Source organism: Nocardia sp. NPDC055053 (assembly GCF_053608285.1).
In genome coordinates this window covers 118,653-165,713 of the sequence record NZ_JBSGVD010000016.1, presented here as the reverse complement: position 1 = coordinate 165,713, position 47,061 = coordinate 118,653, and the positions used below count along the sequence as shown (strand labels likewise).

The 47,061-nt window shown below is 70.6% G+C and carries 30 protein-coding genes (1 of these 30 cut by a window edge); 7 read left to right on the top strand and 23 right to left on the bottom strand.

The genetic code is table 11. The annotated features are described in order from the left end of the window. Positions 1 to 143 precede the first annotated feature (143 nt). The 4 genes from ACWF82_RS18950 to pgsA form a co-directional block, all read right to left on the bottom strand. Positions 144 to 968: a PspA/IM30 family protein gene (locus tag ACWF82_RS18950; protein WP_189024145.1), complete on the bottom strand. Its 825-nt coding sequence runs from the start codon at positions 966 to 968 to the stop codon at positions 144 to 146. Positions 969 to 1,163: 195 nt separating this feature from the next. Next, complete coding sequence (locus ACWF82_RS18945) at positions 1,164 to 1,610, bottom strand: helix-turn-helix domain-containing protein (RefSeq protein ID WP_452502776.1); 447 nt, start codon at positions 1,608 to 1,610, stop codon at positions 1,164 to 1,166. Between the two features lie 91 nt (positions 1,611 to 1,701). Further along, positions 1,702 to 2,193: a CinA family protein gene (locus ACWF82_RS18940; RefSeq protein ID WP_452502774.1), complete on the bottom strand. Its 492-nt coding sequence runs from the start codon at positions 2,191 to 2,193 to the stop codon at positions 1,702 to 1,704. Continuing rightward, the gene (pgsA, locus tag ACWF82_RS18935) at positions 2,190 to 2,846 is read right to left on the bottom strand and encodes a CDP-diacylglycerol--glycerol-3-phosphate 3-phosphatidyltransferase (RefSeq protein ID WP_452502772.1); all 657 of its coding nucleotides are present in this window, start codon (positions 2,844 to 2,846) and stop codon (positions 2,190 to 2,192) included. The genes ACWF82_RS18940 and pgsA overlap by 4 nt, the downstream gene beginning before the upstream one ends. 182 nt (positions 2,847 to 3,028) lie before the next feature. Between pgsA and ACWF82_RS18930 the strand changes: the two genes are divergently transcribed. Next, positions 3,029 to 3,595 carry an amino-acid N-acetyltransferase gene (locus tag ACWF82_RS18930; RefSeq protein ID WP_452502770.1) on the top strand — a complete coding sequence of 189 codons (567 nt, stop codon included), beginning with the start codon at positions 3,029 to 3,031 and terminating at the stop codon, positions 3,593 to 3,595. A 37-nt stretch (positions 3,596 to 3,632) separates the two neighbouring features. Further along, on the top strand, positions 3,633 to 3,917 hold the full coding sequence (locus tag ACWF82_RS18925) for a YciI family protein (protein WP_452502768.1): 285 nt from the start codon (positions 3,633 to 3,635) through the stop codon (positions 3,915 to 3,917). 54 nt (positions 3,918 to 3,971) lie between these two features. Here ACWF82_RS18925 and ACWF82_RS18920 read toward each other — a convergent pair whose 3' ends face one another. Further along, a complete protein-coding gene (locus ACWF82_RS18920; RefSeq protein WP_452502767.1) occupies positions 3,972 to 4,952 on the bottom strand; it encodes a TerC family protein in 981 nt (326 codons plus the stop codon). 449 nt (positions 4,953 to 5,401) lie between these two features. Further along, positions 5,402 to 7,951, bottom strand: coding sequence for a DNA translocase FtsK (locus ACWF82_RS18915; RefSeq protein WP_452502765.1), 2,550 nt, complete (start codon positions 7,949 to 7,951; stop codon positions 5,402 to 5,404). Positions 7,952 to 8,246: 295 nt separating this feature from the next. Between ACWF82_RS18915 and ACWF82_RS18910 the strand changes: the two genes are divergently transcribed. Both ACWF82_RS18910 and ACWF82_RS18905 read left to right on the top strand, forming a co-directional pair. Further along, complete coding sequence (locus ACWF82_RS18910; RefSeq protein WP_379308932.1) at positions 8,247 to 8,636, top strand: DUF4189 domain-containing protein; 390 nt, start codon at positions 8,247 to 8,249, stop codon at positions 8,634 to 8,636. Between the two features lie 57 nt (positions 8,637 to 8,693). Next, a complete protein-coding gene (locus ACWF82_RS18905; protein ID WP_452502763.1) occupies positions 8,694 to 9,245 on the top strand; it encodes a hypothetical protein in 552 nt (183 codons plus the stop codon). 61 nt (positions 9,246 to 9,306) lie between these two features. On the opposite strand, the gene ACWF82_RS18900 is transcribed toward ACWF82_RS18905, so the two are convergent. Both ACWF82_RS18900 and dapA read right to left on the bottom strand, forming a co-directional pair. Beyond that, complete coding sequence (locus ACWF82_RS18900) at positions 9,307 to 11,346, bottom strand: RNase J family beta-CASP ribonuclease (RefSeq protein ID WP_452502761.1); 2,040 nt, start codon at positions 11,344 to 11,346, stop codon at positions 9,307 to 9,309. Beyond that, a complete protein-coding gene (gene dapA, locus ACWF82_RS18895; protein ID WP_379308935.1) occupies positions 11,343 to 12,251 on the bottom strand; it encodes a 4-hydroxy-tetrahydrodipicolinate synthase in 909 nt (302 codons plus the stop codon). The genes ACWF82_RS18900 and dapA overlap by 4 nt, the downstream gene beginning before the upstream one ends. 149 nt (positions 12,252 to 12,400) lie before the next feature. Here dapA and ACWF82_RS18890 point away from each other — a divergent pair, with 149 nt between their 5' ends. Next, positions 12,401 to 12,847 carry a hypothetical protein gene (locus ACWF82_RS18890; protein WP_452502759.1) on the top strand — a complete coding sequence of 149 codons (447 nt, stop codon included), beginning with the start codon at positions 12,401 to 12,403 and terminating at the stop codon, positions 12,845 to 12,847. A 10-nt stretch (positions 12,848 to 12,857) separates the two neighbouring features. On the opposite strand, the gene ACWF82_RS18885 is transcribed toward ACWF82_RS18890, so the two are convergent. The 11 genes from ACWF82_RS18885 to ACWF82_RS18835 form a co-directional block, all read right to left on the bottom strand. After that, positions 12,858 to 14,057: a winged helix-turn-helix domain-containing protein gene (locus tag ACWF82_RS18885; RefSeq protein WP_452502757.1), complete on the bottom strand. Its 1,200-nt coding sequence runs from the start codon at positions 14,055 to 14,057 to the stop codon at positions 12,858 to 12,860. Between the two features lie 39 nt (positions 14,058 to 14,096). Further along, positions 14,097 to 15,122: a hypothetical protein gene (locus tag ACWF82_RS18880; protein WP_452502755.1), complete on the bottom strand. Its 1,026-nt coding sequence runs from the start codon at positions 15,120 to 15,122 to the stop codon at positions 14,097 to 14,099. Then, the gene (locus tag ACWF82_RS18875; RefSeq protein ID WP_452502754.1) at positions 15,115 to 16,338 is read right to left on the bottom strand and encodes a sensor histidine kinase; all 1,224 of its coding nucleotides are present in this window, start codon (positions 16,336 to 16,338) and stop codon (positions 15,115 to 15,117) included. The genes ACWF82_RS18880 and ACWF82_RS18875 overlap by 8 nt, the downstream gene beginning before the upstream one ends. Beyond that, positions 16,335 to 17,009 carry a response regulator gene (locus ACWF82_RS18870; protein WP_452502752.1) on the bottom strand — a complete coding sequence of 225 codons (675 nt, stop codon included), beginning with the start codon at positions 17,007 to 17,009 and terminating at the stop codon, positions 16,335 to 16,337. The genes ACWF82_RS18875 and ACWF82_RS18870 overlap by 4 nt, the downstream gene beginning before the upstream one ends. 143 nt (positions 17,010 to 17,152) lie before the next feature. After that, positions 17,153 to 17,623 (bottom strand): hypothetical protein, encoded by a 471-nt coding sequence (locus ACWF82_RS18865; protein ID WP_452502750.1) that lies wholly within the window; start codon positions 17,621 to 17,623, stop codon positions 17,153 to 17,155. 108 nt (positions 17,624 to 17,731) lie between these two features. Then, complete coding sequence (locus tag ACWF82_RS18860) at positions 17,732 to 19,183, bottom strand: serine hydrolase domain-containing protein (protein ID WP_452502794.1); 1,452 nt, start codon at positions 19,181 to 19,183, stop codon at positions 17,732 to 17,734. 86 nt (positions 19,184 to 19,269) lie between these two features. Next, positions 19,270 to 20,850, bottom strand: a complete 1,581-nt coding sequence (locus ACWF82_RS18855; protein ID WP_452502748.1) for an alpha/beta fold hydrolase — start codon at positions 20,848 to 20,850, stop codon at positions 19,270 to 19,272. Between the two features lie 101 nt (positions 20,851 to 20,951). After that, complete coding sequence (locus tag ACWF82_RS18850; protein WP_189024180.1) at positions 20,952 to 21,404, bottom strand: flavodoxin family protein; 453 nt, start codon at positions 21,402 to 21,404, stop codon at positions 20,952 to 20,954. Next, entirely contained in the window at positions 21,404 to 21,901 is a 498-nt protein-coding gene (locus ACWF82_RS18845) for a hypothetical protein (RefSeq protein WP_452502746.1), read from the bottom strand. Before ACWF82_RS18845 ends, ACWF82_RS18850 begins: the two co-directional genes overlap by 1 nt. After that, the gene (gene dapB, locus ACWF82_RS18840) at positions 21,898 to 22,644 is read right to left on the bottom strand and encodes a 4-hydroxy-tetrahydrodipicolinate reductase (RefSeq protein ID WP_452502744.1); all 747 of its coding nucleotides are present in this window, start codon (positions 22,642 to 22,644) and stop codon (positions 21,898 to 21,900) included. Before dapB ends, ACWF82_RS18845 begins: the two co-directional genes overlap by 4 nt. Before the next feature lie 71 nt (positions 22,645 to 22,715). Continuing rightward, a complete protein-coding gene (locus tag ACWF82_RS18835) occupies positions 22,716 to 23,822 on the bottom strand; it encodes an alcohol dehydrogenase catalytic domain-containing protein (RefSeq protein WP_452502742.1) in 1,107 nt (368 codons plus the stop codon). A 135-nt stretch (positions 23,823 to 23,957) separates the two neighbouring features. Here ACWF82_RS18835 and ACWF82_RS18830 point away from each other — a divergent pair, with 135 nt between their 5' ends. Next, the gene (locus tag ACWF82_RS18830; protein WP_452502792.1) at positions 23,958 to 24,353 is read left to right on the top strand and encodes a VOC family protein; all 396 of its coding nucleotides are present in this window, start codon (positions 23,958 to 23,960) and stop codon (positions 24,351 to 24,353) included. 51 nt (positions 24,354 to 24,404) lie between these two features. On the opposite strand, the gene ACWF82_RS18825 is transcribed toward ACWF82_RS18830, so the two are convergent. Beyond that, on the bottom strand, positions 24,405 to 25,613 hold the full coding sequence (locus ACWF82_RS18825) for an MFS transporter (protein WP_452502740.1): 1,209 nt from the start codon (positions 25,611 to 25,613) through the stop codon (positions 24,405 to 24,407). 92 nt (positions 25,614 to 25,705) lie between these two features. Here ACWF82_RS18825 and ACWF82_RS18820 point away from each other — a divergent pair, with 92 nt between their 5' ends. Then, a complete protein-coding gene (locus tag ACWF82_RS18820; RefSeq protein WP_452502739.1) occupies positions 25,706 to 26,041 on the top strand; it encodes an ArsR/SmtB family transcription factor in 336 nt (111 codons plus the stop codon). 11 nt (positions 26,042 to 26,052) lie between these two features. Here the strand turns inward: ACWF82_RS18820 and ACWF82_RS18815 are convergent, their stop codons facing one another. The 3 genes from ACWF82_RS18815 to ACWF82_RS18805 form a co-directional block, all read right to left on the bottom strand. Beyond that, on the bottom strand, positions 26,053 to 27,582 hold the full coding sequence (locus tag ACWF82_RS18815) for a tetratricopeptide repeat protein (protein WP_452502737.1): 1,530 nt from the start codon (positions 27,580 to 27,582) through the stop codon (positions 26,053 to 26,055). Positions 27,583 to 27,618: 36 nt separating this feature from the next. Further along, complete coding sequence (locus tag ACWF82_RS18810) at positions 27,619 to 28,950, bottom strand: M16 family metallopeptidase (RefSeq protein WP_452502791.1); 1,332 nt, start codon at positions 28,948 to 28,950, stop codon at positions 27,619 to 27,621. 134 nt (positions 28,951 to 29,084) lie between these two features. Beyond that, positions 29,085 to 47,061 carry the 3' portion of a non-ribosomal peptide synthase/polyketide synthase gene (locus tag ACWF82_RS18805; RefSeq protein ID WP_452502735.1) on the bottom strand. The gene runs 4,490 nt beyond the window's last position, so the window shows 17,977 of its 22,467 coding nt (coding positions 4,491-22,467); the start codon falls outside the window, past its right edge; the stop codon is at positions 29,085 to 29,087.

Sequence of the window (47,061 nt, the reverse complement as noted above, 5' to 3'; positions counted from 1 at the left end):
GGTGGGGGGGCCGGCCCCCCCTGGGGCCGTTGGGGGCGCCCCGGGGGACCGGGCGCGGTGGGTGGGGCGCCGAGGGCCAACCAAGGGGTCCCTGATCGCCGGGACACAAGGGGCCGCGACTCGAGCGCGCCAGCGCTCCAACATTACTGCTGTGCGGTCTGGCCCTTGTTGATCTGCGGTGCCTGGGCGGGCTGCTGCTTGGCCGGGTCGATCGCCTGTGCGTTGTTGCCGGTGGGCAGCGCGTCACCCCGCATCGAGGCGCGGATCTGCTCGAGCTTGCTGTGCCCTGCCATCTGGATGCTGGCCTGCTGGACCTCCATCATGCGACCCTGCACCGTGTTCTGCGCCAGCTCGGCGGCACCGAGCGCATTGGCGTAGCGCCGCTCGATCTTGTCGCGCACCGCGTCGAGGCTGGGGGTGGAACCGGGTGCGGACAGGGTGGAGTCCATCTGCTGCAGCGAGGCCGAGACCTGCTCCTGCATCTTGGCCTGCTCGAGCTGGCTGAGCAGCTTGGTGCGCTCGGCCACCTTCTGCTGCAGCATCATCGCGTTCTGCTCGACCGCCTTCTTGGCCTGTGCGGCGGCCTGCAGGGACTGGTCGTGCAGCACCTTGAGGTCTTCCACCGACTGCTCGGCGGTGACCAGCTGGGCGGCGAACGCCTCGGCGGCGTTGGTGTACTGGATCGCCTTCTCGGTGTCGCCCGCGGCGGCCGCCTGATCGGCCAGCGTGACGGCCTGACGGGCATTGGCGTTGAGCTTCTCGACCTCGTCGAGCTGGCGGTTCAGCTTCATCTCCAGCTGACGCTGGTTACCGATCACCGACGCCGCCTGCTGCGACAGCGCCTGATGCTGACGCTGCGCCTCCTCGATAGCCTGCTGAATCTGGACCTTCGGATCCGCATGCTCTTCGATCTTGGAGTCGAAGAGGGCCATCATGTACTTCCAGGCCTTCACGAACGGATTAGCCATCGATTGATCCCGCCTCCATCTGTGCGTCGCTCGTGCGACTGGTGGTGCGCGACCGTCACGCACCAGATATGTGCTTATCCTTCACCATGCGGCACCCGAGCCGGTGAGACCGGCCCACTCGACGCCTGATGAGAATCTATCCGTTCTCACCAGCGGTGTGCAGCGTCTCGCGCGTCCGGCACGTGGTTCGCCGCGTCACATTCCCTTCACCAGTACCAGCATCTCGGCCCTCGGCGCCGGGATGACGATGCGAGTGTCCTCGGCGATGCCGATCCGCGGGCCCTGGTCGGCCGACATACTCGCGGTGGCCTGCTCGGGCGCGGCGGCCGGTTCGGCGGCGGGCTCGGCCGCGACGGTCTCGCGCTCGGCGGCGGGGCCGGTCAGCGCGGGCTCGCACGGCGCGGAACCGTCCGCGCCGGCCATGATGGTGCTCACGTCCCACAGCACCCGCGACAGCGGCACGTCCAGTGCCTCGCAGATGGCGGCGAGCAGTTCACTGGAGGCTTCCTTGCGGCCGCGCTCCACTTCCGACAGATAGCCGAGGCTCACCCGCGCCGAGGTCGACACCTCGCGCAGCGTTCGATGCTGGGCGAGACGCGCACGCCGCAGACTGTCCCCGATTGCCTCCCGCAGCAGCGTCATCTCGTTCTCCTCCACCTCGTGTCACCGCCGTAGCGGTGCTCACCTCTTTCTGGCACAACGTCGAGCACCGGCCGGTGGTTCCCGGACGCGGTCAGTTCGTCGTCACACAGCGCAGCAACTCCCGCACCGCGCTGTGCACCGCACCGATTCTGATCGTCCACCGGTCGCCGTGCAGTTTCAACCGGACCACTTCGCTGTGACTCGGTCCGGCCAATCCGAGGTATACCGTCCCGACCGGGTGCCCGTCCTGGGAATCGGGTCCGGCGACCCCGGTCAGGCCGACACCCCAGTCCGCGCCACAGCGTTCCCGAGCGCCCACCGCGAGCTGCTCGGCGGTCGACGCGGCGACCGGCCCGTCGACCTGGAGGATGTCGTCGTCGACGCAGGCCAGCCGGTTTTTCAGGTCTGTGGCATACACGATCAGGCCACCGCGCAGGACCGTGCTCGCGCCCGGGACGCCTGCCACCGTGGCGGCCAGCAGACCCGCGGTCAGCGATTCGGCGGTGGCGACGGTCTGACCGGCCGCGGTCAGCGCCTCGACCAGTTCGGCGACCGGCGCGCCGTCGACGAGCGGATCGCTCACGAGCGGGACTCGCCGCGCCCGCGGCCCCCTGCCAGCCACACCCGGGTGGCCTGGCCGACGTAGTCCAGGCCGGTGATCACGGTCAGCGCGACGGCCGCGTACATCAGTGCCATGCCCGCGGTCGCGAAGGCGCCCGACAGCGGCAACAGCAGCAGCGCGATGGCGATGGACTGGACCAGCGTCTTGAGCTTGCCGCCGCGGCCGGCCGGGATCACGCCGCGCCGGACCACCACCAGCCGCAACAGTGTGATGCCGATCTCACGTCCGACGATGACCACGGTGATCCACCAGGGCAGATCACCCAGGATCGACAGCCCGATCAGCGCCGATCCGATCAGCGCCTTGTCCGCGATGGGGTCGGCCAGCTTGCCGAAATCGGTGACCAGGCCATATTTGCGGGCCAGTTGCCCGTCGAAGCGGTCGGTGATCGCGGCCAGTCCGAACACCGCGGCGGCGATGACCCGCCAGCGCGTGTCGTGCCCGCCGTCGGCGAACAACGCCAGCACGAACAACGGCACCAGCACGATGCGCGCGACGGTCAGCACGTTCGCGATGTTGAGCAGGGGAACCTGTGCGTCGGCGCGCTCGGGCACCGCCCGCGGTGGCGCGGTCGCCTCCCACCCGCGGTCGATCTCTTCAGGTCGCACGCTCATGCCCTGCCCTCTCGGCACTCACCGGCACTGCGCCGAAATCCACATATTTCGCCCGCGGTTTGCCCGCGCGGGTAGTGCCGTTCGATCCGGTCGTCGAGCCCGGCGCGATGCGGTGAGCGGAACGACAGGATGTGCGGCACACGTTCAGACTATCGGTAAGCGGGCCGACTACTGTGCACCCCATGACCTCACGGGGACCACTGGGTGGTTCGACCAGCGACGCGCATCCCGTCGCGCCCTCCGCGGCGCCTGTTTCCGGTGTGGTCGTCCGACGAGCCCGAACCTCCGACGTCCCCGAGATCAAGCGCCTGGTCGACGAGTACGCGGGCCGCATACTGCTGGAGAAGAACCTGGTCACCCTGTACGAGTCCGTCCAGGAATTCTGGGTCGCCGAACTCGACGGCCAGGTTGTCGGCTGCGGTGCGCTGCACGTGCTGTGGGCCGACCTGGGTGAGGTGCGCACGGTCGCCGTCGATCCGGTGGTGAAGGGCAGCGGTGTCGGTGGGGCCGTCGTCGAGCGGCTGGTCGCGGTCGCGCGCGAGCTGCAGTTGCAGCGGCTGTTCGTGCTGACCTTCGAGGTGGACTTCTTCGGCAGGCACGGTTTCGTCGAGATCGACGGCACGCCCGTCACCGCCGAGGTGTACGCCGAGATGTGCCGGTCCTACGACACCGGCGTCGCGGAGTTCCTCGACCTGAGCTACGTCAAGCCGAACACCCTCGGCAATACCCGCATGCTGCTGACTCTCTGAATTTCCGCAAAGTCCACCGCGAGAAAGTTGATCGACCGTGCCGATCTTCGCCGTCCACTACACCTACACCGAGGCCACCGCGGCCGACCGGGCGACCAACCGCCCCGAGCACCGTGGCTGGCTCAACGCGCTCGTCGACGCGGGCACGGTGCTCACCAGCGGGCCGTACCCGGACGGTACGGGCGCGCTGCTGATCTTCCGCGCCGAGGACGCGCCGTCGCTGACCACACTGCTGACCGAGGACCCGTTCGCGAAACTGGGCCTGATCGAGGCCGTGCGCGTCGTCGAATGGCTGCCGGTGATGGGCGCCTTCGCCGAGTGACCGGCCGCTGACACGGCACTGCCCGGAACCACGGTGGTTCCGGGCAGTGCGCGTTCAGGAGGAGGTGGTGTTGCGGGTCTTCAGCAGGCTCGCCACCGTGGCGACGATCAGAATGCCGATGATCACGCTCAGCGACACCGGGGTGGAGATCTCCGGCACGCTCACGTGCTCACCGCCGTTGATGAACGGCAGCGTGTTCTCGTGCAGCGCGTGCAGGACCAGCTTGAGGCCGATGAACGCCAGGATGGCGGCCAGGCCGTAGGACAGGTACACCAGGCGGTCGAGCAGGCCGCCGATGAGGAAGTACAGCTGGCGCAGGCCCATCAGCGCGAAGGCGTTGGCGGTGAACACCAGGTAGGGCTGCTCGGTGAGGCCGTAGATGGCCGGAATCGAGTCGAGGGCGAAGAGCAGGTCGGCGAAGCCGATCGCCAGCAGCGCCAGCAGCAGCGGCGTCACCACGCGTTTGCCGTCGATCCGGGTGACGAGTTTGTCGCCGTCGTACTGGTCGGTGGTCGGCAGGATTCGCTTGGCCAGCGCGACGATCCTGCTGTCGCGTTGCTGCTCGTGCTCGACCTCGTGCCCGCTCTCGCGCAGCAGGTTGATCGCGGTGTAGATCAGGAACGCGCCGAACAGGTAGAACACCCAGCTGAACGCGCTGATCGCGGCCGCGCCGACGGCGATGAACGCACCGCGCATCACCAGCGCGAGCACGATGCCGATCAGCAGCACCTTCTGCTGGTAGATCCGCGGCACGGCGAAGGTGCTCATGATGATCAGGAAGATGAACAGGTTGTCGACCGAGAGCGCCTTCTCGGTGACGAAGCCCGCGTAGTACTCCCCCGCGTAGGTGCCGCCCCATTTCCAGGCGACGAACAGGCCGAACAGCAGTGCCAGGCTGATGTAGACGGCCGACCAGAAACCGGATTCCTTGAACGTCGGTTCGTGCGGTGTCCGCACATGGGCGAAGAAGTCGAAGACGAACAAGCCGAGGATCACCAGACCGGTGATCACCCACTCGAGCGTGGTCACCTGCATGTGGTGGTCCGATCGATGAAGTTCATGCGGTCCATCATGCCCGAAATGTCCGTTTCAGTCGGCTTTGCGGAACGATTGCCCGCCATGATTTCACACACACGCGGCCTGACCTGCACCTGCCCCGGTCGGCGCGGCGGATAAATCCGTTTCGCGGCACATCCCGCGCTGCTACCGTCGACGCATCGTCGCAAGACCCCGCACCCCGAGAGGAGCCAGCCGTGAACGGATCCACCGCGCAGTACGAACGCCGTGTCGATATGCACCGGCTGCCCCTGGGTGCCGGGCTGCCGCACCGCCTTGCGGGCGTCCGCAGCGCCTGCTGACCGGCTTCACACCGGCCTGATCCAGGCACTCTCCCCACACCCGTACGCCACCGCGCCTCCGGTCCCTCCTCGTTCGTCGCCGTCTGCTTCCGGCACGGTCAGAGCAAACCAGTAACGCGCACCGACCTATTCGTCCTCGGCACCGCCGGGGTCGCCGCCCCGGATCGACCACAGCAGCCCGTCGAGCTCGTCGGGCTTGATCAGCACATCGCGCGCCTTGGACCCCTCGCTGGGGCCGACGACGCCGCGGGTCTCCATCAGGTCCATCAACCGGCCCGCCTTGGCGAAGCCGACACGCAGCTTGCGCTGCAGCATCGAGGTCGAGCCGAACTGTGAGGTGACCACGAGCTCCACGGCCTGCAACAGCACGTCCATGTCGTCGCCGATATCGGGGTCGACGTCCTTGACCTCACCGGCCTTGGCGGCGGTCACGCCCTCCTGGTACTCGGGTTCGGCCTGGGTCTTGCTGAACTCGACGACCGCGTGGATCTCCTCGTCGGAGATGAACGCGCCCTGCAGACGGGTGGGCTTGCCCGCGCCCATCGGCAGGAACAGCCCGTCGCCCATGCCGATCAGCTTCTCCGCGCCCGGCTGGTCCAGGATGACGCGCGAGTCGGTGAGCGAGGAGGTCGCGAAGGCAAGGCGCGAGGGCACATTGGTCTTGATCAGGCCGGTGACCACGTCCACCGACGGGCGCTGGGTGGCCAGCACCAGGTGGATGCCCGCCGCTCGCGCCTTCTGGGTGATCCGCACGATCGCGTCCTCGACGTCGCGCGGCGCGGTCATCATCAGGTCGGCGAGCTCGTCGACGATGGCGAGGATGTAGGGGTAGGGCCGGTAGACGCGCTCACTGCCCAGCGGCGCGGTGATCTGGCCCGATTTCACCTTCTTGTTGAAGTCGTCGATGTGGCGGACCTTGTTGGCCTGCATGTCCTGATAGCGCTGTTCCATCTCCTCGACCAGCCAGGCCAGCGCGGCGGCGGCCTTCTTCGGCTGGGTGATGATGGGCGTGATCAGGTGCGGAATGCCCTCGTACGGCGTGAGCTCCACCATCTTCGGGTCGATCAGGATCATCCTGACCTCCTCCGGGGTGGCCCGGTGCAGCAGCGAGATCAGCATCGAGTTGACGAAGCTGGACTTACCGGAACCGGTGGAACCCGCCACCAGCAGGTGCGGCATCTTGGCCAGGTTCGCCGAGACGAACTCACCCTCGATGTTCTTGCCGAGCCCGATCACCAGCGGATGGTGGTCGTTGCGGGTGTGCGGCGACTTGAGCACGTCGGCCAGGCGCACCAATTCGCGGTCGGCGTTGGGCACCTCGATACCGACCGCCGACTTGCCGGGGATCGGCGCGAGCAGACGCACGTTCTCGGTGGCGACCGCGTAGGCGAGGTTGCGGGCCAGCGCGGTGATCTTCTCGACCTTGACGCCGGGGCCCAGTTCCACCTCGTAGCGGGTGACAGTCGGGCCGCGCACGAAACCGGTGACGGCGGCATCGATCTTGAACTGCACCAGCACCTCGGTGATCGCCTCGATCATCGATTCGTTGGCGGCCGAACGCTTCTTGGGCGGATCGCCGTCGAGCAGCAGGGTCAGCGGGGGCAGTGTGTAGTCGCCGTCGACCACGCGATCGGTGACGAACTCCGGCTCCGGCGGTGCGGGCGGGGTCTGGTCGACGGCCTTGGCGGGCGGGCGTTTCCGCGCCGGTTTCGGTGCGGGTGCGGGCGGTTCGTCGACGATCGGTTTGGCATCGCGCAGCGGCGGTTCGCCGAGGGACTCGGTGAGCGCGTCGGAGCCGCCGAACTCGTCGGGCGGGTAGTTGTCGTCGGGGGTCTGGCCACGGCGGCGGGTCCGGCCGCGGTGCACCGGGAATCCGTCGGCGTCGTAGTTGGCCGGGTCGTACGGGTCGTCGTCGCCGGCGTGTTCGCCGAGACCGAAGTACTCGCGCAGGGCCGATGGCACCTCGCGCACCGTGGTCCCGGTGAGCAGCAGCACACCGAACACCATGGCCAGCAGCAGGATCGGCAACGCCAGCCACGGCGTGAGCCCCTGCCCGAGCGGACCGCCGATGGCGTAGCCGAGCGCGCCCGCCGCCCGCGAACGTCCGTTGGCGTCGGTGGGCGACCCGGCGGCCAGATGCCACACGCCCAGCGCGGGCAGCACGACGAGCAGACCGCCCAGCACCAGCCGCGGCCGGATCTCCGGATGCGGCTCGGTGCGCATGAGCAACACGGCCAGCGCGATGAACAGCAGCGGAGCCAGCCCGCCCGCCGTTCCCGCGATCGCGCGCACGACGTCTTCGAGGAAACGCCCGACCGGACCGCCCGCCGACATCCACATGGCGGCGGCGATGATCGCGCTGACCGCGATGAGCGCCAAGCCGATTCCGTCGCGCCGGTGCCCGTGCTCGATCTCGCCTGCCCGGCTCAGCGTGCGGGTGGTGGCGCCGACGCCACGGGCCAGCATGGTCCAGCCGCTGCCGACGCCGCGCCCGATCACCGCCAGCGGCGCGGTGTCCGACGCGCGCTTGACCGGCCTGCGCGCTGGTGCGGTGCGCCCGCGTGACGCCGCCGACGCTCGCGGAGTCGTCGAACGAGATCGCGCCGGCGGCGTCTGCCCCCTGCTCGATCCCGCCCGCGCCCGAGAGGTCGTGGTGCTGCGGGACTTACCTGCCATGACCATCAGGCTAGCCGCTCGAGCACCGCCCGGACCATCCGCAACACTGGTCCCACCCCGGTTGCGACCGTGATCTCACCCGGATGCGCAGGTCGCGGGGCCCCGGTCAGGGCGGGGAAATCTCGCCCGCGACCGCGTTTCGCGGTGTTGCGGCGTCTGCGCGACCTGAGCAAAACCTTTCAGATCCCTTGTGATCAGCCCGAATCCGGGCGCCGCGGGTGGCGCGGAGGACGCAACGGTCGGTACGTTGTCACCCGGTCCACCAGGTTGTGGCCAGGAATACGAGGGGAATCAAGTGAAAAGAGTTTTCACCGGCGCGGTGGTCATGACCGCGACCATCGGCGCGCTGCTGGGCGGCCACATCGCGCCGGCCCAGGCGCAGGCCAGCAACTACGGCGCGCTCGCGCTCTCGCGGAACGGCGCGTCCAGCATCACCGCCAACTACGACAGTTACGCCGAGGCCGAGTCGGCCGCCATGGCGGGTTGCCAGCGCAGCGGCGGCGGTGCGGGCTGCGACGTGAAGATGTCATGGCGCAACGGGTGTGGCGCGCTCGCCGAGTCGAGCCGCTCCTACAGCTGGGCCTCGGCGTCCTCGCTGCGGGCGGCCAAGCGCAACGCGATCAACGCCAACCGCGGCGCTGCGACCATCATCAACTGGAACTGCACTTCGGGCTACGAGCTCTAAGTCGCGCACGACCCGCCGGAAAGTCACTCCGGCGCCATATCTCAATTGGGGAGATCAGTGAACAACCGCATGTTCAAGACGGCGGCCGCCGTGGTGGCGGCCGCCGCCGCGCTCGGCTTGACCGCGTGCAGCAGCAGCGACAGCGAGACCTCCGCGGGGGCCACCTCGACCACCGCGGGCGCCGCGTTCGAGGACGGCAAGAAGGTGGAGGGCACCCAGGAGGGTGACGCGCCGATGACCACCGCCGTGCCGGTGCTGCCCGCGCCGACGGTCGACGAGCTCAACGCCCGCCTGGACAAGGCCATGGCGGGTCAGCTGACCGCCGAGGAGAAGGCGACCTTCATCGAGGACGCCGAGCGCGACCCGAACCTGGTCGACAAGTTCGTCGAGGCGGCGAAGAAGAACAACGTCAAGGCCAAGATCACCAGTGTCGGCACGCCCGCCGACGGCAAGGTGAAGGCACCCGCCGACGTCACCATCGACGGCACCCCGGTCCAGGGCGCGACCGTGGAATTCGTGGCCTCCGAGGGTGGCTGGCGCGTGTCGCACGTGTTCACCTGCAACATCGTGAAGTCGGCCAAGCTCGACTCCGCGGCCTGCCAGGCCTGACGCGAGAAGACGAAAACCGCCGGGCGACACTGTCACCCGGCGGTTTCGTGTTTCGCCTGGATCAGACGCCGATGACCGTCGGCACGATCATCGGGCGGCGGCGGTAGGTGTCGGCGACCCAGCGGCCGACCACGCGCCGCACGCCCTGGGCGATGCGGTGGGTGTCGGTGATGCCCTCACCGGCCAGCCGCAGCAGTTCGGCCTCCACCAGCTCGTTCGCGCCGCCGAGCGCGGCCGGGTCGTCGGAGAAGCCGCGCCCGTTGATCTCGGTGCTGACCGCCTTGCCGGTGGTCGCGTCGATGACGACGGTGATCGAGATGAAACCGCCCTCGCCGAGGACCAGGCGGTCCGACAGGGTCGACTCGCCGACGTCACCGACCGAGAGGCCGTCGACGTAGACGTGCCCGACCGGCACCCGGCCGACGATGGAGGCGATGCCGTCGACCAGGTCGACCACCACGCCGTCCTCGGCCAGCACGACCCGCTCCTCGGGCACGCCGGTCGCCACCGCGAGCGCGGCGTTGGCGCGCAGGTGCCGCCATTCGCCGTGCACGGGCATGGCATTGGTCGGGCGGACCGCGTTGTACAGGTACAGCAGCTCACCCGCGGAGGCGTGGCCGGAGACGTGCACCTTCGCGTTCTGCTGGGTGATGACCGTCGCGCCGAGCCGGGCCAGCCCGTTGACCACCGCGAACACCGAGTTCTCGTTGCCGGGGATCAGTGAGGAGGCCAGCACGATCAGATCGTCGGCGCGGATGTTGATCTGGCGGTGGTCGCCGCGGGCCATCCGCGCCAGCGCCGAGAGCGGCTCGCCCTGGGAGCCGGTGGAGATCAGCACCAGGCGGTTACCGGGCAGGTTCGCGGCCGCGTCCAGGTCGACGACCACGTTGTCGGGCACCGTCAGGTAGCCCAGGTCCTGCGCGATCTGCATGTTGCGCACCATCGAGCGGCCGACGAAGCAGATCTTGCGGTTGTACTTCTGCGCCACGTCGACGACCTGCTGGATGCGGTGCACGTGGCTGGCGAAGGAGGCGACGATGACGCGGTTGCGCGCCTTGCCGATGACGTTGTCGAGCACACCGCCGATCTCGCGCTCGGGGGTGACGAAGCCGGGGACCTCGGCATTGGTGGAGTCGACCAGGAACAGGTCGACACCCTCGTCGCCGAGGCGGGAGAAACCGGCCAGGTCGGTGAGGCGGCCGTCGAGCGGCAGCTGGTCGAGCTTGATGTCACCGGTGTGCAGCACCACGCCCGCCGGGGTGCGGATGGCGACCGCGATGGCGTCGGGGATCGAGTGGTTGACCGCGAAGTACTCGCACTCGAACGGGCCGTGCACGGTGGTCTCGCCCTCGGCGACCTCCATGAGCTTGGGCTGCAGCCGGTGCTCACGGCACTTGGCGGCGACCAGCGCGAGGGTGAACTTCGCGCCGATCACGGGGATGTCGGGGCGGTTGCGCAGCAGGAACGGCACCGCGCCGATGTGGTCCTCGTGACCGTGGGTGAGCACGATGGCGACGATGTCGTCCATCCGGTCCTCGATGGGCCGGAAATCGGGCAGGATCAGGTCGACGCCGGGCTGCTGGTCCTCGGGGAACAGCACACCGCAGTCGACGATCAGCAGCTTGCCGTTGTACTCGAACACGGTCATGTTGCGGCCGATTTCGCCGATGCCGCCGAGCGCGAACACGCGCAGGCCGTTCTTCGGCAGCTTCGGCGGGGTGCCGAGCCGGTCCTGAGCCGCCTTCTCGCGGGGTTCGGCGGCCGGTGCGGCGCCACGACCGCGGCCACCACCCTGACGGCCACGACCACCACCACGGGACTGCTGCTGCGGCGCCTGCTCGGCGGCGGGCTTGCTCTTGGCGCGGCGCGAACCGGCCTTCTTCGGCACGGTGACCTGTTCCTCGGCGACGCTGATCAGGTCGGTGCCCACCTCGGCCTCGCCGACCAGGTTCGCCTCGGCGACGATCTCGGCGACCGGTGTCGCGGCCGGTTCGGTCTTCTTGGGGGCGTCCTGCGGCGGCGCGACCGGAGTGGGTTCGGGCGCGCCTGCGGCGCGGCTGGCGGAACGGCGACGGGGCTTGCGAGCGGCCGGTTCGGTCATGCCGACACCCCCGCGGCCTGCAGATCCAGCGCCAGCGCGTCGAGCTGCGCCTGCGTCGGCATCAGCTGCGGCAACCGGGGTTCACCCACCTCGACACCGAGCAATCGAAGAGCTCCCTTGCACATCGCCACACCTCCCAGGCGGGTCATGGCCGCGAACAGCGGCAGCAGTGTCGCGTTGATCTCCCGTGCCCGGACCACATCACCGGCGGTGTAGGCCTGGTGGATCTCGCGCAGGCGTTCGGGCACGAGATGACCGATCACGCTGATGAATCCGGTGGCGCCGACCGAGAGCCAGGGCAGGTTGAGCCCGTCGTCACCGGAGTAGAAGGCCAGGCCGGTGGTCGCGATGAGATCGGCGCCGGAGACCAGATCGCCCTTGGCGTCCTTCACCGCGACGATGTTCGGGTGATCGGCGAGCCTGCGGATCGTGTCGATGGCGATGGGCACCACCGACCGCGGTGGAATGTCGTAGAGGGTCACCGGCAGCGAGGTGGCGTCGGCGACCGCGGTGAAGTGCGCGATCAGGCCCTCCTGCGTGGGCCGCGAGTAGTACGGGGTCACGACCAGCAGGCCGTGCGCGCCCGCGTTCTCGGCGGCGCGCGCCAGCTCGAGCGAGTGCGCGGTGTCGTAGGTGCCCGCGCCTGCGATCACGGTGGCGCGCTCGCCCACGGCGTCGACGACGGCGCGCAGCAGGTCGGACTTCTCCGATTCGGTGGTGGTCGGCGACTCACCGGTGGTGCCCGAGATGGCCAGCAGATCGACGCCGCGGTCGACCAGGCGCGCCGCCAGGGCTACACCGGCATCGATGTCGACCTTGCCCGCAGCGCTGAAGGGGGTCACCATCGCGACACCCACCGTGCCGGACGCGTGCAGCTCCGTTGGCGTCGATTCACCGTTCGTCATGGTCAGAAAGGCTACCCGGTCCCCAGTCGAGCCTCGACACCCTAGCGCCCGATCCGGCTGCCGGTGGGTGTTTTTCGCCGCCTGCCTACCCCGATGGTGACATCATCTACCCCCTTGCGTGATGTCAGATATGACAGCACACTGATGTCATGGATCTGAACGCTCATACCGCGCGGCTGCGCGAGGAACTGATCGCCGCCGCTGCCCTCGGCGACGAGAAAACGCAGGCCACCGCCGCCGCCCTGGCCGCGGCGGTGGAGAGTTCGAGCCGGCTCGTGCTGCTCTCGGCGCTGTCGGAACTGGCCGCCGAGATCAGCACCGAGCTCGGCGACCGCACCGTGCACGTCCGCCTCGACGGCACCGACGCGGTGGCCGACGTGCGCAAGAACACGCCGTCGGGCGCCGAGGAACCACCGACCTTCGAGGAGATGACCGGCGACATCAGCCGGGTCACCCTGCGCCTGGTCGAACAGCTCAAGTCCAAGGCCGAGGAGGCGGCGGCACAGAACGGGCAGTCGCTCAACTCCTGGCTCTCGGGCGCGGTCACCGGCGCGCTGCGTGATCAGATGCGCGGCCAGGGCCCGAAGGGCTGGTAACCGGACCCGCTCACAGCAGCGGCGCGAGGTCGCCGCGCTCGCCGACGACGACATCGTCGAGTTCGAGCCAGTCCGCCATCTCCCGCAGCGCGGCGCGCAACGCGTGCGCGGTCTCGGCGGTGGCGTAGCCGGGTTCGGCGAACGCGCCGGGTGCGAGCAGCCTGCCGCTGCCGCGCTCGGCGCGCAGGTCGACGCGGCCGACCAGGCGGCCGTCGAGCAGGAACGGGAAGACGTAATAGCCGTGCACCCGTTTGGGTTCGGGCGTGTAGATCTCGATGCGGTAGTGGAAGTCGAAGATCCGCTGGGTGCGCGGCCGGAAGAAGATCAGTGGATCGAACGGGCACAGCAGGGCGGCGCCGGTGATCTTGCGCGGTGCGCTCGCCTCGGGGTGCAGGTAGGCCGGTGCGTCCCAGCCGTCGACGTCGACCGGGATCAGTTCGCCCACGTCGACGAGGTCGGCGATCGCGTGGGCGCTCTGGCGGCGGTTCAGGCGGTAGTAGTCGCGTAGGTCGGTCTCGGTGCCGATGCCGAGCGCGCGGCTGGAGCGGCGGATCAGTTCGCGGACGGCGTCGCCTTCGGTGACCTCACGGTCGCGGACGTCGGCCGGGACGACACGTTCGGTGAGGTCGTAGAGGCGGGTGAAACCGGCCCGGCGCGCGATGGACAGCTCCCCCGCGGCGAAGAGCTGCTCACAGATCATCTTGGTGTCGCTGAGGTTCCACCAGGTGCCTTTGGGGCGCGGCTTGTCCAGTTCCAGATGACGTTCGATCTCGCCCGCGCTCGCGGCGCCGACCTCGGTGACGACATCGAGGATGTCCTTGCCCAGGGTCGGGTTCCGCTCGACGACCTTGCGCATGCCCGCCCAGCGCCCGTTCCGGTATTCGGCCATGCGCCAGCGCATCAGCGGCCAGTCCGCGACCGGGATGAGCGCGGCCTCGTGCGCCCAGTACTCGACCAGGCCGCGGCGAGCCCGCGGGCTGTCGCTCCACGCCGCGCCCTCGAGGACGCTGCGGTCGTAGGGGCCGATCCGGCTGAACACCGGCGCGTAATGCGCGCGCACCACCGCCGACACCGAATCCAGTTGCAGCAGACGGGTTCTGGCGACGACATCGAGTACCGCCCGTCGATTCGGCTTGGCCGGTCGGCGTTTTCCGAAACCCTGCGCGGCCAGCGCGATCCGCCGGGCCGTCGCCGCATTCATCCGCTGCATCTGCTCAGCCTGACACAGGGGTCCGACAGGTTTCCCGGCTCAGGTCGAGACCCGGACCACCCCCGCGGTATCGATCTCGGTGCGCCGGTCCCCGGTCGGCGCAGCGGCCAGCACGGTCGCCACCCAGCGCCGCCCGATCGGCAGCACACGCACGGTGACGGTGCCCGCCTCGGCGGTGTCGAGTTCGCCGACGGCGGCGTCGATCACGTTGTGGCGCACCCAGGTCGGGACGCCGCGGAACCCGCCGTCGTCGAGCAGGGTCACCTCGACACCGCGGGATCGGGCGCCGCGGGCGGCGGCGCTGAGCCGTTCGGTCACCAGCTCCGGGGCGCGCAGTCCGTCGCGCAGTTCGGCTTCGAGCAGCCTGCACTGTTCGCGTTCGTCGCCGGTGAGCTGGGCGCCCTCGGCGATGCGCGCGAGGATCGGCCCGGCGACCTGGTCGAGCCTGGTCAGCTGCCGGTCGCGTTCGGCGGTGGCCGCGCCCAGCGCCGCCTCGGTGGCCGCGCGCCGGTTGGCCTGGTCGCGCAGTTCCCGCAGCGAGCGCTGGGTGGGCCGCACGATCGCCATGAACACCGTCACCACGCCGACCGTGGCCACCGGAGTCAGTGCCCGCACCACGGTCTCCGGGTGCCAGGCGGTGAACACGCCCATGGTGACGAGCACCGTCGCGGCCGCGGCGACACCGAGCCAGGCCGACAGGATCCGCCCGCGCAGCACCAGCATCGCCAGCAGGTACGAAGTCGGGTAGGCGGTCCACAGCTGATGCGAGAAGCCGGTGGGGTTCTCGACCCACGGCACGGTCAGCGCCATCGCGACGGGACCGGCGCAGGCGACGTAGGCGGTGGCGGGCCACGGCAGCGGGTCCACCGGGAAGACCAGCACCACCAGCGCGGCGACGGCCATCAGCACGAGGGCCGCGGCGGCCGGTACCGGCGGCACGATGTCGAAGTTCACCCGCAGGTACATGATGATGGTGGCCTCGAAGATCACCACGAACAGCCAGGCCATGCCGCCGCTGAGGCCGACCAGGTCGCGGACGCCGAACGCCAGATCCCGCTCAGCCATGACTGCCCCACACCAGGGTGACCACAGTGCCCGAGCCCGGGGCCGACTCCACGAAGGCCGCGCCGCCGGCCAGGGTGCGCATCCGGCCGAGAATGCTGCCCGCGATCCCCATCCGGTCGGCCGGTACCCGGGCCGGGTCGAAACCGGCGCCGTCGTCGGTGAGCACGACCCGGATGCCGCCGGTGGCGATGGTGACGGCGACCTCACGCCGCACCTGCCTGCCCGCGACCTCGGCGTGGCGCACGCTGTTGCGCACGGCTTCGCTGAGCGCGGCGCCGAGCACCTGTGCGGCTTCCAGCGGCAGGCACAGATCCGCGCCGCGCCGCGAGGCCTGCACCGGCAGCTCGGGGTCGACCTCGCGCACGGCGGCGCGCACGAACTCCACGGCGGCGGCCGCGTCGAGATGGTCGAGTTCCGGTGCGCTGCGGGCCTGTTCGAGCTGTTCGAGCGTGCGCGCGGCCTGCTTGCGCAGCACCTGGCAGGTTTCCGGCTCGCGGGAAGCCTCCAGCAGCGTCGACAGGACCGCGTCGTGGATCAGCGCGGCGAACCGGGCGCCCTCGCGCTCGCGGGCCGCGGTCGCCGCGACCGTCGCCGCCCGCGAACGCTGCCGGACCGCTTCCCGGTCGACACGTTCGGCGGCGGTCCGCGCGTAGACCACACACCACAGGAACAGCGCGGCCACCCCGAGCGCCCTGGTGACATCACCGAACAGGGCCCACGCCGAACTGTCGGGGACGACAGCGGCATTGGCGGCACTGGTCGCCAATGCCAGCACCGCCGCGAAGCCGGCCGCCACCCGGCCCGACCAGGCGAGTCCACCCGCCATCACCCCGAGCACCAGCCCGCGATACGGCCAGGACGCGAACGAACCGATCGTCACCACCGAGTACACCAGCGGGGTCGTCACCGTCGCGACGAGATAGCAGATCGCGGCCGCCCCGGCGACCCGGCGGATCGCGGTGACCGCCCCGCGCGCCGACACGATCGCCAGCGGCGCGAACAACAGGTACGCCGCCACCAGATGCACCTCGGGCCATACCGACCGGTTGAGCGGCTGGATCAGGACCGCGGGCAGCTCGAGGGTCATCACGATCATCGCGCCGACGCCGATCACGACCCCGAGCCTGCGCAGGATCTGATCGGTCGCCGCCCGTGAGAGCTCGGTGTCCACCGCGGCGGGCACCGGCGCGTGCGCGGGGGCCGCGGTGGCGGTCACGTGCGCTGCTGCCGTTCCGGCACGGGCAGCCATCCGTCCTCGACGGCCCGTTTGTACAGATCGGTCTTGGTGGGGGCCGGACGGCCCGCGTCGGCGTATTTCTGCCGGATGCGGCCCAGGTAGTCGTTGACGGTCTGTTCGGACAGGCCGGTCAGCCTGGCCACCCGCGACGCCTTCTCCCCCGAGGCGTACAGCATGAGCACTTCCTCCTGACGCGGGCTGAGCCCGACGTCGGAGAGCTGCGGGTCGCCGTCGATCGCGGCGGCCCAGTCGGTGGTGACGACCTGCTCCCCGGAGGCGGCCCGGCGCACCGCCTCGACCACCGTCGCCACACTCTCGGACTTCCGCAGCACCCCGAGCACCCCGGCCTTGGCGGCCGAGCGGACCAGGAACGCGTTGTCGGCACCGGTGAACACCAGCACCTCGATGCCGCGTTCGCGCAGCGTGGTGACATTGTCCTCGGGGGTCGAGCCGTCGGGCAGGCGCAGGTCGAGCACCACCAGGTCGAGGGCGGCGTCGATGGCGAGCAGCCCGGCCACGGTGTCGGCGGTCGCGACGAGATCCAGGTCGGGTTCCGGCCCGAGCATGGCCGCCAGCCCGATCGCCACGGACTCGTGGTCCTCGACCAGTCCGATCCGCCGCACCGCCGGAGTCTGCTGCAACTCGCTCACCGACCACTCCCCATCCTCGAACACCCATCCGCGGCCAGCCCGCGACCCGTCGGTGTCGAGTTCTACCGCATCGGGCACCCGCGTGTCAGCCCACCAGAATTCGGGGCCGCGGCGATCCGCCCACGTCGCGCGTGCTCGCGACCTCAGCTCATCCGGCCGCGGCGCGACCACCGGCGCGGCGTCGGCGTCGCGACGACGCCGTGGGTGAGCAGGCTTTCCGCGGTGTCGAGCACCGATTGCCGGACGGGCAGGAAAGTGAGTCCGAGCTCGGACTTCGCCTTCTCCGCGCTGACCCGCTCCCGCTTGCCCAGCGCGGGCACCACCCGTTCGACGGTGTCGTCGGTCAGCGCGGCGAGCTCGACCAGCCAGTCGGGCAGCGTCCGCGACGGCACCGCGAAGCCTCGCGGGCCGAACTCCGCGGCGAGGACGGCCGCCATCTCACGCATCCACACGTGTTCGCCCCCGCAGATGTAGCGCTGCCCGCCCGCCTCGGGGGTTTCCCTGGCGAGGCGATGGGCGCGCGCCAGGTCCCGGACATCCACGGTGGACCACCCCATATCGAGCGATCCCGGAACCTTCCGGCCGAGCAGCCTGATCACCAGCACGATCGCCATGGTCGATTCCCTTGTAGCTCACAGGGATTCGCTCCCACCCCGATCGATTCGAGGCGGAGCCTACTGGTCACCCGCGTGTCAGCCGACCAGAACTCGGGGCCGCCGCGGTCATTGCCGCCGATACAGGCGTCCGTGACTGCGGAACCAGGCGATATTCCCGTCGTCGCCGCGGACGAAGTCGGATCGGGTGCCGATCGGGGTGCCGTCCGGCCCGAGGTCGAGACCGTAGTCGGGCTTGTAGAACGCGAGGCCGAGTTGTGCGCCGGCGTCCTCGTCGGGGTTCGTGCTGGGGTCAGCCCCGTCGCTCATGGTGCCGTGCAGGCGGCCGTCCCTGGCGACGAAGTCGATCACGATCGACTCGAGGCTGCCCGTTTCGACAACCTGCTGGGTCGCGTAACGCCCCTCGTAGGGTGCGAGCTCACCCGCGCCGAGGTTCTGCGGCGTCGCGGGCAGGTTGCCGACCCCGGCGAAACGCCGTAGTGCCCAATCGTCGGCGAACAGGTCGGTGAGCAATTGCGCGCCGCCCTCGGAGTTGGTGAGCGCGGTCATGGCGAAGCCGCGGCTGGGCACCAGGAAGAACCCGGAGCGTTGGCCCGACCAGGTCCCGCCGTGCTGGACGATCGTCTCGTTCTCGGCGGAGGGGCGCAGCATCCAGGTCACACCCATGCCGGTGAGCTCGACCTGCAGCGTCCCGCCCGCACCCGGGTCGGAGCGCATGGCCTCGACGGCTTGCCTGCTGAGGAGGCGGAGGCCGCCGGGTGCGGTGCCGTCGCCGAGATGAAAACGCGCGTAGCGCATCTGATCCCGGACACTCGAGATCAACGATCCGGTGGGGTTGCAGCTGCGCGGGAATTCCCAGAACCCCGTGTCCACAACGGGTTTGCCGTCGACCACGGTGTGGGAGGCGGCGATGTTCAAGCCGATGATCTGGTCGGAGAAGAACCGGGTACGGCTCAACTCCAGGGGGTCGAGCAGCAGATTCTGCACCGCTGCCTCGTACGTCGATCCGGTGACGACCTCGACGATCCGCCCCGCGACCACCAGTCCGGCGTTGTTGTAGGCGAAGACGCTGCCCGGCGGCGTCAGCTGCGGCAGGCGGGTCATCGAGGACACATATCGAGCCAGCGCGTCGTCGCCGCGTCCGAAGTCCTGCAGATCGTCGCCCAGCCAGCCGGAGGTGTGGTTCAGCAGCTGCCGCACGGTGACCTCGGCGCCGACCGCCGGATCGGCGACCGCGAAGTCCGGCAGGTAGCGGCGCACCGGCGCGTCCAGATCGACCGTGCCGTCGTCGACCAACCGCATCATGGCCGTGCCGGTGAATGTCTTTGTGGTGGAACCGATCCGGAACACCGTGTCGGCGTCGACCGGCACCGGGTGGTCGACATTGGTGACGCCATACCCTCTGATGTATTCCTGTCCGCCTGCCAGGACGCCGACGGCGACGCCCGGAATCCCGTAGGACCGCATGCCCGCTTCGATCTTGGCGTCGAGTTCGCCGAACGCGGAGTCCCCGGTGGTCGTCCCCGGGGCAGGCGAGGGCGTCGGCGAACAGGACGACAGCGCGAGCAGCGCTACACCGCCGACGGCGCCACCGAGCACCGAACGTCGCGACACCGCGGTGGCGGCCGTTCCTGGACCGAACCGGGTCACGGCGGCGGGGGGTTGACGGCGTACGGGGGTGGTTGCGTCGTGCTGACGCAACCGGTGTCGGGCTCGAGCGGATTCTCGTAGAACGAGACCGCGATCTCGGCCGCGCAGGGATCGGTGTAGATGCCGTGTGCGACGCCGGGCACGGTCACCTCCGTGGAACGCGAAAGGTCCGCGGCGACATAGTGTCCCCATCGGGCCCCGGTCTGACCGTCGTAGCTACCGGACAGCACCAGCGTCGGGATATCGCTCGTCGTGACGTCGCGGATGGCGTCGGGGCCTTTCGGCACCCGCCACACCTCGCACACTTCGCGGAGGAACGGCAATTGCGGCGCCTGCTCGCGCACCGAATCGGGAAACGCGGGGAAGGCTTCCGCTGCCATCCGGAGTTCGTCCTCGCGGGTCTCGAACGGCACCCATTCGCTGCACCACACACTCAACGCCAGGCCCCAGCCGAACTTCCCGACCTTGGCCGGATCCGTCCAGACCATCGCCCAGACCTGGGCGATCCGTTCCGGCTTGCCCTCGGCCAATTCGTAGATCGCCGCGGGAAACTCCGCGGGGAAATGGGTGGCCATCGGGACGAACCAGTTCAGCAGCGTGCCACCGTCGAGGACAACCGTGGTGTCTTGACCGTGGACGTCGACGGTGGTCGTGATCGGCTCCGACTCGAGTTCGTTCACCATGTCGACGAACTTGTCCGCCAGGTCGGGGTAGGCAGCGTCGCACTGCGGCTGCGCATCGCATGCCGCGGTCATGTTGTCGAAGGCTTCCCGCGCACTGGCCCAGGTCCATCCGAGGGCGGCGACCGACGGCGGCGTCACCCCATCCAGGGTCACCGACCGGATACCCTGCGGGTCCTGGCGCATGTAGACCAGCGCGAGGTCGGTGCCATAGGAATGGGAATAGATGTTCCACCGGTCTATCTCCAGCGCCGCCCGCAACTCCGCCAGGTCGTAGCTCATTTCCATGGTGCTGAATGCCGCCAAGTCCGTGCTACCCGAAAGCCGGTCGTAGCATGCCTCGGCCGCCGCCGAATACTGGCTGCCGGTGGCGGGCGAGCCGAACACCAGACCCACTCGTTCGGCGTAGAACGTATCGATTTCCGGGCAGGTCAGCGCCGGCTCCGCCGACAGCGTGCCCCTGGCCGACATCAGGATCAGATCGCGATTTCGGCCGACACCCTCCGGGATCGGCGGGTCCACGATCGCATCGTTACCCGGCCCGCCGGTGAGAAACACGATGGGATCGGGCTCCGCCGGCTGGATTTCCGCCGGAATTCTCGCCACCGGCAACCGGACAGTGCCCTGGCCGGTGGTGCGATTCGCACGCACCTCCATAGTCCAGCACTGCGCGTCCGCCAGCTCCGGCGCATCCGGGCAGTCACGCGGCTCCAGTTTCGCCGGCGCGTCGGCCGCTGTCGTCGGCATGGTCGCGGACTGTGCGGTGTCCGGCGGCGAACCCGAGGTACCGCAGGCCACCATCATCACGATCGACGCCAAGGCGAGGCCGACTGTCCACTCGCGGCGCACAGAGCGCGCGCGACGGACGCTGACGGGGATCGAACCAGGGATCCGCACACCACACATCTTCGCACCGAAGCGACCGCACCCGGCAGCTGCAACGCCGCAGTTCTCCGCCACGCCGCGTCGTGGAATCCAGCGGGTTCCCCGCCGTCCGCTCAGTCCATCAACTGGGCCGCGACAGTCGCGCCGAGCTCCCAGCACCGCTCCAGATCGGCCTTGCTCGGCGGCCCTGAGACGACGACCGCGGCGGCGGCCCGCTGCCAGCCCAGCCCGGTCGTGATCCGCTCCACGCTCGCCTCGGCGCCCTCGGTGCCCTCGTTGCCGTGCAGGTAGAGCCCGTAGGGCCGGCCGCGCGTCGAGTCGAGGCACGGGTAGTAGATGGTGTCGAACGCGTGCTTGAGCGCACCACTCATGTACCCGAGGTTGGCCGGGGTGCCGAGCAGATAACCGTCGGCTTCGAGCACGTCGACGGCGGTGACGGCCAGCGCGGCCCGGCGCACCACCTCCACGCCCTCGATCTCGGGGTCGGTGGCCCCGGCGAGCACCGCCTCGAACATCGCCTGCGTGTGCGGCGACGGCGTGTGGTGGACGACGAGCAACCGGGCCACTAGACCTCCCGTTCCAGCTTCTCCAGTGCCACCGCGCGGCGCATGGTCTCGCGGGCGCGGGTGCGGTCGCCCGCGTAGTCGTAGGCGCGGGCCAGCCGGTAGGAGGACCGCCAGTTGTCCGGGTCAGCTTCCCATTCGGTCTTGATCTGCGCGAACAGCGCGTCGGCCGCCTCGCGTTCGATGCGGCCGGAGGGGCGGTGCGGCAGCTGCGAGGTGTCGACCTCGCGTCCCTCGTCGTGGATGCGGCGGGCCAGGTGCTGATGGGCCAGTGCCGCCCGCAGCGTCGTCCACACGATCCACACGCCGACGACCGGCAGCAGCAGCATGCCGATGCCGATTGTGATACCAGCGAAACCGCCGTCGGCGATGTAGGCGATGGCGAGCCCGCCGAGGCGGATGAAGTAGTAGATCAGCGCCAGCACCAGGAACGCCACCAGCGCGACGATCTTCACGACCTGCCGATCAGGTCGCCGCGCGGCGGGTTCGGGTGCGCTCACAGATCCAGGAAGGGGTCGAGTCCCACGGTCAGGCCGGGGCGCCCGGCGATCTCGCGCACGCCGAGCAGCACACCCGGCGCGAAGGAGTTCCGGTCGATGGAGTCGTGGCGGATCGTCAGGGTCTCGCCCTGGGTGCCGAACAGCACCTCCTGGTGGGCGACGAGCCCGGCCAGGCGCACCGAGTGCACCCGCACACCGTCGACGTCGGCGCCGCGGGCACCCTCGAGTTCGGTGGTGGTGGCATCGGGGCTGAGCCCGACGCCCGCCTCGGCGCGGGCCGCGGCGATCAGCGCGGCGGTGCGGTAGGCGGTGCCCGATGGCGCGTCGGCCTTGTTCGGGTGGTGCAGCTCGATGACCTCGACCGATTCGAAGAACCGCGCCGCCTGCTCGGCGAACCGCATCGACAGCACCGCGCCGATGGCGAAGTTCGGCGCGATCAGCACACCGGCCTCGGGACGCTGCGCCAGCCAGGACCGGACCTCGGCCAGGCGGGCCTCGTCGAAACCGGTGGTGCCGACGACGGCGTGGATCCCGTTCTCGACCAGGAACTTCAGGTTCCCCATCACCACGTCGGGGTGGGTGAAGTCGACGACCACCTGAGTGCCGGTCTCGGTGAACGTCTCCAGCGCGTCACCCTTGTCGACCTGCGCGACCAGCTCCAGATCGGCCGCCGCCTCCACGGCCGCGCAGATCGCCTGTCCGACCTTGCCGTGTGCTCCGAGCACTCCGACCCGAATGGTCACCCGCATCTCCTCGTCTCGCTGCTCACTTGCCGGCAAGCCTATCGAGCAGCGGCGGGCAACCCGGCGCGAGGTCAGCCGAAGACGATCACCTGCCGCAGTGCCGCGCCCGCCGCGAGCTCGTCCATCGCCTGGTTGACCTGGTCGAGGCCGATCCGCGACGAGACGAGCCGTTCCAGCGGCAGCGTGCCCGCGCGCCACCGGCGCACGTATTCGGGGATGTCGCGTTCGGGCACGGCCGAGCCGAGGTAGCTGCCGATGATGGCGCGCCCCTGGGCGACCAGCGCCAGTGGGGAGATCGTGGCGGTGGCGGTCGGAGCGGGCAGGCCCACCGTCACGGTGACGCCACCGGGAGCTGTTGCGGCGACGGCGGTTTCGAAGGCGCGCACATTGCCCGCGGCCTCGATCACCACGTCCGCCTGCACACCCTGCTCGGCGATCTCCCCCGGCGTGAACACCGCGGTGGCACCGAATTCTCTCGCCAGCGCGAGCTTTTCGCCGACGGTGTCGACGGCGACGACCTCACCGAGTCCGAGCGAGACCGCGACGAGCACCGCGGCCATGCCGACACCACCGAGACCGACCACCATGATCCGGTCGCCCTTCACCGGTTTCGCCGCATTGAGCAGCGCCCCACCACCGGTGAGCACCGCGCAGCCGAGCACCGCGGCGACCTCCGGCGGGACGTCGTCGTCGACGGGAACCACCGAACGCCGGTCGACGACGGCATGGGTGGCGAACCCGGAGACACCGAGGTGATGGTGCACCTCCTCGCCGTCACGGCGCAGCCGGCGCCCGCCGCCGAGGAGCTCGCCCGCGTTGTTGGCGACGCTGCCCGGCCCACACGGGGTGCGCCCGTTGCTCGCACAGCCCGCGCAGTCACCGCAGCGCGGCAGGAACGTCATCACGACCCGCTGCCCCATCGCCACATCGTCGACGCCCGGCCCGACGGACTCGACGATGCCCGCCGCTTCGTGGCCGAGCAGCATCGGCACCGGGCGCACGCGATTGCCGTCGACCACCGACAGATCCGAATGGCACAGTCCCGCCGCCTCGATCCGGACCAGCAGCTCACCCGCGCCCGGCTCGGCCAATTCCAGTTCGCACACGGTGATCGGCTGCGACGTGGCGAACGGCGCCGGGTCGGCGATGCGTTCCAGGACGGCTCCACGAATCCTCATGGCGCGAACCTACCGCGAAACGACCGTTGCGGGCCCGCGGATTCGGCGCTAAATTCGTTCGCGGTGATGGTGCTCCTGTCGGCCGCCTCGTACCGTGCCCAGGGTCGGCGCCATCACGAACCTAGGAGAAATCCCCTGTCAGTACAGTTCAATCACACCATTGTCGGTTGCCACGATAATAGGGAAACCGCCGAATTCTGGGCGGACATCCTCGGGTTGGACATAGGAAAGGAGTGGGGTCCGTTCATTCCGATCCCCCTCGACAACGGCGTCACCTTCGATTTCGCCCGGGTGCCGCCGCCTGTTTCCGAAATCCAGCCGCAGCATTACGCATTCCTCGTCTCGGAGGCCGAGTTCGACGCGGCCTACGCCAAGATCCAGCGCTACCAGCTGGACCATTGGGCTGATCCGCAGCAGCACGGGGTGAACGAGATCAATCACAACGACGGCGGTCGCGGAGTCTATTTCCTCGACCCCAACGGCCACTTCCTGGAGATGATCACCGTCCCGTACGGCGGCTGGCCCACGTAAGACGCCAGGACACCGGCCGGTCCGCAGCCCGCGGACCGGCCGGTGTCGTCGTTATCGCGCTGTCGCGCCCGCCCGGCTGCCGCGCAGTCCGAGCAACGCGGCCAGCACACAGGCCACCGCGACGATCACGATGAACCAGGGAAACACGGTCGCCAGGCCCCAGGTGGTCGCCGCCCAGCCCGCCGCCAGCGTCGGCAACGCCATCGCGGAATAGGCGAGCAGGTAGTAGGCCGACATCGTCTCCCCGCGCCGGTGCGGCGGCACGACTTCCGACAGGTGACGCAGCGAACCACCGAAACCGAGCCCGAAGGTGGCGCCGAGCACGAGCCCGGCGATCAGCACCGCGACCGGTTGCCTGGTGGCCAGTGCGGGCACCGTGGCCAGCAACGCGGCCGCCATCCCGAGGTCGCCGAGGATCGCGGCCCGCCGCGCCGGAATCCGGGTGGCGAAGAGCTGGACCATGGCCGCGGCGAACGCGGTGCCTGCCACCACGACCCCGCCGAACAGCAGGTTGTGCACCCCGGTCTCGGCCGCGGCCAGCGACGGATACAGCGACAGCAGCACACCCAGCACCGACCAGGCCGCCATCACACCGATCGCGGAGAACCAGAAGTCGGCCCTGATCTCGTGCGGCACAGCCGGTTTCGCGATGGTGATGCGCCCCTTCACCCGGGCGGTGTGCGGTTCACGCAGCGCGAGCATGCCCGCGGCGACGGCCAGGCAGACCACCGCGATCACCACATACGGCGTGCGCAACGGCGAGGGCGCGTACTGCGCCAGCGCCGCGGAACCCAGCACGGCGACCGCCATGCCGACGTTGAACGCCACGCCGCTGAGCTGCCCGGAGCGCGCACCATGTTCGGGCCGCAGATCCAGCAGTGCGGCGGCACCCGCCACGACGGTGGCGCCGACCGCCGCGCCGTGCAGCGCCCTGGCCAGCAGCAGCATCGGCACCGAGTCGGCGAGCAGGAACGCGACCAGTCCGAGAATCATGGTGGCGAACGCGCCGACGATCACCGGCTTACGACCGACGACATCGGAGATCCGCCCCGAGACCAGCACCGCACCGAGGGCGGCCACGGCATACACGGCGAACACCATGGTCGTGGTGAGCGGCGAGAGATGCCACTGGGTCTCGTAGATGCCGTAGAGCGGGGCGGGCGCCCCCGAGACACCGAGCGCCACGCCCGTCGCGGCGAGCACGAGCCCGTACGCCCAGCGCTGCCCGGATTCGACCGGCGCCATCGTTGTCGCTGCCATGGCGGCCCCCATCAGGTGAGTTTGATAACCATCGAACGGCATCGACCCTACGCCGAGTATGATGGCTATCAAACCCCGGAGTGAGGTAGATCATGACTCAGGCTAATGGCCTCTCCGCGGCGCCGACCCTACCGGTCGCGGCGCTGCCCGCTGTCCTGGGTGCGCTGCACGATCCGGTGCGGCTGGAGATGGTGCGCCGCCTCAGCAATGCGGCCGAGCCACTGCGCTGCGCGGCGCTCTACGACGCGATCAACAAATCCACGGCGACCCACCACTTCAAGATCCTGCGCGAGGCGGGCCTGATCGAGCGCCTGACCATCGAGGGCCAGACCTACCAGCGCCTGCGCGCCGACGCCGTGGAGGACGCCGTCCCCGGCCTGCTCACCTCGATCGTCGAGGCCGCCAACCGCGCGCACCGCGAGGAGTAGCACCGGTCCGCTCAGCGGTCGGTGGCCGACGGCGGCGCGACGGTAGTACTCGGCCGCTTCGGCGGTGTCGGCAACAGCCGGCTCGGCATCGTCGGGAGGGGTCGCCGCGAGGTCGGCGGCGCCGGCACGTCGATTAGTTCACGTCCGCGCACCTCGCCCTCGACGATCTCGCCGCCACCCCACCACACGGCGGCACCGGCCGCGACCAGCAGCGCGAGGACACACGCCACGATCGCGGGCACCCGGCGATAGCTCTCCCGCTCCCGCCACATCGCGATCGCCCCTTCGAGCACGAGGGTGACCAGCACGATGCCGAGCACCGCGAGCAGGACGCCGAGCAGCACCGGCTGACGCGCCCATCCCCGCCCCAGCACGGCGACGACGAGCAGCGGCGCCCCGAGCAGCGCGGATCCGACGAGCATCCCGAACGCGAAGTCGAAGGCGTCACCGGGAGCGGGATCATCCCGGCCGCGCCGCTGCCACGCGGTGAAGAGCAGCAGATGTCCGAATGCCGCACCGACGGTGCCGAGCACCACGCACCACCCACCCAGCCGGACGAGTTCGACGTACTGTGACCGCACCGCGACGGCACCGAGGTCGGTGATCAGCCCGGCCCCGCCCACCGACAGCAGGGCGACCAGCGGCCGTGGCCGCATCACCCTGGCCCGCAGGTATCCGGCGGGAAGTTGCTTGCGCAGCTTGCGGAACACCCCGTACCAGGCCAGCGGCAACGCCGCGAACAGCACCGGTGACAGCACGCGCAACCCGCCGGCGGGGATCCACATCGTCGCGAAGGCGAGGCAGGCCGCGAAGGCCCATACCCACGCGGCCAATCGCATCAGCGCCCGCCAGTGCACCTCGGCGAGCAACCGGCGAGCCTTGGTGTCGGTCGGGGTCCGGGCGAGCAGTCCGCGCAGGATCGCGACGGCCGCGGCTCGGCCGCCGTCGACGCCACCGAATTCCAGTCTGGCCTGCCTGTGCAGCAGGTCGGTGTGGGTCGGGTCGAGAGCGAGGCCCGCCGTCACGTGCCGCCGGACCGCGTCGAGGTCGGTCAGCTGCTGGTAGATCTCGGCTGCCGAGCAGTGGACATCGGCGTCGTCGGGCATGAGGGCGACCGCTTCGGCCAGCGCCGCCCGCGCCCGCGTCTCGTCGGGTTCGGGCCCGTAGGCGAGCAGCCACGCCATCAGGAGCAAGGCCGGCGCGTCGTGTGGACTCAGCCGCACCGCGGTCTCGAGGTGCCGCATGGCCTGGTCCAGATCGCCGAGCTGGACGGCGGCCATGCCGACCACCAGGTGGGCGTCCGGGCTGTCGGGGTCGGCGTGGATCGCCTGTCCCGCCCACCGCAGCGCCTCGGCGGGGTCGTCGAGATCCAGCGCGATATTCCCCAGTGCCACCAGCAGTTCCGGGTCGTCGGGCGCCGTCGCCAACGCCGTTCCCAGAATTCGCCGAGCCTCCTCGACCTTCCCGAGCTCCTTGGCCACCCTGGCCCGTTCGATCGCCGCCTGTACCGGCACGACCTCTCCCCTCCCCTGTGCGGTCATCCGCGTGCAGAGTACCGACCCCCGGGGCCGAAAGGATCAGTGCTCCACCAGTTTGCGCACCGAGGCGGGCAGGTCGCGGGTGCGCCGGTACGGACCCGCGACGGCCGCGCCGTAGGGCCGGGCGAGCAGGGTGCGGGCGATCGCGCTGACCTCCTCGGTGGTGACGGCGTCGATGCGGGCCAGGGTCGCCGAGACGCTGCGGTGGTTGCCGTAGCTGAGTTCGCTGCGGCCGATGCGGTTCATCCGGGAGGCGGAGTCCTCGAGGCCGAGGACCAGGCCGCCACGCAACGAGCCTTTGGCGCGAGCGCATTCGGCGTCGGTGACCCCGTTGGTCGCCACGTCGACGAGCACGTCGCGCGCCAATGTCGCGACCTGGGCGAGGTTTTCGGGCTGGCAGCCGAGGTAGACGGAGAACGCGCCGGTGTCGGCGAAGGTGTCCACGCTCGAGTACACCGAGTACGCCAGGCCGCGTTCTTCCCGAATGCGCTGGAACAGGCGGGAACTCAGGCCGCCGCCGACGATGGTGTTGAGCACCGACAGCGGCCAGCGCTGCTGTCCTTCGTGCCTGCCGAACGCGCGCACGCCGAAGACGAGGTGGGTCTGTTCGCTGTCGCGGTTGATCCGCACCAGGCTGGGCGCGGTGTGCGCGCGGAACTTGCCCTCGCGGCGCGGCGCCGGTTCGACCGCGGAGTCCAGGTGCGCGGCGAAGGCGCGGTGCACGAGTTCGACGGTGCGGTCGTGGTCGACATTGCCCGCGACGGCCACGACCATCCGGTCGGGCCGGTAGCGGCGCTGGTGGAATCCGCGCAGCTGCGCGGCCCGCATGCCTTCGATGGATTCGACGGTGCCGATCACGGGTCGCCCGATCGGGTGGTCGCCGAACAGGGCGGTGAGGAAGGAGTCGGCGACCAGGTCCTCGGGGTCGTCGTCGCGCATGGCGATCTCCTCGAGCACCACCTGGCGTTCGACGTCGACGTCGGCGGCCCGGCACAGCCCGTCGAGTACCACGTCGGCGACGAGTTCGACCGCCAGCGGCAGGTCCTCGTCGATGACGTGGGCGTAGTAGCAGGTCTGTTCCTTGGCGGTGAACGCGTTGAGTTCGCCGCCGACGGCGTCCATCGTCTGGGCGATGTCGAGCGCCGAGCGGGTGGGGGTCGCCTTGAACAGCAGGTGTTCGAGGAAGTGCGCCGCGCCCGCGACGGTGGGACCTTCGTCGCGTGACCCCACGCCGACCCAGACGCCGATGGAAGCCGAGCGCACGCCGGGGACGTGTTCGGTGACCACGCGCAGTCCGCCGGGGAGCACGGTGCGCCGCACACCACCGTCGGTGGAGACGTCGTCAGCGGTTTCGGTACTCGACTCGGTCAACTGTGGCTTCGTCACCCGATCCCACCGGACGGCTGTACTGACATGGGGTTCTCAACCTCTCGAAACGAGTGCTGGCGACGTGCGCGGATGCCTGGGGCGAGCAGGCAGCAGGCTCGACGGCCGGCTCCGCGATTCTATGCGCCCGGCACCCCCGCCCGCGCATCGGGCCTCGCGGCGCCGATGCGGTCGTGCGCCGGTGCGGGCGCGTCGAGCACGGTGGCGATCCGGGCCAGCGCGGCCTCGCCCGCCATCGCCCAGTGCGTCGCGTCGATGCCGTAGCGGTGCACGTCGCCGCCGATCGCCGTCGCCCAGCTCGCCGCGCCGCGCGCGCCGGTCGGGTCGTCGACGGTGGCGGCGAAGTAGACGAGATCGCCGTCGAACCGGTCGGGCCGGTAGGTGTCGACCATGCTCATCGAGGCGGTGGCGGCGTCGATGATGCGGGCGATGCGGGTCCGGTCGAGCGCGGCCAGCGGGCCGCCGAGCTCCGCCGCGGCGGCGGCGAGCCCGTCGGCGTCGAAGTCCGCGTCGAGCGAGTCGCCGGCGAGGCCGCCGAGCAGATCGCCGACGGTCGGCATCGGGGTCTGCTCCGGTTCGTCGCCGAGCCAGCTGTCCATCATCGCCAGCTGCGCCACGTCCGCGCCCTCGGCCTGCAACCGGGTCGCGACGGCATGGGCGAGCAGACCGCCCAGCGACCAGCCGAGCAGGTGGTACGGCCCCTCGGGCTGCACTTCGCGAATGGCCGTGACGTAGCGCTGTGTCCAGGCGTCGATGGTGGCCGGCAGCGGTTCGTCCGCGGTGAGGGCGGGCGACTGCAGACCGTAGATCGGGCGCCGCGGGTCGAGGTGGCGGGTGAGGCCGGCGAACGACCAGGACACACCACCAACGGGATGGATGCAGAACAGCGGTGCGCCGGTGCCGCTCTCGCGCAGCGGCAGCAGCACCGCGAACGCGTCGTCGGCCGAATCATCTTGGGCGCGCAACCGTTCCACCACCACGGACGGTGTCGGGTCGGCGAAGAACCACGCGACCGGCACCGCGATGCCCAGTGCCGCACCGAGCCGCGCGGACAACTGGACCGCGGTCAGCGAGTTGCCGCCGAGGTCGAAGAAGTTGTCGTCCATGCCGATCCGGTCCAACCCGAGCACCCGGGCGAATTCGCCGGCGACGGCCCGTTCGGTCTCGGTGACCGGACCGCGGTAGGCGGCCTGGCGCAGTTCCGGACGCGGCAGGGCGGCACGGTCGAGCTTGCCGGAGGTGTTGACCGGGAACTCGTCGAGCACGACCACCACGGCAGGCACCAGGTACGCGGGCAGTTCCGCGGCCAGCGCGGCACGCGTCGCGGCCGGATCATCGTGCGCTCCGGCCGAATCCGCGACAACGTACCCGACAAGCCGATCACCGCCCGCACCCGACACCACCGCGGCCGCGGCCTGGCCGACACCGGGCTGCCGCAGCAGCGCGGCTTCCACCTCACCGAGTTCGATGCGCTGACCGTTCAGCTTGACCTGAAGGTCACCGCGCCCGACGTAATCGAGCGTGGCGGAGCCATTCTCGCCCGCACGCAGCCGGACGAGGTCCCCGGTCCGGTACATCCGGGTACCGGATCCGGCGAACGGATCGGGCACGAACCGCTCGGCGGTGAGCTCGGGTGCGCCGACATAGCCGTGCGCGAGTTGCGCACCGCCGACATACAGTTCGCCGGTCACCCCCGGCGGCACCGGCCGCAGGCGCGCGTCGAGCACATAGAGCCCGGTGTTCCACACGGGAGCACCGATCGGCACCGACACCGCGTCGGCATCACGCACCACATGGGTGCTCACCTGCACAGCGGTCTCGGTCGGCCCGTACAGGTTGATCACCTCGGCGCCGGTCAGCTCCCGCGCCCGCTGCGCCAAGAAGGCAGGCAGAGCCTCGCCACCGGCGAACACACGCCGCAATCCGGTGGGCGCCACAAGTTGCCCCATCCTGGTAGCCGCTGGTTCGGCGGCATCGGCCGACTGCCACTCGGCCTGGGCGACCGTGGGCTCGGCGACATAGGCAGCGAGCAGCGTCGGTGCGAACTGCACTGTGTCGATGCCGTGTTCGGCGATCAGCGCCGCCAGGTAGACGGGGTCACCGTGGCCACCGGGGCGGGCGAGGACGGTGCGGGCGCCGACGCGCGGCGGGAGCAGCAGTTCCCAGATCGATGCGTCGAAGCTGATCGGGGTCTTGTGCAGCACGGTGTCGGCCGCGCCGAACCCGAATTCGGTTGCCATCCAGTCGAGCTGGTTGACGATGGCGCGGTGCGGCACCCCGACGCCCTTGGGCATACCGGTGGATCCGGAGGTGAAGATCACGTACGCGGTGTGTTCGGGCAGCAGCGGCTGCACCCGTTCGGCGTCGGAGAGCGGTCCGGCCGGATACGCGGTGAGGTCGACGGTGTCGGCAACGACGACGTCGACTCCGTCCAGCGGGGTACCGATGACCGGCAGGTCCGCGCGGTCGCCGGACGTGGTGACCACGCACACCGGTTGCGCGATCCGCAGGATGCGGCTGATCCGCTCGGCCGGATGATCGGGGTCGATCGGCACGTAGATGCCACCGGCGGCCAGCACGGCGTGCACCGCGACCAGCAACTCCGGCGACCGGCGCGCGGCGACGGCCACCGCCGTGTCCGGCCCGACGCCCTGATCGACGAGGTGCCGGGCGAGCCGGTTCACCCGCGCCGCGAACTCGGCGTAGGTGAGCGAAGTGTCACCGTCGGTGAGCGCGACCGCCGCCGGTGTCGCGACAGCCTGCCGGTCGAACGCGACGGGCAATACCTCCGTGGAGACCGGATGCGCGGTGTCACACCAGGTTTCGAGCAGCCGACGGTCATCATCGGTCAGCAGGTCGACATCGCCGATCGCACCGGCCGGGTCGGCGGTGACGGCATCGAGCACCCGCACATACCCGTCGGCGATCCGCGCCGCGGTGGCCGCGTCGAACAGGTCGGTGGCATAGGTGAGGCTCACCGCGCAGCCGCCGTCGGCCGTGTCGGCGAGCACCAGGTCCAGGTCGAACTTGGCGACGGTGGTGTCGGTGTCGAGCCCGGTCACGATGAGATCGGGCAGGCTGACCTCGGTCGGCACCGCGTCCAGGTTCTGGAAGGCGAGCATCACCTGGAACAGCGGGCTGTGTGCCGTCGAGCGGACCGGATCGAGCACGTCGACGAGCCGTTCGAACGGCACGTCCGCGTTCTCGAACGCGTCGAGGTCGACGCGCCGGGCCTGCCGCAGCAGGTCGGCGAAGGACGCGCCCGGGTCGACGGCGATGCGCAGCACCAGGGTGTTGACGAACATGCCGACCAGGTCGTCCAGCGCCGCCTCACCGCGACCAGCGACGGGGGTGCCGATGGCGATATCGCCGCTACCGCTGAGCCGGGCCAGCAGCGCGGCCAGCGCCGCGTGGGCGACCATGAACGCACTGGCATCCGCGCGCCGGGCCAGCAACCACACCCGCTGCCAGATCTCCTGCGGCACCATGGTTTCCACGCTCGCGCCGCGCTGCGAGGCGACCGCGGGCCGCGGCCTGTCGGCGGGCAACTCGAGCAGTCCGGGCAGCCCGGCCAGCTCGTCGCGCCAGAACCGCACCTGCCGGGCGGCGACCGACTCGGCATCGTCCTCGCTGCCGAGCACCGCGCGCTGCCACAGCGTGTAGTCGGCGTACTGGACTTCCAGTGGCGCCCACCCGGGTTCGGCTCCCGCACGCCGGGCCAGGTAGGCGGCGGTCGTATCACGCAGCAGCGGGCCCGCGGAGAATCCGTCGGCGCTGATGTGGTGGATCACCACGACCAGCACCACCTCGTCGGGCGCCGAGCGCAACACCCGCACCCGCACTGGCGGTGCGACGGTGACGTCGAAGCCACGGCCGATCTCGGCGGCCACCATGGCGGGCACCGCGATCGGGTCGACGGTCTCGACGACCGGGGTCGGCACGAACTGCCACACCGTCTGACAGCCGATGCCGTCGATCGCCGGGTACGCGGTGCGCAGGACCTCGTGCCGGTCGAGCACATCGGTGACGGCGGCGGCCAGCGCGGCGGCGTCCACATCGCCGCGCAGGCGCACCGCGATCGGGATGTTGTAGGCCGCCGACGCCGGATCGAGCCGGTTGAGCAGCCACATCCGCTGCTGTGCGACCGACAGTGGAATCCGTTGCGGCCGTGAACCTGCCGTCAGGGCGACGCCTGCGCCGCGGCCCATCCGCGCGGCGAGCGCGGCCGCCAGGTCGACGACGGTGGTCGCCTCGAACAGGGTACGCACGGGCACCCGGGTCGACAGTGCCGCGCCGAGGCGGGCTGCCACGCGGGTCGCGATGAGTGAGTTGCCGCCGAGCTCGAAGAAGTCGTCGTCCAGACCGACCTGCGCGCGCCCGAGCACCTCACCGAAGACCTCGGCGACCGCCCGCTGGGCCGGGGTGACCGGCGCACGGAACGGCCTTGCCACGAATTCCGGTGCGGGCAGCGCCTTGCGATCGAGCTTGCCGGAGGTGTTGAGCGGGAACGCGTCGAGCACGACGACCACCGACGGCACCATGTAGGACGGCAGCACCGCGCCCACGGCCGAACGCAGCTGTGCCGGATCGAGTTCGGCGCCGGGCACCGGCACCGCGTACCCGACGAGCCGGTCACCGGTCGGACTCGCCGACACCACCGCCGCGGCCTGGCTGACCATCGGCAGCGCGCCCAGCGCGGTCTCGATCTCACCGAGTTCGATGCGCTGGCCGCGGAACTTCACCTGGAAGTCGCTGCGCGCCAAATAGATCAGGACACCGTCGCGGGTCCAGCGCACGAGGTCGCCGGTGCGGTACATGCGCTCGCCCGCCGGGCCGAACGGGTCGGCGACGAACCGGTCGGCCGACAGGTCGGGGCGACCGAGGTAACCGCGAGCCAGCTGCTCGCCCGCCAGATACAGCTCACCGGCGACACCCGGCGCGACCGGCCGCAGCCGCTCGTCGAGCACATAGACCCTGGTGTTCCACTCTGGCACACCGATCGGCACGGTCTGCCCGGTCGCTCCGTCGGCGGGCCAGGCGGTGACCGACACGGCGGCCTCGGTGGGTCCGTACAGGTTGTGCACCGCCGCAGCCGATTTCGCGCTCAGCGCGGCCACGGTGTCCGGGGTGAGCGCCTCACCGATCGCGAAGACCTGACGCAGACTCGTCAGCTGGCCGGTCTCGGCGTGCGCGGCGAACATCGCCAGCATGGACGGCACGAAGTCGGCGATGGTGATCCGCTGCGCGGCAACGAGTTCGGCCAGGTACAGCGGGTCGCGGTGCCCGTCGGGGGTGGCGAGCACCAGCGTCGCACCTGCCGCCAGTGGCGCGAAGAAGCCCCACACCGACAGGTCGAAACCGGCGGCGGACTTCTGCAGGTACGCATCGCCTGCACCGATCCGGTACTGCTCGATCAGCCACGCGATCTGATTGCGGATACCCGCGTGGCTCATCGCCACGCCCTTGGGCCTGCCGGTCGAGCCGGAGGTGAACAGGACGTAGGCGAGGTTCGAATCCCGCAGGGGGGCACGGCGTTCGGCGTCAGCCACAGGGTGATCCGAGTAGGCGGCTGTATTGATGGTGTCGAGCACGACAATCCTGGGCGACAGCGAACCAGCGGATGCAGGACGATCACCCGTCGAGCTGTGGCCTGCCCCGGATCGCGCGACCTCGTCCGCAAGCGGCGATCCCGCACCCGCGGCCGCCACCATGGCGATCGGCGCATCGAAGTCGTCCCTGGCGGTCGTGAGAACCAGGTGCGGTCGTGCGGTGTCGAGCACCTGGGCGATGCGGTCGGCCGGATGATCCGGGTCGACAGGGACGTACGCGCCGCCCGCGGTGAGTACCGCGTACATGGCGACGACGAGATCGATGGATCGCCGGATGGCGAGCGCGACCAGCACATCGGGGCCGACGCCGTCGGCGATCAGGTACCGGGCGAGGCGGTTGATCTGGGCGTCGAGCTCGGCGTAGGTCAGCTCGGCGCCCTCGTACACGAGTGCGGTCGCCTCGGGGTTCGAACGCACCTGCGCGCGGAACGGGGTGAGCAGCGTTGCGGTGCGGTCGATCTCGTGTGCGGTGGCGTTCCACTCGAAAAGGATGCGGGTCCGTTCGGCGGGTTCGAGCACATCCACGGTGTCCAGCGGCGTGTGCGGTGCCGCGGCGACGGCGGTGAGCAGTCGCTCCAGCCTGCTCGCGATCGTCACCGCGGTCTCGGTATCGAACACGTCGTCGGCGTAGGTGAGCACGCCCGTGACACCCGCGGCGGCACCGTCGGTGTACTCGTCGCTGACGATCAGGTGCAGATCGAACTGGGACAGCTCGTTGCCGGTGTCCAGTCCGGACACGGTGATCCCGGGCAGTGCCAGTTCGGCGCGCTCGAAGTTCTGGAAGGAGAAGCCGACCTGGAACAGCGGGTGCCTGGCGGTGGAGCGGGCTGGGTCCAGCACCTCCACGAGCCGCTCGAACGGCACGTCGGCATTGGCGTAGACCGCGAGGTCGGTGCCGCGCTGACGGGCCAGCAACTGCGCGAAGGTCTCCCCCGCGACCAGCCGGGTACGGAACACCAGCGTGTTGACGAACATGCCGATCAGGTCTTCCAGCGCCGCCTCACCGCGACCGGCGACCGGGGTGCCGACGGTGATGTCGGCGCTGCCCGAGAGCCGTCCGAGCAAGGCCGCGAACGCGGTGTGCACGACCATGAACAGCGTGGCGCCGGACTCCCTGGCCAGCTCGCTCAGCCGGGCATGGGTGGCGGCGTCGAGCGTGACCGGCACCGTGCCACCGGCGAGGGTGCGCACGGCCGGACGCGGCCGGTCCAGCGGCAGGGCGAGTTCGTCCGGAAGGTCGGCGAGTTCGACGCGCCAGAAGTCGAGCTGACGGGCGGCCGCCGAGGTGGGGTCGGCTTCGTCGCCGAGCACGGCCCGCTGCCACAGCGCGTAGTCGGCGTACTGCACCGGCAGCGGCGTCCACTGCGGCGCGGCGCCGTCGCGGCGGGCCAGGTAGGCGGTCATCAGGTCACGCACCAGCGGCGGCACGGACGAACCGTCGGCACTGATGTGGTGCACGACCATGGCCAGGACGGCTTCGTCGTCGGTGATCCGGTACAGCACGACCTGCCACGGCACCCCGGCGGTGACGTCGAACGTGGTGGCGGCCAGTGCTGTCACGGCCTCCACGGTCTGCTCGGCCGAGATCTCGCGAACCTGAAGGGCGACACCGGCTTCGACAGCGGACAGGATCTGCTGCACCGGGCCGTCGGCGGTCTCCGGGTAGAACGTCCGCAGCACTTCGTGCCGGTCGACGAGATCGCCGACAGCCGCGGCAAGGGCCTCGACATCGAGCGAGCCACTCAAGCGCACCGCGATCGGCACGTTGTACCCGGCCGAGTCGGGATCGAACCGGTTGAGGAACCACATGCGCTGCTGCGCGGGCGAGAGCGGGACAGCCGCGGGCCGCTCCCCTGCCACCAGCGCCAGCCTGGCCACGCCCTCGGCGCTGTCGAGCGCGGCGGCCAGCGCGGCCACCACGGGCGCCTCGAAGATCCGCGCCACCGGAACCTGCCGATCCAGCGCGGCGCCGAGCCGGGCGGCGACGCGGGTCGCGATGAGCGAGTTGCCACCGAGATCGAAGAAGTCGTCGTCGGCACCAACCAGCTCGAGTCCGAGCACCTCGGCGATCACACCGGCCACCACCTGCTCCGACGGCGTTGCCGGAGCCCGGAATTCGCGAACCGCCAGCTCCGGCGCAGGCAGTGCGCGCCGATCGAGCTTGCCGGAGGCGTTCACCGGCAGCACATCGAGGACCACGAAGGTACTGGGCACCATGTACGCCGGAAGCGCCTGCCGCAGTATGGCTTTCACCGCATCGAGGTCGAGCGGACGACCGGCTGTGCTCGCGGGGACGAGGTAGGCGGCGAGGTAGTCGCCGGTGCCGTCGTCGCGGACGGTGACAACGGCGCGGTCGACGGTGTCCAGACCGGCGAGGACGGCTTCGATCTCGCCGAGTTCGATGCGCAGTCCGCGCAGTTTCACCTGGAAGTCGGTGCGGCCCAGGTATTCCAGTTCACCGATACGGGTGCGCACGACGAGGTCGCCGGTGCGGTACATGCGTGCGCCGGGCCGGCCGTACGGGTTGGCGACGAAGCGGTCGGCGGACAGGTCGGGGCGGGCCAGGTAGCCGCGGGCCAGCTGCACGCCGGCGAGGTAGAGCTCGCCGGGCGTGCCGACCGGAACGGGCCGCAGGCGGGCGTCGAGTACGTGCAGGGCGGTGTTGGCGACGGGCGCGCCGATCGGCACGGTGACGGTGTCGGCGTCGGTGACCTCGTGGAAGGTGACGTCGACCGCGGCCTCGGTCGGCCCGTACAGGTTGTGCACGGCGACCCCGGGCACCAGTGCGCGCAACCGTTGCGCGTCGGCGGCGGGCAGTGCCTCACCGGAGGCGAACACCTGCCGCAGCGACACGCAGCCGGCGGCACGGGGTTCGGCGAGGAACGCGGCCAGCATCGACGGCACGAAGTGGGCGACACCGACTCCGGTGCGGGTGATCACCTCGGCCAGGTACGCGGGGTCGCGGTGCCCGTCGGGACGGGCGATCACCAGGGTGGCGCCGATCTGCAAGGGCCAGAACAGTTCCCACACCGACACGTCGAAGGTGATCGGCGTCTTCTGCAGCACCGTGTCGGCGGCGCCGAGCCGGTAGGCGTCCTGCATCCAGACCAGTCGGTTGACGATCGCGGTGTGACTGACCGCGACCCCCTTCGGCTTGCCCGTCGAGCCCGAGGTGAACAGCACGTAGGCCACGTCGGCGGCACGCAGTGGACGGAGCCGGTCGTCATCGGTGACCGGATCAGCGGCGAACCCGGACAGGTCGAGACCGGCGGGATCGACAGTGCGCGTATCGATGGCCGGGAAATCGTCCGCGGCCAGCACGCACACCGGCTCGGCGGTGGCGAGGACGTCGGCGATCCGGTCGGCCGGATGGTCGGGGTCCAGCGGCAGATAGGCCGCACCCGCGGCCTGCACCGCGTAGAGGGCGACCAGCAGATCGATGCCGCGGCGCAGCCCGACACCGACGATCGCGCCGGGGCCGACCCCTTCGGCGATCAGCATCCGCGCCAGCCGCGCGACCCGAACAGCGAACTCGCCGTAAATGATCCGCTCACCCTCGAATTCGAGCGCGACGGCGTCGGGTGTGCGGCGGGCCTGCGCGGCGAACATCGAGACGAGCGTCGCATCGGTGTCCAGCGGCGCCGCGGTGTCGTTCCAGGCCGCCAGCTGGGCGGTCTCGGCGGCATCGAGCAGGTCGATCTCGCCGACGGGCGTGGTGTCGTCGGCGACGACCGCCGCGAGGATGCGCACGAAGCGCTCGCCGAACGCGGTGACCGTCTCGGCGTCGAACAGATCGGTGGCGTAGCGCAGCCAGCCACGCAGACCGGGTTCGCCTGCCGCACCGGCGATCTCGTTGATCGCCAGCGACAGATCGAACTGGGTCGTCGCGGCGGGCAGGGCGAACTCGCCGATTCGCAGACCGGGCAGCTCGATGATGGTGTCGTCGCGGTGCTCGAACGCCAGCATCACCTGCACGATCGGCGAATACGCCGTCGACCGCACCGGATTCAGGTCGTCGACCAGCCGCTCGAACGGCAGATCGGCATGCGCGAACGCCCGCAGATCGGCGGCCCGCACCTCCGCGAGCAGATCGGCGAACCCGGCACCACCGTCGACCGTGGTCCGCAGCACCAGCGTGTTGACGAACATGCCGACGAGATCGTCCAGCGCGGCATCGGCTCGTCCGGCGACCGGCGTACCCACCACGATGTCGGCACCCGCTCCCTGCCGCGCCAGCAGCACGGCGAACGCCGCGTGCACCACCATGAACGTGGACACACCGTGGCGACGCGCCAGCTCGTCGATCCCGGCCACCACCCCGGCAGGCACATCGAACCCGACGGACCCGCCGGCACCCATGCGCACCGCGGGCCGCGGCCGATCGGTGGCGAGCTCCAGAGCCGGTGCGAGACCGGTCAATTCGTCCCGCCAGTGCGCCAGCTGCCGCGCCAGCCGCGACGACGGATCCGCGGCATCGCCGAGCACCGCGTGCTGCCACAGCGTGAAGTCGGGATACTGCACCGGCAACGGCTCCCACACCGGCGCACCGCCGGCACTCCGCGCGGCATACGCCGTGATCAGATCCCGAGCCAACGGCGTCGTCGACACACCATCGGCGGCAATGTGATGCACCGCGAGCACCAGCACATGCTCGACATCCGGGGTGCTCGTTCGCCGGAGCAGAGCGGCGCGCACCGGCGGCTGGGTCGTCAGGTCGTAACCCGCCCCGACGATCTCGCGGACCACGTCGGCCAGATCGGCTTCGGCGACCTCGCGGACGACCGCGACCGGCAGCACGCGGTCGACCGGGAGGACGGCCTGGGTCGGACCCTCGGCGTCTTCCGGGAAGATCGTGCGCAGCGATTCATGACGCGCGAGCACATCGCCCAGCGCCGCCCACAGCGCGTCGGTGTCCAGCTCGCCGGTCAGGCGCAGGGCGATCGGCAGGGTGTAGACGGCCGAGTCGGGGTCGATGCGGTTCAGCAGCCAGAGGCGGGTCTGTGCCAGCGACAGCGGAATACGGTCCGGGCGCGGATCGGCCACGGTCAGTGGCGGCAGGTTGTCGCCGCGGGCGGTGGCACGGTCGGCGAGACCGGCGACGGTCGGGGCGTCGAAGACGTCACGCACGTCGAGCGCGCTGCCCAGTGCCGCGTTGGCGCGAGCGACGAGCCGCATGGCGAGCAGGGAGTTGCCGCCGACGGCGAAGAAGTCGTCGTCGGCGCCGACCCGCGCCAGTCCGAGCAGCTCGCCGACCACGGCGGCGAGCGCGGTCTGCGCACCCGGGCGCGGGGCCACATAGGCGGTGGTGACGGACAGATCGGCAGCCGGTAGCGCCGAGCGGTCCAGCTTGCCCGCCGAGTTGAGCGGGACGGTGTCGAGCACCACGAGGTGGGCGGGCACCATGTACGCGGGCACCCGGCCCGCGACGTGCGCGCGCACCACGGCGGCATCGACGTCACCGGCGACATAGGCGACCAGGCACTGGCGTCCGGCGTCGTCGGTCGCGGGCACCACGGTCGCGTGGGTGACGCCGGGAGCGTCACCGAGGGCGGCCTCGATCTCCCCCAGCTCGATCCGCAGACCACGAATCTTGACCTGGAAGTCGTTGCGGCCCAAATACACCAGCGCACCGGAGCGGTCGCGGCGCACCAGGTCGCCGGTGCGATACATGCGCGTACCACCCGCCACACCATCGAACTCCCGGGCGAACGGGTCGGCGACGAAGCGGTCGGCGGTCAGGTCCGGCCTGCCGAGGTAGCCGCGGGCGAGCTGGTCACCCGCGAGGTACAGCTCACCCGCGACACCGCGCGGCACCGGGTGCAGCCGCTCGTCGAGGACGTAGGCGCGCACGTTCCAGGTCGGCCTGCCGATCGGCAGTTCGGTCTGCTCGACCGGTGCGGTGATGTGCTGGAAGGTGCTGGTGATCGTCACCTCGGTCGGGCCGTAGGTGTTGTGCAGTTCCGCGGGGACGGTGTCGAGCACGGTGGCCGCCAGCGCGGCGGGCAGTTCCTCGCCACCAAGGTGCAGCATCCGCAAACCGGCCAGGTCGTCGGCGAGCCCTTCGGCGAGCATGGCAGCCAGCACCGACGGCACGAATTCGGCGATGGTGACGCGCTGTTCGCGCACCACGCGTGCCTGGTAGGCCAGGTCGAGGTGGCCCCCGGGCCGCAGCAGAACCAGGGTGGCGCCGAGCAGCGCCGGGCACAGCAGTTCCCACAGCGAGACGTCGAAGGTCAGCGGCGCGCGCTGCAGCAGCCGGTCGGCGGCGGTCAGGTCGTATTCGCCGCGCAGCCAGCACAGTTCGTTGACCACGGCCCGGTGCGAGACCAGCACACCCTTGGGCAGGCCGGTCGAGCCGGAGGTGAACAGCACATAGGCCGGGTGGCCGGGGTGCAGCGGCGCGAGGCGTTCGGCGTCGGTGACCGGTCCGCTCGTGACGGGCGGCTGGGCCGGGCTCTCGAGCTGCGCGACGGTCAGCACCGGGAATCCGGACCGTGAGGCCGCCGCGAAATGCACTGAGGCTGTGGCGGATCGGATGCCGCTGTCGACATGGTCGAGATCACCCGCCGACGCGGCGACGACCAGTCGCGGCGCCGCGGTCTCGAGCACATACCCGATGCGGTCGGCGGGCTGGGCCGGATCGATCGGCACGTACACGCCACCGGCGGCGAGCACACCGTGCAACACGACCAGCAGGTCGATGCCGCGCGGCACGGCGACGGCCACCGGGGTCTCCGGGCCGACGCCGCAGTCGATGAGCCTGCGCGCGAAGCGATTCGCGCGGGCGGCGAGGTCGCCGTAGGTGATCTCGTCACCTTCGAAGACGGCGGCGAGGGCGTGTGGATCGCGGGCCGCCGCCACGTCGAGCAGGTGCGCGGCCAGCGGGGCGCGGATGCCGAGTTCGGCGAGGGCGAGGTCGAGCGGTTCGACGTCACCGTGTGGGCCGGCCAGCAGCGCCGCGCGCGCGGTGTCGTCGAGCAAGGGGAGGTCCCCGACAGCGGTGCCGGGTTCGGTGACCGCGGCGCGCAACACCCGCTCGAGCATCCCGAACAGGGTCGCGATGGTGTCGGCGTCGAAAAGGTCGGTGGCGTATCGCAGTTCGAGGTCGAGACCGTCCGCGGTGCCGTCGGCGGCGTAGCGGTCGACGAAGGTGAAGTCCAGATCCACCTCGATCGGCGCGTCCGGCAGGGTCAGCCCCGAGAGGGTGAGACCGGGCAGTTCGAACGCGGCGGTGCGCTGGTTCTGCAGGGCCAGCGACACCTGGTACAGCGGCGAATAGCCCTGTGAGCGAGCCGGGTTGAGCGCGTCGACGAGGCTTTCGAACGGTACGTCGGCGTGGTCGAAGGCATCGAGGTCGCCCGTGCGGATCTCGTCGAGCAATGCGCTGAACCGCGTGTCCGACGGTACGTTCGCGCGCAACACGAGGGTGTTGACGAACATGCCGACGATGTCGTCGAGTTCCCGGTGCCCGCGGCCGGCGACCGGTGTGCCGACGACGATGTCGGTGCCCGCGGACAACCGCGCCAGCAGCACGGCGAGGCCTGCGTGCAACACCATGAACGGCGTGGCGCGCTGCGCGCGAGCCAGCTTCTCGATCCGCCGGTGCAGGTCGGCGTCGAGGGCGGCGGTGAAGGTGGCGCCCCGGTTCGAGGCGACCAGCGGCCTGCGGCGATCAGCGGGCAGCGTGAGGACATCGGGGAGACCGGCGAGACGACCTGTCCAGTAGGCGAGCTGGTGCGCCAGCGGCGCGCCGGGGTCGTCGGCACTGCCGAGTCCCTCGGTCTGCCACAGCGCGTAGTCGGCGTAGTGCACGGCCAGGGCGGGTAGCTGCGGCTCGGTGCCCGCCGCGCGGGCGGCATAGGCGGCGACCAGGTCGCGAGTCAGCGGGCCCATCGACCAGCCGTCGGCGGCGATGTGGTGCACGACCAGGACCAGCACGTGCTCGGTCGGCGCGACTCGCAGCAGCGCGGCGCGCACCGGCACCTCGGTGGTGATGTCGAAGCCGCCGTCGAGGACCGCGACCACCGCGGCGGGGACGTTTTCGGGGGTGACGGCGGTGACGGCGAGGTCGGGCACGAACGGCGCGCCGACGAGTTGGGTTGCCTGCCCGTCGAATTCGGGATAGGTGGTGCGCAGCGTCTCGTGCCGGGCAATCAAGTCCCCCAGCGCACCCCGCAGCGCGGCGGTGTCGAGCTCGCCGCTGAGCCGGATCGCGACCGGGATGTGATAGGCGGCCGACTCCGGATCGAACCGGTGCAGGAACCACATCCGCTGCTGCGCGGGCGACAACGGAATCCGCTGCGGCCGTCGGCCAGCCACCGGTCCCCGCCTGCTGCCGGTGCCGCGCAGTGCGTCCAACCGCACCGCCAGCCCCTCGACGGTGCTCGCCTCGAACAGTTCCCGCACCGGCACTCGCGCGTCCAGCGCTGCCCCCAGTCGCGCGGCCACCTGGGTGGCGAGCAGCGAGTTGCCGCCGAGGGCGAAGAAGTCGTCGTCGGCACCTACCCGTTCGAGTCCGACGACTCCGGCGAATGTCGCGGCGACGATCCGCTCGGTCGCGGTGGCGGGTTCGCGGTAGTCGCGCTCCGGCAGTTCCGGGGCGGGCAGTGCCCGCCGATCGAGCTTGCCGGAACTGTTGATCGGCAGCGCATCCAGGAAGACATAGGCGCCGGGCACCATGTACGACGGCAGTACCGCCGCGACCGCGGCATCGAGGTCGGCAGGTGACAGCGTCGCCGGCACGACACGGCCTTCGGAGACAGTGGTGGGGACGACGTAGGCGACCAGTTGGTCCGGGCGGTCGTCGTCGGAGCGGACGAGGACCGCGACGCGGCCGACGCCGGGGACCGAGGTGAGAGCGGCCTCGATTTCGGCCGGCTCGATCCGGAGGCCACGCAGCTTCACCTGGAAGTCGGTGCGGCCCAGGTAGTGCAGGGCGGCGCCGTCGGGGCCCGTGCGCCAGGCGACGAGGTCGCCGGTGCGGTAGAGGCGCTCGCCGGTCCCGAACGGGTCGGCGACGAAGCGTTCGGAGGTGAGGTCGGCGCGGCCGTAATAGCCGTCGGCCAGCTGAGTACCTGCGACATACAGCTCGCCGGGCACTCCGGCGGGGACGGGGCGCAACCGCGAATCCAGCACGTACACACGGGTGTTGGCGACCGGCGAGCCGATCGGCGCCGCCGCGGTCTGCGCGGCGCCTACCTCGTGAGTGGTGACCTGGATGGCGGTTTCGGTGGGACCGTACAGGTTCACCACCCTCGCACCGGTGGCCGCGCGCACTCGCTGTGCCAGGTCGGTGGTCAGTGCTTCACCGCCGGCGAAGACCAGTCGCAGGGAATCCGGCGGCTGCACCTGTTCGGCCACCACGGCGGCCAGCACCGACGGCACATACTGGACGACGCTCACCCCGTGCCGCGCCGTGGCGGCGGCGAGGTAGGCGGGGTCGCGGTGGCCGTCGGCGGTGGCGAGGACCAGTCGCGCGCCGGCCTGCAACGGCCACAACAGTTCCCACACCGACGCGTCGAAGGTGAACGGGGTCTTTTGCAGGACGACATCGTCGCCGGTCAGCGCGTATTCGCCGTGCAGCCACAGCAGCTGGTTGACCGCAGCCCGATGCGGTACGGCTACACCCTTCGGCCTGCCGGTCGAACCGGAGGTGTACAGCACATAGGCGAGATGATCCGGCCGCAGCGGGGCGAGCCGATCGTCGTCGCTGATCGGCTGATCCGGCAACTCCGACAGGTCGAGCGCATCGATCTCGACGGCCGACTCCCCCACTGCCACACCATCTCCGGTGGCAACCAGCACGCACACCGGGGCCGTCTGTGCCAGCACGTACGCGGTCCGGTCGGCCGGATGATCCGGATCGACCGGCACATAGGCGGCACCCGCCGCGAGCACGGCATGCACCGCGACCAGCTGATCCACGCCACGCCGCAAGGCCACAGCGACAACCGATCCCGGCGCGGCGCCGAGACCGATGAGGTGCCGCGCCAGCCTGGCGACCCGACTCCCGAACTCCGCGTACGTCAGCGACGTGACCTGCCGGCCCTCCGCGACATGCCGGTCTCCCGAGACCAGATCCTCCGCCGGATCGGCGTCGACGACCACCGCGATGGCATCCGGTGTCGCGGCGACCTGGTCGGCGAACAGGGATGCGAGGGTGGCCGCGGAGTCCAGGTCGAGGTCCGTGGCGTTCCAGGCGGTCAGGATCTCGGTGGATTCGGCCGGGTCCAGCAGGTCGATGTCGCCGACCGGGCGGGCCGGGTCGGCGAGGACGCCGTCGAGCAGGCGGCGCAGGCGCTCGGCGAAACCGGCGACGGTGGTGGCGTCGAAAAGGTCGGTCGCGTAGAGGAAGGCACCGGTCAGGCCCGCGGGGGCGCCGTCGTCGTCGCGGTGTTCGGTGAGGGTGAGTTCGAGGTCGAACTTGGCGACACCGGTGGGCAGCTCGAATCCTGCCACCGCGAGACCGGACAGGGCGAGGGCGCGCGGGGTGTCCTCGTTGAGGGACAGCATCACCTGGAACAGCGGATTGCGGGCGGTGGAGCGGACCGGGTCCAGCACCTCGACGAGCCGCTCGAACGGCACGTCGGCATGGGCGAAGGCACTGAGATCGGTCTCGCGTACCTGGGCAAGCAGCGCGGTGAACGAGGCAGCGGGCGCCACCTCGGTGCGCAGCACGAGGGTGTTGACGAACATGCCGACCAGGTCGTCGAGCGCCCGATCGCCACGCCCCGACACCGGCGTACCGATCGCGATATCGGTGCTCGCCGACAGTCGCGCCAGCAGCGCGGCGAACACGGCGTGGGCCGCCATGAACACCGTGACACCCTGCGCGCGAGCGAATTCGGCCAGCGCACTGTGCGTTTCGGCATCGATGTCGATCGCGTGCAGCGCGCCCCTCCGCGACGCGACCGCGGGCCTGGTCCGATCTGTCGGCAATTCCAGCTGCTCCGGCGCACCGGCCAGCGCATCCACCCAGAACGACAGTTGCCGCGCCGCTGTCGATTCCGGATCAGCGGCATCACCGAGCACCGCGTGCTGCCACACCGCGTAGTCGGCATACTGCACACTCAACGGCGCCCACTGCGGCGCCGCCCCCGCGGCCCGCGCACTGTAGGCGGTGAGCACGTCCCGGATGAGCGGGCCGAACGAGAACCCATCAGCGGCGATGTGATGCACCACGATCACGAGCACATACTCGGGCTCGACGCCATCCGCCAGGGTGCCGACGCCAACCACCGCACCGTCGGCGCCATCAGCGTCATTCATCCCGGCGCCGACACGATCCTCCGCGAAGCGGACGGTAGGGGCTACGCCCCCCGGAGACGAATGCGTCTCTGCCGCTTCGCTGACGCGCAGCAGACTCGCCCGGATCGGGGCGTCGATGGTGAGGTCGAAGCCGGTGGCGGCGATGGTGCGGACCGCGGCGGGCAGTGCGTCCGTGGTGACGATCCGCGGGAGGACTTCGGGGACGAGCCCGACCGCGGGCAGGATCTCGGCGATCGCGTGACCGTCGCGCCCCGGGTAGCGGGTGCGCAGGACCTCGTGCCGGTCCAGCACATCGACGAGGGCGGCTTGCAGCGCGGCGATATCGAGGGCGCCGGTGAGGCGCACTGCCATCGGGATGTTGTCGGTGGCCGAACCAGGGTCGAAGCGGTTGAGGAACCACATACGCTGCTGGGCGGGCGACAGGGGCAGCGAGTCGGGTCGTGTTCCCGCGACGAGGGCGGGCCCGGAGCCGGTGCCGCGCAGCCGGTCGGCGGCCGCGGCGAGGGTGGCGACGGTGGTGGTGTCGAAGAGCTGGCGGACCGGGATGCGGGTGTCGAGGTCGGCGCCGAGGCGGGCCATCAGGCGGGTCGCCAGCAGCGAGGTGCCGCCCAGGTCGAAGAAGTCGTCGTCGCGGCCGACTCGTTCCAGGCCGAGGACCTCGGCGAAGGCGGCGGCGACGGCCTGCTCGGCCTGCGTCTCCGGTGCGCGGTAGGCGGCGGCCTCGAAGACCGGGGCGGGCAGCGCGGCGCGGTCGAGCTTGCCGACGGGGGTCAGGGGGACAGCGTCGAGGGCGACGATCGCGGCGGGCACCATGTGGGCGGGAAGGTGGGCTGCGGTGTGCGCGAGGAGTGTCGCGGCATCGACGGTCGCGCCGTCGACCGGGACCACGTACGACACCAGCACGGTCGCACCCGCGTCGGTGCGGTGGCCGATGGTCGCGGCGAAGTCCACCGCGGCGTGCCGGGCGAGGACGGCGTCGATCTCGCCGAGCTCGATCCGGAAGCCACGCACCTTCACCTGGAAGTCGTTGCGGCCCAGGTATTCCAGATCCCACGAGTCCGCGGACCGCACCCAGCGCACGGTGTCGCCGGTGCGGTACATCCGCTCCCCCGGCGCACCGTAGGGGTTGGTGACGAACCGGCCCGCGGTCAGCGCGGGCCTGCGGTGGTAGCCACGGGCGAGCTGGGGACCGGCGATATACAGCTCGCCGACCACACCG

What these genes read in the sequence shown, in the direction of transcription:
- ACWF82_RS18950 (WP_189024145.1), bottom strand. Translation starts at nt 968, where the DNA reads ATGGCTAATCCGTTCGTGAAGGCCTGGAAGTACATGATGGCCCTCTTC.
- ACWF82_RS18945 (WP_452502776.1), bottom strand. Translation starts at nt 1,610, where the DNA reads ATGACGCTGCTGCGGGAGGCAATCGGGGACAGTCTGCGGCGTGCGCGT.
- pgsA (WP_452502772.1), bottom strand. Translation starts at nt 2,846, where the DNA reads ATGAGCGTGCGACCTGAAGAGATCGACCGCGGGTGGGAGGCGACCGCG.
- ACWF82_RS18930 (WP_452502770.1), top strand. Translation starts at nt 3,029, where the DNA reads ATGACCTCACGGGGACCACTGGGTGGTTCGACCAGCGACGCGCATCCC.
- ACWF82_RS18920 (WP_452502767.1), bottom strand. Translation starts at nt 4,952, where the DNA reads ATGCAGGTGACCACGCTCGAGTGGGTGATCACCGGTCTGGTGATCCTC.
- ACWF82_RS18915 (WP_452502765.1), bottom strand. Translation starts at nt 7,951, where the DNA reads ATGGCAGGTAAGTCCCGCAGCACCACGACCTCTCGGGCGCGGGCGGGA.
- ACWF82_RS18900 (WP_452502761.1), bottom strand. Translation starts at nt 11,346, where the DNA reads ATGACCGAACCGGCCGCTCGCAAGCCCCGTCGCCGTTCCGCCAGCCGC.
- dapA (WP_379308935.1), bottom strand. Translation starts at nt 12,251, where the DNA reads ATGACGAACGGTGAATCGACGCCAACGGAGCTGCACGCGTCCGGCACG.
- ACWF82_RS18890 (WP_452502759.1), top strand. Translation starts at nt 12,401, where the DNA reads ATGGATCTGAACGCTCATACCGCGCGGCTGCGCGAGGAACTGATCGCC.
- ACWF82_RS18885 (WP_452502757.1), bottom strand. Translation starts at nt 14,057, where the DNA reads ATGCAGCGGATGAATGCGGCGACGGCCCGGCGGATCGCGCTGGCCGCG.
- ACWF82_RS18880 (WP_452502755.1), bottom strand. Translation starts at nt 15,122, where the DNA reads ATGGCTGAGCGGGATCTGGCGTTCGGCGTCCGCGACCTGGTCGGCCTC.
- ACWF82_RS18865 (WP_452502750.1), bottom strand. Translation starts at nt 17,623, where the DNA reads ATGGCGATCGTGCTGGTGATCAGGCTGCTCGGCCGGAAGGTTCCGGGA.
- ACWF82_RS18835 (WP_452502742.1), bottom strand. Translation starts at nt 23,822, where the DNA reads ATGAGGATTCGTGGAGCCGTCCTGGAACGCATCGCCGACCCGGCGCCG.
- ACWF82_RS18825 (WP_452502740.1), bottom strand. Translation starts at nt 25,613, where the DNA reads ATGGCAGCGACAACGATGGCGCCGGTCGAATCCGGGCAGCGCTGGGCG.
- ACWF82_RS18820 (WP_452502739.1), top strand. Translation starts at nt 25,706, where the DNA reads ATGACTCAGGCTAATGGCCTCTCCGCGGCGCCGACCCTACCGGTCGCG.
- ACWF82_RS18815 (WP_452502737.1), bottom strand. Translation starts at nt 27,582, where the DNA reads ATGACCGCACAGGGGAGGGGAGAGGTCGTGCCGGTACAGGCGGCGATC.